A 57671-nucleotide genomic window follows, 5' to 3' on the forward strand; every position below is an offset into this window, starting at 1 on the left:
GTTCTCCGCGTCGGCGACGACGTTCGCGAACCGGACGTCTCTGACCGCACCGAGATCAGTGTCGTCGTCGCGCGGGACCGACGTCACGTAGATCGGCTCGGCTTTCCCCCACCACGGCCCCGGAAGCAGGTGCGTCTCGACGGTGATGTTCGAGAACAGGACGTGCTCGATCAAGCCGCCGTCGCGGTGCTGGATCCCCAGCCCCCGGTTCGAGCCGTAGACGACGCAGTTATCGAACGTACAGTGGCGGATATCGCCGCCGGTCTCGGAGCCGAATTTGATCGCACACGCGCTCGAGGCGAGCGTGCAGTTGGTGACGGTCACGTGCTCGCAGGGCCGTTTTCGGTCGTCGTGAGAGACGAGCGTAATCGCGTCGTCGCAGGCCTCGATCGCGCAGTCGGCGACCCGAACGTTGCGGGAGTTGCCGATCGCGATCCCGTCACAGTTCGGGATCCGCATGTGGTTGCGGATCGTGACGCCGCGGATATCGACATCGACGCAGTCATCGAGGCTGAGCGTCCACGCGGGCATGTCTCGTAGCGTGATATCGCGGATCGAAACCCCCTCACAGTCGACGAGGTGAATCATCGGTCCGGGCCGAAACGACGGCTTCGCGACCGGCCACTCGTCGATCGCTCCCGACCAATCGAGGTAGTCATCGCCCTGTCGGGCGCGATGGGGCGCGTTCGAGACGAGCGGATGTCCCTCGCTCTCGCCGGAGTGCTGACGGATCGGTTCGTCCGTGTCCATGATCTCGGTCCCCCGTCCGTCGATCGTCCCCTCGCCGACGACGGCGACGTTCTCGACGCCCTCAGCGAGGACGAACGGCCGCTCGCCGTCGGGGCCGACGTGGCGGTCGACGTACGCCGACTCCGACTCGGCGGGGCGCAGACGTGCCCCCGCCTCGAGGCGGAGCGTCACGTCACTGCGGAGATGGACGGTTCCGAGGACGTACTCGCCGCTCGAGACGGTAACGGTACCGCCGCCGTCGTCGCGGCAGGCGTCGATCGTGCGCTGAAAGCGTTCGGTCGCGAGGTCGTCCGTCGACTCCGCGTCTCGGTTCGATTCGGCAGGCGGTTCGATCCGAAACGACGCAGTCGGCTCCGTGGGCTCGGTCATCTCGTCCGGGTCATCGGGACGAACGGTCTAAATCCCTCCGCTCACTGGCGTGTTATCCGGTCGGTCCGCCGTCTCGCTGCGATATGCACGCCGGTACCGACGTCCATCCCAGAAATCGAGTCGCACTGCCACAGTACTATTCGCTTTACTGATGTGTTACTGCCGGATATCGGCAACTCGTGGCGAAGAAACGGTCTTAGCCGTCGGTTTCGACCTCCCGGTCCACCGTCTGTCACGATCGGTGTAACGAAGAAACGGAGGGCTCCACGGTCGAAAGCGGCCGTATCACTGTCCACGGAGACGGACGGGAGGTTTCGAAACGGCGACGAAAACCGACGCCGGTCCGAGACGGAAGGACGCCTAGATGTACTCTTCCGGATCGGGACGGTGGGCCCGTTCATCGTCGCGCAGGTACGTCCGTGCGGCCGGGAGGAACCGGTACCGCAGATCGAAGTAGAACGAGACGATCCCGTAGATCCAGAAGAAAAACAGGATGACGGCGGACACGATGAACAGGATACCGGTAGTCGTCACCATCGTTCGATCACCCCTGAATCTCTTCGGACGAGCCGGCCTCGGCTTCCATCGAAACCCGGTCGACGAGCGAGTGTGCGATCGCGTCGCCCGTGGATCCCTTGAAGAGGTGCACCTTGTCTCGATCGAGGACGACTTCGACCGTCTCGTCCTCTTCGATGACGGTATCGGGATCGATAGTCACGAGCAACTCCGCGGCGTCCCCGCCCATGACTTCCGTTTCGTCCGACGCGGCGGTCTGGGGAACCAGGTAGGCGTACGTCTGATCGCCGACCGGCTCGAGCACGTCGACGACGGCCTCGAAGGGGTCACTCGGCGTCGCGGGGTCGTCCGGGCTCGAGACGAGGTAGACGTCTTCCGGACGGATGCCGACCCTGACGTCAGTGCCGTCGCGTTCGGTACCGAGCTCGTGACGGAGCTGGAAGTGCTCGAGGTCGATCGTCTCCCCGCTCATGGCTCCGTCGAAGATGTTCATCGACGGGCTCCCGATGAAGCTCGCAACGAACTCGTTGACCGGCTGATTGTAACACTCGAGAGGCGGGGCGCACTGCTGCAGGTTCCCCTTATTGATGATGGCGATACGGTCCGCCATCGTCATCGCTTCCTCCTGGTCGTGGGTCACGTATACCGTCGTGATTCCCAGGTTCTTCTGTAGCCGCTGGATCGCGGTCCGCATGTGGACGCGAAGCTTCGCGTCGAGGTTCGCGAGGGGTTCGTCCATGAGGAACACTTCCGGTTCGCGGACGATCGCGCGGGCGATCCCGACGCGCTGTTGTTGCCCGCCGGAGAGTTCGCTCGGGCTGCGATCGAGCATTCCCTGAAGCTGGACGGTCTTCGCCGCCTTCTCGACGCGGCGGTCGATCTCGTCTTGCTCGAAGTTTCGCAGCCGAAGCCCGAAGCTGATGTTCTCGTAGACGTCCATGTGCGGGAACAGCGCGATGTTCTGGAAGACCATCGAAATGTTCCGATCCTTGGGCGGTTCGTTCGTCACGTCCTCGCCGGCGATCTCGACCGTGCCGTCCGACGGGAGCGTGAGTCCTGAAATCATTTCCAGCGTCGTCGATTTTCCACAGCCCGACGGGCCGACGAGACAGAGGAACTCGCCGTCCTCGATCTCGAGGTTCATTTCGTCGACTGCAACGACGGAGTCGTACCGTTTCGTCGTGTCGTTGAGATTAACGTGTCCCATGTTGTCACTCCTTTAAGCCGCCTTGAGTTAAGCCTCTAACGATGTGTTTCTGCGCGAAGACGACGACCAGTGCAACGGGGATGATCCCCACGATGCTCGCCGCCGCCATCATGTTGTACAGCTGTCCGCTCTGTTGTTCGAACTCGAGGATCCCGTAGACGAGGACCGCCCAGTTGTCGGCTTCACCGTCGGTCATCATGAACGAGAAGAAGAACTCACGGTAGACGCTGATGAAGACGATGATCGCGGCCGTCGTGACGCCGGGGGCCGACAGCGGAAGGATGACCCGGAATAGCGCTCCGAGTCGCGTCGTCCCTTCGACCCTGGCAGCGTCTTCCAGTCCGTCGGGGATCTGGCTGAAGAACGTCGTCAAGATGAAGATCGTGAGCGGGAGGGTCAACATCGTGAACGGGAAGGCCATCGACCACGGCGTGTTGTAGAGGTCCGGCGTCATGAACGGACCGATGGTTAGCGTGCCCGTCAGCATCTCGTAGAGCGGAATCAGATACGCGATCCCGGGGAAGTACGAGACGACGAGCAAGAGCAACATTAGCGGTCCCTTGCCCCGGAAATCGACACGCCCGAACGCGTATCCCGCGAGACTGCCGAGCAACAGGCAGATCACGACGGTGATCGACGCGATGACGACGCTATTGAAGATGTAGTGGTGGATCGGGTACTGTTGGAATATTTCGATGAACACCCCGACGTTGGTCCCTTCGGGAAGGATCCCCATCCCGTAGAGCTGATCGCTGGGCGTGATCGCGAGGACGAACAACCAATAGAATGGGAACAACGTAACGATGATGAACGACGTCAGCCCTACGTAGAATAGGATCCTGTAGGTATCGTACGGGTTGTTGATGAGCAGATCGACGAACTGGCCGACGCGGCTTCGGGACTCATCTTGAACTGGATTACTCACTGGTAGTCACCTCGTTGCGGAATTGGACGAGATACACCATCACGATGAGTGCGATGATGAGCGCCGTCAGGAAGGCGATCGCGGACGCAGTCGCCCACCGCTGCATTCGGAACGTGTCGACGACGAGGCACGTCAGCGTCGGAACCGTACCACAGCCCGCAGACGCCTCCACGACACCGTAGACCTTCATCGAACTGATCGTGTAGAAGATCATGCCGATGAAGACGACGGGTTTGATCAGTGGGAACGTGATCAGTTTGAACTCCTGCCACTTCGAGGCACCGGCGACCTTCGCCACGTCATAGAGGCTCTGATCCACGCTCGCGAGACCGGCGAGGATAATGAGCGCGATGAACGGCACCCGCCGCCAGACGTCGACTAGAATAACGACGATGATCGAATCGCGCGTACTGACGAGCGGATTCGCCGAGAACAGTCCGAGGCTGTGCAGCGGCTCGACGAGGAAGCTGATCGACGGCTGGAACAGCAGGTAGAAGATCATGCCCTGAATGACGATCGGGATCGACCACGGGAGGAGAACGACCATCCGTGCGACCGCGCGGCCGCGAAACCCCTTGTTAAGAAGTAACGCCATTCCGAGACCGAGAACGGTCCCCAGAGTGACGCTCACGGCCGTAATGAGGAGCGTGATGACGAGCGCACTCGAAAGCGGATTGCTCAGGCTGAAAAACGGGTCGCTGAGAATGATGTTGGCGTCTCCGCTGAGAATCGCGGCGTACGTATCGAAGCCGTTGAATGCTCCGACCGGATGTGAACCGTAGAGATCATCGCTGTGGAGCGAGACCCACAACGTCCGAAGAAGCGGATAAAATGCGAGAACCGAGAGGACGAGGATCATGGGTCCGATAAGGAGATACCCGTACTTGTCCTCGTCTAACCGTTCAATCCTGTATAGGATGGGCGATACAGCGCGGTATACGTTCTCTAACATTGTAGTGGCCTATTGCACACAAGATTCGCGAACAATCTTGTAAGTTTCGTTCTCCCTGTTCGAATGGTGGCCGTCAGGGCGACTAGAGGTTGGAGTTTTCGATTTCTTCGACGGCTTCCTGTGCCGACGTAACGGCCTCTTCAGGCGACTGCTCCTGGTTGAGACATGCGTGGAACTCGTCGGCGATCGCATCCTTCTGCGAGTCCCAGATCTGGTTGATCGGGTGGACCCATTGATTCTCCGATTGGAGCTGGAGCGTGTCGAGATAGCGGCTCATCACCGAGACGTTCTGCGCCTGATCTGACTCGTACAGGGCTGGCTTCGGTGGTGTCGACCCGGTGTACTCGAAGATATCGAGATAGAACTCGTCAGACGTCATCGCCTTCAGCACTTCGACGGCCGCGGGGAGGTTCTCGGAGTTCGGGTTCAGCGAGAGGTGCCAGCCGCCGAGCGTCGCGTTTGTTCCGCCGGTCCCGTCGTACTCCGCTTCGTCCTTGCTCACGCCGTAGGGGAACGGCATGAGGCCGATGTTGTCCCCGAACGCGTCCTCGCCCGCGAACTGTGCGATCGCGTACGACCAGTTCCGGTGGAAGACCGCTTCGCCAGCAGCGAACGATTCCTGGGACGGTTGCGTGTCCCAGCCGAGCGCCTCGGATGGGAGGATATCCCCGGTCATCCCGTCCAGAGCATGTTCGTCGTCGGACCCGTGCATGAACGTTCGCAGTAATTGGAGCGCCTCGATCACCGGCTCGTCGTCGATCGTGATTGGCCGGTCCCCGATGGGTCCGTGCTGGTTTTCCATGTCACCGAAGTAGTTCCCGCCCATCGTGACGACCTTCTCGTAGCCGGTCTGGTGACCGATCGTCCGCTGATTAAGCGTCGTCGTGTAGGCGTGATCGACGTCGTTCGCCTCTCTCGCATCGCGAGCGATTTCAGCGAACTGCTCCCACTGCATCGGCTCTGTCGCCCAGTTTTCGCCCTCCGGATCGTAGCCGGCGTTCTCGACGTAATCTTTGCGGTAGAGGATCGCCGGAATGTCGACGAACTGCGGAACGCCGTACAGGCCACCATCCCACCGCATCGAATCGACCATCACCTGATGATAGTCGCTCTCGATCTCGTCGAGTTTCTCCTCGGGGAGTGCCTCGTTCAGATCGACTAACCATCCCCGCGGCGCGAACGAGGACGTGTACGAGAAGTTGGTTAGCATAATGTCCGGCGTGCTTCGGCCGGCCTGGAGGATCTGGTTGTACCGATCCTCCTGATCGTCCGCGCCCCAGACGCCAGTCGAAAACTCGACGTCGATGTTTTCGTGGAGGCCAGCGTTTCGCATCGACTCCTTCAGCTGGTCTTTGATGTCTCCGAAGAGCGGCGCAGTACTGTACTCGACCGTTGCTTCCTCGCCGTCGTACTCCGAGAAATCTAATTCGTTATCCTCACTGCCGCCGATACAGCCTGCGGTTCCAACGACCCCAGCGACACCGGCCGCCGAAAGAAATCGTCGTCGTGAGACCGAACTATCGGTTTGCATTCTACCCGTGAATCTATGGTTGACCCTATCTGCCATGGTTACCCAATGAGTAGACCATTATATAAACATAACTATTTATCCTACACACAAATCGGATACATTGCAAGTCAAGGCCGTCCCGTCAACTAAAACAGGAAAGCGATGCGATTCGAAGACCTCTCGAATCGTCTCTCTCGAGTGCGATTCACGTCTCAGTCGGACGTGTCGAAGCCAGTTGCCCTCACAGAACGGTCGGCGATCGCTCCTCGTTGACGACTGCGACAGTATCGCGAAAATGTCCGGCCACGCCGGATAACTATTATATAGAACCGGTCTATACTAGGGAGATATGACCGACGATTCACGCTACCCGGTCCAAGCCGCTGCGACGACGTTCAGAATCATCGAAACGCTTCACGAACTCAATGGAGCGGGCGTTACCGAACTCTCCGCCGAACTCGGAATGGCGAATAGCACGGTTCACGATCACCTCCGGACGCTCGCCGAAGCCGAATACCTCGTCAATGAGGGAGGAACCTATCACATCGGTGCGCGATTTCTCGAACTCGGCGGGTTCGCCCGCAGTCAGATGAAACTCTACCAGATCGCCTCCCCCGAAATCAAGAAACTGGCGGAAGAAACGGGTGAGCACGCGAATCTCATGATCGAGGAACACGGCAAGGGGATCTTCCTTAACAAGGCTAAAGGACCGGACGCGGTGAATCTCGATACGCACATCGGCAAGCGAGTACATCTCCACACCACCGCAATGGGAAAGGCGATTCTCTCGAGGCTCTCCGAAGCGGACGTCGACGAAATTATCGATCGACACGGACTTCCCGGGGTGACCGAGAAGACGATTACTGAGGTCGATGAACTGAAACGCCACTTGACGAAGGTTCGCGACCAAGGATACGCGATCGACGACGAAGAACGGGTCGCCGGAATGCGGTGTGTCGCAGCGCCGATCTGTGACGACAACGAAGAACCGATGGGCGCGATCAGCGTTTCCGGACCGACGAACCGGTTCGACGACGAAATGTTTGCGACCGAAATTCCAAAGACCGTCCTGAGCACTGCGAACGTTATCGAAGTGAACATGACTTATTCGTAATTCATCCGGTATCGCCGGATCGAACGAAGAGCGTGGAATCGATATAAGTCTCTCCATAGTTCCGTCTCGGACTGGGGAACGAGGATGAGAGGTAGCCCGTCACTCCAGTGGTTCGCAGATTCGGAGACGAGATAACGTACGGCCGGCCCGAGTAATTCGTTTGGGAACATATACGGGACGGTCGGTGATCAAGACTATACAAGCATACGAATGTAATAGGAGTCTCGAGAGCGAAGGACAGGCGTTTCCGGTATTACCGAATTTATCCGTGTAAACCGATAACAGGAACCTTAAATCAGACGGAACGTTCATGATGAGGACATCGTCCGGACGTCTCTACTCAGTCCCAACGAGGGATTCGTCAAGGAGTACTAGTCGGTTTAAGCCGCTAATCCCGCAGTATCAGGTGACTACAGAGCGTGGGAGAATCGATCGTTTCGTTCGGCATTACATAATTGTAGGTGGAAACGCCACGAGCGGTCTCGAACCGGATACAGTGGTGCAAGTACGTGACCGTCCCTTACCGGTTACCGATCCGAGTTAGTTTCAATAGGGCGTTTGTGACTGGATCCAGACGCCACAGTTGAGCGCGTTCTGCGTCATACTCGAGATCTCGAGACGAAGCTATCGATCGGGTCCTGAACTCGCTATCGATCCACACCCGGTGTCCGTTCCCTTCACAGATTCCGTGCCCCTCATACGCTCGACTGCGCCTCAATCGTCCTCTCAGGGGAGTTCGTAGCTCGGGTCGTTCGCGAAGCGATCAAGGGCCGTCGACAGCGATAGTTGCAAGCCGCTCAGGAGCGATACCCGAATCGTGTTCGACTCGAGGTACCCCCGGTCGCCCTCGAACAGAACGGCATTCTCTGCGGCGATCGTCGGACCAATACCGACGTGGTGCCAGCCGCCTCACGGCCAGCCGTAGTAGCCGCCGAACCACTTGCCACCGGTGTACTCCACAGTCTCGCCCGAGCGGCCGACGTTGTCGGGATGATCCCGCCGTTTTCGGCGGTACGCTCGCGCCTCTCAAAATAGTCGGTGAACCACTCCCGGTACCGGTTGTCGCCGGTGTGGAGATAGGCATTGGTAATCAAGTTCATAACGGTGAGATTCAGCGGGGAGTCGCCCTTCGCACACCGTTCGTTGAGGACAGAGAACAGTCGCGCCTCATTGTCGGGGTCGAGCAGCTCCGTTGCCTCGTCGAACTCAAGGTTCCGCCATGGGAGTCCGTAGCTCGCCCAGCGGTAGTCCGCGCCGTAGGAGTGGTGTTCGTACGCCGATAAGTCACAGAAGTCCGGCCACCATGCTTCCGCTCATCGGCCCGCGGACGAGTCGGTTCTCGCCATCGTAGTTGTTCACGTCCGCGTCGTCGAAATAGAGGCGTTCGAACCGCTCAGCTCGTTCGACGACGAATCCGATCACGGACGCGAAACGCTGTCTCGACAATTTTCCTGCGACTACGCGTCGAGATTCCCTTTCGACTCCCAGATTTCGAGGAGGAGGTCGACGAACAGCGACGTCCGTTTGGGATAGCCGTCGGCAGTCGTCTCGTCGATCGAGCAGTTCTCGAGATTTGCGACGAATTCCTCGGTGTGAGGCATCTCCCCTACAACTTCGCGGGTATCGAACGTGATCGTATTGTCGTCGTCCGTCGCTAACCACGCGGCTGCGCTTTGCTGATCGGTGTATTCGAGCGTATACGTTTCGCCGCCGACCAACTCGACGATGCTGGCCATCGGGCCGACCTCGAGACGACGTTGTCCGCGTTCCAGATAGAGCGTCTCGTCCTCAATCCGGGGTTCGTATCGAGGGTTATCCGTCATCATGTATTACTTGACGGCACAGTCTACGCAAATATAAATGATGTGCTCTCCGTTCCGTCACGCGTCTCGGACGCCGGACGAGCGAAAGAACTAGCAACTGCTATAGAATCGTTCCGTCCCATTGTTCACGCGTGCCGAAAGAGATGCCTAGCAAGATTTATTTACTATGGAGAATATTTTGAGGTAGGATATGAATGTAGACTGGCCAGTGGAGGGGATCCGGGGTGAGTAGTGAAAGCTCGATCGGGGGACGACTTATTCGAACGATCACTCCGTCCGTCATTCGGCAGCGGTTTGCGTACAAGTTGGGCGTATTGCTGCTCATCTTCGTCATTATACTCGCGCTCGTGGGAGGCGTCGGCTACGTCCGCGCCAACAACTCCGTCGAGAACAACGCCGACCAACAGATGCGGTCAGTGGCGTCGATCCAGAGCAACGGAGTCGGCGACTGGATCCAGGAGATGAAACGTCAGACGAGCGCGGTGGCCACTGACGATGAACTCAAAGGCGACGACCCCGAAATCATCGAGGGGCAGCTGATTTCTCGATCGAATAACATGCCCCAAACGGTCCGGGAAGTCCACGTGATCGACCGTACCAACGGGACGCTCATCGCCTCCCATTCCAAGGGCTCGAGCGGCGAAACCCTCGAGGATATCGATGAACCGTGGGCGGACGCCTCGCAGTATCAGGACATCAGCGACTCGGTGTACCAGGTGGACATGAGCGAACGGTCCTACGAGGCCGCCGACGGTCGCGCCGTCTACTTCTCCACGCCGGTGATGGGCGACGAGGACAGGGTCGTCGTCCTCGTCGGCGGCATCAAAGAGCAGGTGCTGGGACTCCACCAGCCGTTCGACGAACAAGAAACGACGATCGTCACCGCTGACAACGCCTCGGTGGTGGCCGGGGCCGAGAACGCGCCACTCCCGTCGGAGATACGTAACGGCGAGGCGGACCTGGGTATCGAGTCGATCGAAACGCTCGAAAGCGACTCGCACGTCCACGCGGCCACGATGATCTCCGGCACCGCCCCTGGTACCGACTGGCTGCTGGTCACGACGGTCCCGAGATCGGTCGCGTTTCAAACCGCGAACATCGTCGGTCAGTCCATGCTCGGCGTCGTGGGCGTCGGACTGATAGCGGTGCTCGGGATCACGTTCGTCATCGGACGGCAGACCTCGGGGCCGCTCAGGCAGCTGCGGGACAAGGCCCAGACGATGGAGGAGGGGAAGCTCGACGTGGACCTCCAGACGTCTCGGGTCGACGAGATCGGACAGCTTTACGACAGGTTCGGATCGATGCGTGACGCGTTACGCGACCACATCCATGAGACCGAAACGGCCCGACAGACGGCCGAAGAGGCGAAACAGGAGACCCAACGCACCAACGAGCATCTCGAACGCAAGGCCGACGAGTTCAGTCAGGTCATGCGCGAGTGCGCGCAGGGTGATCTCACGCAGCGGATGGATCCCGACAGCGACAACGACGCGATGGAGTCGATCGCCCTAGAGTTCAACGAGATGATCGGTGCCATCGAGGAGACGACCGCGCACGTCAAACAGTTCGCCACCGAGGTCGCGGCCGCGAGCGAGGAGGTGACCGCCAGTTCCGAAGAGGTCAGGAACGCGAGCGAGCAGGTCTCCGAGTCCGTCCAGCGGATCTCCGACGGCGCGGAGCGCCAGCACGAATACGTCGAGGAGGCGACCGGCGAACTGAACACGCTCTCGTCGACGACCGAGGAGATCGCGTCGTCCTCGAATGCAGTGGCGGACATCGCCGAACGGACCGCCACGGCTGGCGAGCGCGGACGGGAGGCGGCCAATCAGGCCGCCGAGGAGATGACCATCGTCGCTGACGACACCGACGACGTCGTCGAGCAGTTCGAGCGCCTCGAGCGGGAAGTCGAGCAGATCGACGACCTGATCGAGTTCATCGACGAAATCGCCGAGCAGACCAACATGCTCGCGCTCAACGCCAATATCGAGGCCTCGAGAACCCACGACGACGGCGGCGACGGGTTCGGTGCCGTCGCCAAAGAGGTGAAGCAACTGTCACAGGAGACCAGGGAGGCGACCGAGCAGATCGAACAGCAGTTGACGAGCGTGCAGGCGGCGGCCGACGACGCCGCCACGGTCGTCGGACGGACGAGCGAGCAGGTCACCAAGAGCGTCGACACCGTCGAGGAGGCCGTCGAGGCGCTCGAGGAGATCGCCACGTACGCGGAGCGAACCAACGAGGGTGTCCAGGAGATCAGCACGGCCACCGACGATCAGGCCGTCGCCGTCAACGAGACGGCCGAGGTGGTCGACGACGTCGCGACGATCAGCAGACAGACGTCCAAAGAGACGGAGTCCGTCGCCGCGTCCGCCGAGGAGCAGACGTCGGCGCTGACCCAGGTGTCGCACAACGCCAGCCGACTGGCCGAGCAGGCCGGGCAGTTGAGCAACACCCTCGACCGGTTCGACACGGCGGTCGACGTGGAGGGCGACGGGGTCGTCGCCGACGAACTGGAAGACGTCGATACCGACGTCGATGTCGACGAGGCGAGCGACGACCTCGCGGACGGATCCGAGGCCGAGGACAACGTGTTCGAGTACGTCTCCGACGACGCGTCCGGAGATGTCGACACCGATCGGGAGGGGCAGTCGCGTCCCGCCCCCGACGAGTAAGCGACCCGCCGGACGAGTCGGTTCCGGTGCAACCAAGGCCCGCCCGCTCGTTTCGTTCGACCGTGACTCGACGGCGTTCGCAGCTGACGTTCGTCTGTTCGGCCGGAAGCGACGTCGACGGCATCGTCACCGTGGAGATACCGCCCGACGGGACGCCGACCGAACGCGCACGCATACCCGCACCGAACCCGATGTTTCTGGCGATCCGCCCCGACGGCGAAACCCTCTACGCGGTCGAGCGCGTCGAGGGCGGGTGCGGTCGGCATACCGAATCGACGCCGAGAGCGGCCGACTCACGCGGCTCAACGGTCGCTCGAGCGAGGGCGACGGCCCCTGTCACGTCAGCGTCGACGCGACCGGCCGCTACGCGTTCGTCGCAAACTATCAGGGCGCGACCGTGGCGGCGTACCCGCTCGCGGACGACGGCCGACTCGGCGAGGCCGCCGACGTCGTCGCCCACGAGGGCTCCGGCCCCGACCCGGAGCGGCAAGCGGCCCCGCATCCGCACGCGATCGCACCCGGCCCGGAGAATCGGTTCTGTTACGTCCCGGACCTCGGAACGGACCGCATCGAGATCTATCGCCCCGACGAGTCCAGCGCGCTCCGGCCGACCGAGGCCGAGCCGGTGACCGCCCGTCCGGGCGCGGGACCGCGTCACATCGCCTTCCATCCGACCGAGCCCTACTGTTACGTCGTCGAGGAACTCGAGTCGACGGTGAGCGCGTACAAGCGCGACCCTCGGACCGGCGGGCTCGTATCGATCGACCGGACGAGTACCCTGCCGGCCGCGTTCGACGGGGACAACGAGTCCGCCGACGTCCACGTCCATCCGTCCGGTCGGTGGGTGTACGTCTCCAACCGAGGCCACGACAGCGTCGGCGTCTTCGCGGTCGACGCGGCGACGGGCCGCCTCGAATCTGTCGACCACGAACCGACGCGCGGGGAGACGCCCCGCGACATCGCGCTCGCTCCCGACGGCTCGGTGCTCCTCGCCTGCAATCAACACGGCGACTCGGTCGTGAGCTTCGCGATCGACGGGGCCGGACGCCTCGAGTTCGTCGCGGCGCTCGACGTCCCGAAACCGGTCTGTGCGACGTTCCTCGAGTCGGCGTGACGTCGGCTTACTGACCGCCCGTCAGGTGTGGTCCTGCAGATCGCGCACCTCGTCGACGCGGACGGGGCGATCGAGGTCCGCCGAGGCGTAGGCGGCGAGGACGACCTCGACGGCCTCGCGCGCCTCTCGACCGGTGACGATCGGATCGCGGTCCTCGCGGACCGCCCCGACGAAGTCCCGGACCTGCCCCTCGAGTCCCGTCCCGCAGGGCGGGTCGGCGAGTTCGGGGTCGACCTCCTCGTCTCCGAGGACGAACGTCCCCGAGTTGTACGAGCCTTCGGTGCCGTTCAGTTCGACGCGCTCGCGCCCGCCGCGGACGCCCGTCGTCGCCTCGATCGTGCCGCGCGCGCCGTTCTCGAATCGGAGGGAGACGACCGCGACGTCCTCGCACTCCATCTCGTGGGCCATCGTCTCGGTCTCGGCGGTCACGCGCTCGATCCCGCCGGTCAGCCACTGGAGCAGGTCGACGAAGTGGATCGCCTGCTGTATGAGTGCGCCGCCGTCGAGATCGCGCCGACCGTGCCAGTGGTCCTCGTAGTAGCTTTGCGGGCGGTACCACTTGACCGCGGTGTCGGCCAGCAGCAGGTCGCCGAACCGCCCTTCCTCGACCCACTGTCGGGCGGTCCACCGCTCTGGCGTGAAGCGGCGCTGGAAGATCCCGCCGAGCCGAACGTCGTTTCGATCGGCGGCGTCGATCATCCGGTCGACGCGCTCGATGTAGACGTCGAGCGGTTTCTCCGAGAGGACGTGAATCCCGGCCTCGGCGGCGGCGACCGCGATTTCGGCGTGGGTCCCCGAGGGCGTACAGACGCTGACAGCGTCGAGTTCCTCTTCGGCGAACAGTTCCTCGTAGTCGGTGTATTCCGCCGCGTCGTAGTCCGCCTCGAACGGCGCGATCGACTCCTCGCTTCGGGCCGTGCCCGCGACGACCTCCGCGCCGTCGACGGCTTCGACCGCGTCCGCGTGGTTGCTTCCGTACCCCGTCACGCCGACGATCCCGTATTTAACAGTCTCCATGAGATACCCTACCGACTGTTCGACCGCACTTCAAATTTGGTGACGGCGGGCGATCGGTACGCCGACACCACATAGGAGGGATCGACACTACACGGTCGGGATCGCAGCTACTCGCGCCTCTCTCCGCCTGCCGCGGTGTCAACGTTTATTCCGACGGCCGTTCCACGGGGAGACATGGAATCGTTCGAATCCGACGACGGACACGTGATCGTCCGTCTCGACCGCGGCGATATGGCCCTCGAGTCGATCGAACGGGCCTGCGAGGAGTACGACGTCGACACCGGCGCCGTCGCCACCAGATGAAACCGTAGAGGCCCAGTCCGACGAGGATTAGCCCGAAACCCCAGACGGCGAAGATCGCCGACCAGATACCCATCAGTTCGCCCTCTCCCCTGATGGTTGCCCCGTTCAGAATCGCGCCCAGCGCGACGATGACGGCGCCCGCCGCCGCGATTTTCAACAGGAGAGAGTCGATGATCGGATCGAGAACCGTTTCTCGAAATTGGGACGTCGTTTCCGGATCGTTCGCTCGCTGCGTGGAACTCATTACCATGATGGTTTGCTTCACCCCTATAAATTAGTTAGGGTTCGCTACGCCGAGCAGACGCCGTCGAGACCGTCATCACTGACGCTGGTAATATTGCCGGGAAACAAAGCTTCGTATGGAGAACAGCGGAATAACTAGTCTGAATGCCGACAGCGAATCGTAACTACGTCGATGGTGAGTGGGTAGAATCGCGTTCCGGAGATACGTTCGAGGTACTGAATCCTGCAAACACGAACGAGGTCGTCGGAGAGTTCCAGTCCTCCTCGGCTGCGGACGCCGAGGAGGCCGTCGAGGCCGCAGTCGCCGCCGAGGACGAGTGGGCGTCGACGCCCGGCCCGTCCCGCGGCGCGATCCTCAAGGAGACGGCGCAGATCCTCGAGGACCAGAAGGACGAACTGACCGAGACGCTGACCCGAGAGGAGGGGAAGACGCTCGGCGAAGCCGGCGGAGAGGTCCAGCGTGCGATCGACATCTTCTACTACTACGCACAGAAGGCCAGCGACCTCGGCGGCACCGTCAAGTCCTCCAGCAGCCGGGACACGGAGCTCTACACCAAGCGCGAGCCGCTCGGAACCGTCGCGCTGATCACGCCGTGGAACTACCCCATCGCGATTCCGGCCTGGAAGCTGGCACCCGCGCTGGCGGCCGGCAACACGGCCGTCCTCAAGCCCGCCTCGGCGGCGCCGACCGTCGCCTCGAAGCTGCTCGAGGCGCTCGACGAAGCGGGACTGCCCGACGGCGTCGCGAACTACGTCACCGGCTCCGGGAGCGAGGTCGGCGGCGTGCTGACCGACCACGAGGGCGTCGACGCCGTCTCCTTTACCGGGAGCACGCAGGTCGGGACCGCCGTCGCACAGGCCGCCGCAGACGACCTCAAACGCGTCCAGTGTGAGATGGGCGGCAAGAACCCGACGGTCGTGATGCCCAGCGCGGACGTCGACGAGGCGGTCGACATCGTCGGCGCCGGCGCGTTCGGCGTCACGGGCCAGGCCTGTACCGCCTGCTCCCGAGCGATCGTCCACGAGGACGTCTACGACGAGTTTGTCGCGGGCGTCACCGACTACGCCGAATCGATCGAGATCGGCCCTGGCGACGAGGACGTCGACATGGGCCCCCACGTCACGAACAGCGAACTCGAGGGCACGCTCGAGTACGTCCAGATCGCCGCGGAGGAAGACGGCGCGACCCTCGAGACCGGCGGCGAGCGACTCACCGGCGACGAGTACGACGACGGTTACTACGTCGAACCGGCCGTCTTCTCGGACGTGGAAAACGACATGCGCATCGCTCAGGAGGAGGTCTTCGGTCCGGTGCTGGCGGTGCTGAAGGTCAGCAGTTTCGAGGAGGGCCTCGAGGTCGCCAACGACATCGACTACGGCCTCTCGGCGAGTATCGTCACGCAGGACCTCACCGAGGCCAACCAGTTCGCCGAGAACGTCGAGTCGGGCGTCGCGAAGGTCAACGAGAAGACGACCGGGCTCGAACTGCACGTTCCCTTCGGCGGCTATAAACAGTCCTCGACGGACACCTATCGCGAGCAGGGCGACGCTGGACTGGACTTCTTCACGTCGACGAAGACGGTCTACATGAACTACTAACCCGTCGACGATCCGTCCCAAACACTCGTTTCGATATCGATTCTTTTGGACAGTCGATCATTGTTCAGTTCGACACCGGTACCGTTCTGCATCGATCTATCGCCGGCTCGATTCGTCCGTCTCGGTTCCAGGAGGCGATTTCGTCGCCTCGACTGAATCGGTTTACGCACTGATCGGGAAGCCCTCGTGCGATCAGATGGACTGACGTTCGACGAGGCGATCTATCTCGATAGAACGTGTCCCGACTGATACAGAACGAATCAGGTCTCTCCCGAACGGATCTCGTGGCGATCAACACGACCTCGATGGTTTCGATACGGGGCCTCGCAACCGTCGTCACTCGAGGACCTCGAGTCGAGCGATGTCGGCACCTCGCGAGCGGACGCGAACCCGGTAGTTGCACGGGACGGCCGCTCACTCGTTTCGCTCGTTCGTTGAGAATGGGATCTTACCCACCTTCACAGCACCGTTCAGATGAATGTAACTCCGAGGGATCACGGATACCTTCGATACGCCGCCCATGCCCGTGCCGGAGATGGTACCACAGCCGAACAGTCCCGCCCAGTAGTCAGGCGAACCGAGGAAAGTGATCGGCGATGCCGTTCCCGCTCTCGCTCTCAGTCGGAGCGGTAGCGTTCCAGCGCGTCCAGATCGAGTTCAATGCCCAGTCCCGGCTCCTGCGGGACGTCGATGGTGCCGCCGGCAGGATCGAAGTGTGTCTCGAGCAACTCGCTGCGCATCGGGTTCTCGCTGCGATCGAACTCGATCAGCATCGGTTCGGGGACGTTGCGCGTGTGGGGGTAGTTCGAGATGCTGGCGGCGAACTGCACCGCGGTGGCCATGCCGACGGCGCTGTTCCAGATGTGGAGTCTGGCGGCGATGTTCTCGGTCGCGGCCATGCTGGCGATCAGCCGCGCCTCCGAGAGGCCGCCACAGCGGCCGAGGTTCGGCTGGACGATGTCGACCGTCCGGTCGTCGATCAGTTCCTTGAACTCAAACCGTCCGTAGGGCGATCGGGACGTCGATCTTGCTCCGCAGTTTGCGGTAGCCCGACGCGTTCTCCGGCGGCATGGGCTCCTCGATCCAGATCACGTCGTACTCCTCAATAGCCCGCGCGGACCTGACGGCCTGATGCGAGCGGTAGTTGCCGTTCATGTCGACCATCAGGTCGGCGTCGTCGCCGAGGGATTGTATATTGAATATCGAAATGAAGTGCGCCGGATCAAGCGATTTGTACGGGAACGGATACGGAACGAACTGGCGACTAGTCCTATACAAACATATGGGCGTAATAAGGAACTTCAAGAGAGAACCCGACATTTACGGTGTTAGTGGAACCATCCCTGTCAGTAAATAACATGAATCACCGATCAGACGGGACGTTCGCAATGAAGATAGCGCCAAAAACGGCTATATTCGGGTCGCAACGAGAGGGTCGACAACGGCGTCGTCGACCGGAACGAGTCACAGGAGGGCACCGATCAGTGTACCCGTATCGAACGGTGAACGATCACTTCGATCGTACCGGCCATTTCCCCTCGGAACGACTTGAGGATGCTCACAGACTCCCATCCGTGTGCCAGAGTCGATTTGCACGTAGGTATGGTTGGCTTCCATGATCCGCTCGGGATAGCGGAAACGGTCGAGGTGCGCGAGCCAGACATACTCGTGTCTGGCATTGTGTTTGTTCGACGGACGGGAGTCGACCTGCGTCCGACCCCGCGTACCCCATGTCGCGAAGTCAGTTGATACGCGAGCGGTCCGCCTCAGAGAGGAACACGTACCAGCGGTGGACGGTGTCGGTGACTCGAATAGCTTGCGCTGTAACGTAACCGACTCCAGAGTTATCTGTGAGCGTTGCTCAGGCTGACTGATATCCGGTCGGAGAGTCTACAGGTATAGCAGGGCGAGTGACTTAGGACTCGACCCCAAGGGTGAAGCCCGCCGAGAAATATATAAATATATTATACTTATGAAGGGAGGATACTTTTAAAAATATTTGAAACACCGATATGAAATAATTAGTAGAAAGGAACTGCGACTCCTCTCAAAACCTGCCATAGGCGGTGAGACGGGAGTTGTCGGGTCGTGGGGGGTGCCGATCCTCACGGGCGCACCGAACGTTCGGGTGTTACTTCCAGCCGACTTCAAGAGAAGAAGATCGAGGGGAATTAAATTCACCTGCGTCCGTTTGCCCACGTTTCGGGCGCTCGGACAAAACGGTGAAGCCGCAGGGTGCGACCCTGAGGTACTTCACTATCTGTTCGTGGTGCCTATGCATCGAGGTTCCCCTTCGAGTCCAGAATCTCGGTGAAGTGGTCGACGAACAGCGACGTCCGCTTCGAATGGCCGTCGTCGGTCGTCTCCTCGAGCGGTGCGTTCTCGAGGTTCGTCGCGAACTCCGGAGTGTGAGGGAGTTCTCCGACTACCTCGCGAACGTCGAACGTGATCGCGTTCTCGTCGTCTGTGTCGAGCCACGCGGCCGCGGTCTGTTGGTCGGTGTACTCAATGGTGTACGTCTCCCCGCCGGCCAACTTGACGATGTGCTTCATGGAATCGATCTCGAGGCTGTGATCGTCGCGCTTCAAATAGAGCGTCTCGTCGGCGATTCGGGGTTCGTATCGGGGTTGGTCTGTCGTTATGTGGTGACTGGAATCATAAGTCATGAAGAGATAAATAACGTGTTTGTTTATTTCCCTGTCTGGTACTGTCTAGTTCTGAACCGCCACGACTGGCGTTTTTCCGTCGGGAGTTCGATGCAGTCTATGACGGATGCAGTAATGTGCGAGCGGTTCAATCCACTCACGGGCGCTCGCCCGACTGCCCACCTACGAGTTGCGGAAGCGACCAACGCACATTTCGATGTGTGAAACCACGGTTCAATGGGGTTTCGTTCGTATAGTTAACTGGACGACTCAGTCCAAACCTCGAGATTGCCGTCCGATAGACGAATTGATCGATGAGAAACTCAGACCCGGATAGATTGTGTCTCTCGCGGATTTTCTGGAAAATGCAGCCGCCAGATTGGTGTCGTGCCAGCCAAATAGCTCGGTTTCGAGAATCAACTGTAATTCGATATTTATTGCAGTATACACCCAAGACCACTCACCGTTTCTTTCGACAACGGTTTCGTCAACAGTGACCCGTAACGGCATCACCGTCCGCTCGTTCTTCTCAACAACCTGTTCGTTCCTCAACTGGATCGACGAGACAGTGACAAGACGGAGAGGATGTCATGAAAACTTGGTGTTGAGTTCGATGACGTTCGCCGCCCGCTTGACGCTCTCAGCGAGTTCACCGTGGAGGTAGTCGTCCGTGATCCGACTGGCTGGTCCAGTGACGCTGACGGCGCCAACCACTGATGTTCCGTTTCGAACGGGCGCAGCGACACAGCGGAGCCCCTCGATATTTTCCTCGTCGTCGATCGCGTACCTCCGCTCGGCAGTCTCCTCGAGTTCCTCGTAAAGACTGGCCTGATCCGTGATCGTTTTCGGCCCTCTTCGTTCGAACGTCGCCTCACTGATAATTTCCTTCTGTCTGTCAACCGGGAGAAATGCGAGGATGGCCTTTCCGAGCGAGGTCGAGTACATCGGTTGCTTCCCGCCGGCGCGCGAGGCCGTCTCGACGGCTTGGTTTCCCATTGCTTTGTAGAGATACGACACGTGTCCGTGTTCCTCGATCCCGAACTGCGCGATCTCTTTTGTTTCGTCCGCCAATTCGTCGACGGCGTCGACGATCACGTCGTAGTTAGCAACCTGATTGCGGACGTCATTGGCCATATCCAGTACCTGCAAGCTCAGCCGGTAGCCGTTGTCTTCGCGGACGATGATCTCCTCGCTCTCGAGGGTCTGGAGGTGGCTGTGGATCGTGCTCTTCGAGTGGCCGAGTTCGTCGGCGAGTTCGGTTACGCTGGGCCGGTCGTTCTTCCGTACGGCGTCGAGAACAGTAAAGGCAATCTCGACTGATTGGATCCGGCGTCCGGTGCGTTCGTCGGGGGTATTTGCCATACTGAAACGTAGTAGGTTTCTCCCACATAAGCTTGTTCCTCAGAGGGGAACCCCTTCTCGTTGAATCCATCGGCTTTCGAGTGAAGAAATCCGGTCGTTTAACATCGCCATTCGTGACGACTTCCGGATCAGGTGGGAAAGCCACTCACTATCAATCGCTTTCCGGCCGTGACCGCTCTTTAGGCGATCATCCCAACGGTACCGACTTCCCCTCCAAGAACGAATTTAGTATTCCCCGCATACAAACACCACTGTGAGTCCCAAATATGGCTGTTTTAGGGGTGCAGTACCGAGGCGGCTAAAAATTTGATTTGCTCTCTCTCGACCGAAAGGCCCATTCCTTACACTCATATGTATGTGATTTACAACCCCCTCACACATACATATAGATGTAAAATTCGGGAAGGGGGAACTAAAGTAGCTGAAAATGGCCTGGATATGGATCAGTGGTTGAATATGATATAATTTAATTACTATACATGGTCATTTTATCTATATCTAATGAATAAACATCAGCAGATGGCGAATCCAGAGCGAAGATGTTGCAAGAGAAAGTATATGTTTGCCACCCACAGCGCTTCTTCGCAGATGGGAGGCGGAATTTAGGAACAGGGACAGGGAATAGACTTACTCGGCCTCGGGCGCTGGCGTTGTCTGCGTCGGTTCCGTACGGACCGTATCGACGACACCGCGGAGATATCCGATGGTAAATCCGCGTCCTCGGTGTCGCCAGTCGTCATCACCCACCATCTTTGGTACGTGGTCGGGAATGACTGGCCCTTCGAAACCGACATCGTGGAGCACTCTTACCGCGTCAGCGGTATCGAAGTTGCCCTTATCGACGAACGTCTCGTGGAACTTCGGCATCGTGCCGACGACATCACGGAAGTGGATAAAGACAATCTGGTCGCGCTCGCCGAATCGACGGATGACCTCGGTAACATCCTCACCCATCTGTGAGAAACAGCCCAGACAGAGCTTCAATCCGTGATTGTCGCTTGGGACGAGTTCCATGCCCTTTTCGAAGTTCTCTACATTGCGGAACAGGCGCGGAATGCCTCCGAGCGATTCGAGACTCGGCGGATCGACCGGGTGGAGTGCCAGATCGACACCTGCCTCCTCGGCTACCGGAAGAACGGTCTCGAGGAAGTACTTATAGTTGTCCCAAAATTCGTCCTCGGTATACTCACGGTCGATACTGGGTGCGAGCTCGTTCGGGTTGTCCAGTTCATCGTAATCGAAGGCAGTAGATTCGGCGCCACCCCGGTCTTCAACAGGGGAAGTACGCATCGGAACGACGCTGCGGGGGTTCCACTGATATCCCAAGATTGGGATGCCAGCCTCTCCGAGATTTCGAATTAGGGTCGTAATCTGATCGAGCGCCTCGTCCGCACCGTCACGGCCGAACATGATGTCACCGTACATCGAATACGGGAGTGATTGAATACCCGTGAAGGACAGCCCCGCGTCCTCGATCCGCTCTCGAGCGGCCATAAGTTCCGAAACGGACGGAATCTGGTTTGGACCGACTGCAATCGTATCAGTTCCATCACGGTCGTTGAATTCGTCGGGTTCCTCCTCCGTATCGGCGTGATCTACGAAAATATCCGTTGCACCCAGTTGACGAATATACCGTAATCGGGGTTCTGAAAGGGATCGTGTCCGAACGCCAACGCGGACATCAGCACTACTGTTCTGGCTCATACGTTATACCTATCTCGAGATGACTAAACTGTTACGAAGACTGCAGCGACCGCGAACTTGGTGCAATAATAAGTAATTATTGTTTATATTTTATATTGAAAATGGTAGATATTTATATATTGGAGAGTTCAGAAAGCTAGGTATACCCGCTTGCTATGGGACAGCAATACGGGCTACGTTTTCGAAGAGCTACGACAGGTGGCGCAATAGTCCCTCAGGCAACTCTGAAGCTATGCGGTGGCCGACTCGTAGTCTGGTAGTTCACCACACTTGATTGCGCCATCTGTTTATCCGCCGCGTAGAAGCATAAACTCTGCTATCCATCCCCTATTTGTGCGAAAATCATTATAGTTAGACTCTGCTTCAGAGATCGATATCTTCTGGAACTGGTTCATGACGTTCGACCAATGATACTATGTTATGATTATATCGTCGTTACAGTAACCGGTCCATCGAATTGGAGGATAACGGATTGGGCCACATCGCCGAAAACTGCTTTTCCGGCCGGGGAGCGCTTCTTTCCGCTAATGAAGATCTGGGCGCACTTTTCTTCCTCAGCTACTTGGATGAGGCCCTCTGGAATTGTCCCAACGAGACCGATTGTTCTATATGGGACATCGTCACCGAACGCATCGCGCGCAATATCTTTCGCTTCGGTCTTTGCGATTTGCTCCATTTCGTCGATGCTTTCGATTTGCCTCTCCGAGTTTGCCTGCCGTTGAACGTTATTCTGTATTTTTTTCTCATCTATTATCCTGCAAAATATAATCTCGGTATCCGTTCCGGTAACGTGTCGCTTTGCTGTACGGAGTAATTTTTGATCCGGTTCATCGCCTGTTTGGGCAACAAGCACTGTATCCATACTATCTGTACTATTGTGAAGATATATAAAACCCAGCCTGCGGTGAGACGCTATTTGGATGCAGTTGTGAGACCACGTAGACGATCTCCGCGCTTCGACCGTCTAAATCTACTTGAGAATAGATCTGAAGCGGTCTCTACTCAGTAGTTCGACCAAAATTACGTATTACAGACCAACTACGCCCATATTTGATTCCAGCGTATATGTCGATTTGCCCGGCATCAGATCTACGAGTCCTGCACAGAAAGACACTGAAAGATTACTGCATCGTTCGCTTCACTCTCCGCGATATAGCAGTGACTGAGCAACCAGTGAGTCGCTGCGTGCTTGCACACTTGTCAACCGCTATCTTCTCCCATAGTCGGTTGAATACGTCTGTGACTTTAGCGCAAATTGAACGCTTTGCCACTGCTGAGAGACCGGCTAATTTCTAGAAATCGAACGGTTAGTAGCAGGAGGTAATTCTCGATGAGGTCTCTTCAGACGATATCTCGGATATTTCGGCTGAGTCTAATCAGCAACTGTTTACGTAGTTCTCGGAGCACTAAGCCGTTATATACCGGAGGTTATCTGCTGTGATGAACGTACGAAAACGGGAAACTAGATCAGAAGAAGTAGTTGTTCGGGACGTAGAGCGAAACTTCAGGCACGAGGGCGACAATCAAGATAACGACTAGTAATGGAATGTAGAACAAGACCATCGCGCGCATGACAGTTTCGAGCGAAGCATCGGTCACCTTTTCCAGAACGAAAAGGACCGATCCCAGCGGCGGCGTCACGACGCCGGTCATGAGTGAGAGGATCATCACGATCCCGAAGTGGATCGGATCGATTCCGAGTGTCCCAATGATCGGCATGAGGATCGGAACCATGATCATGATCGTCGCAGTGATGCTCATGAACGTCCCGATGAGCATGAACAGCGGAACGAAGATCAGGATTGCCACTGTCGGATCCGTCGTAAATCCTGTAATGGCGTCAGCTAACAATATTGGAATTCGGAGCTGCAGCGCGACAAGACCGTAGAGCATAGCGAGAGAGATGATGAACAGAATAGAGAACGTCTCAACCATCCCGTCTCGGAATTCCTCAAGCAGTATCCCTCCGGTGAGAGAACCCTGATAGAAGCCCAGTCCGATTGCGTAGAGGACTGCGACTGCGCCAGCCTCCGTCGCGGTGAACATCCCCGAGAGAATACCGCCGACGATGAATACAGGGATCACTAGCGCAGGGAGAGCGTTGATGAACTCTTGACCGATCGACCGGAGTCCGACGGCCTCGCCCTTCCCGTATCCTTTCCACCGGACGACGAGATACGTGAAGACGGAAAGGACAACCGCAAGTAGCAGTCCGGGTACAATTCCGGCGAGGAATAGCGCCCCAATGGACTCTTCCGCTAACACGCCGTAGAGAATGATCGGCACACTCGGCGGAATGATTGGTCCGATGATCGAGGACGCGCCAGTGACACCGATTGCCGTCTTTTTATCGTATCCTTGATCGCGCATCGCGTTGTACTCGACCCGGCCGAGCCCTGCAGCGTCAGCGACCGCCAATCCGGACATCCCGGAGAAGATGACGCTTGCGCCGATATTGACCTGCGCAATTCCGCCTCTGACCCGGCCGAATACCGCGTTCGCGAAGTCGAAGACCTCGGAGGTCATATCCGTCCTATTCATCAATCGACCTAACATGAGATAGAACGGAACTGCGAGTAACGTAAACGAGTTCAGGCCGTGCATCAACTGATTTGACATCAAGCCGAAATTAAGGGGTGGACCAAACGGGGAGAGCATGATAAGGACACATGCTGATCCGATCGCGACCGCGACGGGCATGCCGAGCGCATAGAGGACCAGCAGTCCGCCGAGGAAGATGAGTCCGATCAGTAATAGCTCCATCTTATTCTCCCTCCTTGTTCGCGCGGTTTTCTTTGTTCATGAGTTGTTGACTGAAATTGGTTCTCGTTAGCAGAGAGCGCAGATTGATTAGTTCGTAGAACACCATCATCCCGATGAATACCGTTATTGATCCGTATATCCATCCCTGGTGTACCTGACCTACAGCCATCATAGGCGTATCCCAGTTCTGAAGCGACGCACGAAAGCCGGCATACCCCAACATGATTAGGAAGACAATCGTCAAGACCTGCGCAAGGATATCGACGATTGATCCGATCACCGGAGATCGTTTTTCGAGCTGGGTAGAGACGATTGTCATCTTGATATGTTCGCCGTTTCTGGAGGCAACTGCAGCCCCACCGTATGTCCCGACTATGAGCAAATATCGTGCGAGCGGTTCCGTCCACCATGCGCCCCCGCTGACCGGGAGATTGAGTACACGGACGATTATCTGAAATACTGTCAAAACCAACATCATAATAAAAATAAATGTGGCTACATTTAATACGATCCAATCGTACCATGTATCTCTTTTCAATCCCAGTGATTGGTCGATATCCATGTTCAATAGTAATGATCGCGATAATATAATAGCACCGATTCAGTGAGACTACGTTACTTTACTCAGATGTTACGCCAGTCCTCCCACGAACCGGCATACGTCTCTTCGAATAACTGTTCGATAGCAGGAGCGGCTGCCTCATAGAACGCCTCTGAATCGACATCTTCGATGATTTCCATGCCGTTTTCGCTGGCCTGAGTAAGTAGTTCTTCTTCCGAGTCACGGGCCCACTGCGTTGCCTCTTCGGAAACTTCAGTGACAATCTCGTCGATCATATCCTGCTGAGACTGATCCAGTCCCTCATAGAAACTGGTACTAACGTACATCTGTCCACTCTGCGGGAGATGGCTCGTTTTACTGTAGTAGTCCTGCACTTCCCAGAGGCTAAGCGAGGCGATTTGGGCTGGTGGACCTTCAGAAGCTTCAACAACGCCCTGCTGAAGGCCTGAATAGAGTTCGTCGAGTGAGACAGGTGATGGACTCGCACCGACGGCTTCCCACGCTTTCACCCATGAATCATGACTCGGAAGCCGGAGATCCATCCCTTGAACGTCCTCAGGAGTGCGAACTGGCTCGTTCGACGTGTAATGACGCATCCCTCTGTAGACTCGAGGACCAGCGACCTTTATCCCTGCTTCCTCAAGGGCCGGGTATACTTCTTCCTGAAACTGGTCCGACTGCATGATCCGCTGCTGGTGCTCGAAACTATCGAGGACGTACGGCGAGTTGAAGAAGTAGTACTCGGGTGCGTGCATGTCGTAAGCGTCTGACCCGCCGGTATACATGTCAACTGCCCCCTGGTTCATCAGATCGAACGTTTCGGTTTCTGACCCGTACGAACCGCCGTAGGAGAACTCGACGGTGATATCTCCGTCCGATTCCTCTTCGATGCGGTCTTTGAACTGTTTGCCCGCGTAAACCAGCGAAGTTCCCTCTTCCATCACACTTGCCATCGTGATGGTAGTTCCGCCACTGCTACCATCCCCACCCATACACCCAGCAAGAGTTGCTAGTCCAGATGCACCAATACCCATCTTGACGGCTTGACGCCGCGTCATATTACTCAAACGGCTCTCCTTCCCAGAAGTCTGTTTGCCAGACATAGTCAACCCGAAACAGCGGAGGGATATAAATCTAATCAATATTAGGTCGATTCGAGTACATCCATCTGCCTGGTCAGTGGGTACACATCTTCAATAGGAGCCACAATAACGACGCTGTCGTCACAGTTACTGCGGCGACAGGCCGTCTCAAGGGCATCGGCCACGAGAACCAACGCGTGTCCGATGACATCCGAAACATTGCGTCCACTCTCGACGGGAGGACTACTCGCCTGTGACCAGTACGGCAACTCAATCGCGAACCTCTCGATCGACGAGTCCAGTCTCCCGTTTCTCTCGTGACTGCCTGTCGGAGAGAGTTGCCAGACGGACCCGTCCTCAATTTCGTGCAGGCATACACGCACATTATCACGAATCCGTGCCGGCGAGACCGCCGTCACCGGTCTGGTAGTATTGCCGGGAAAGAAACCTTCGTAAAGAGAACAGCAAAACGACTAGTCCGAATGCCAACAGCGCACCGAAACTATGTCGATGGAGAATGGGTCGAATCGCGTTCCGGAGACACGTTCGAAGTACTAAATCCCGCAAACACGACCGAGGTCGTCGGCAAGTTTCAGTCGTCGACCTCCGAAGACGCTGAAGAAGCAGTTGAGGCCGCAGTCGCCGCTGAGGACGAGTGGGCGTCGACGCCCGGCCCGTCCCGCGGCGCGATCCTCAAGGAAACGGCGCAGATCCTCGAGGACCAGAAGGACGAACTGACCGAGACACTGGTTCGGGAGGAAGGGAAGACGCTCAGCGAGGCCGGTGGCGAGGTTCAGCGCGCGATCGACATCTTCTACTACTACGCACAGAAGGCCAGCGACCTCGGCGGCACCGTCAAGTCACCTAGCGGCGAAGACAAGAACCTCTACACCAAACACGAGCCGCTCGGCACCGTCGCGCTGATCACGCCGTGGAACTATCCCATCGCGATCCCGGCCTGGAAGCTGGCACCCGCGCTGGCGGCCGGCAACACGGCCGTCCTCAAGCCCGCCTCGGCGGCGCCGACCGTCGCCTCGAAGCTGCTCGAGGCGCTCGACGAAGCGGGACTGCCCGACGGCGTCGCGAACTACGTCACCGGCTCCGGGAGCGAGGTCGGCGGCGTGCTGACCGACCACGAGGGCGTCGACGCCGTCTCCTTTACCGGGAGCACGCAGGTCGGGACCGCCGTCGCACAAGCCGCCGCGGACGACCTCAAACGCGTCCAGTGTGAGATGGGCGGCAAGAACCCGACGGTCGTGATGCCCAGCGCGGACGTCGACGAGGCGGTCGACATCGTCGGCGCCGGCGCGTTCGGAACCACGGGCCAGTCCTGTACCGCGGCCTCCCGCGCGATCGTCCATGAGGACGTCTACGACGAGTTCGTCGATGCCATCGCCGATTACGCCGAGAACCTCAAGGTCGGGCCAGGTGTCGATGATCCGGACATGGGCCCCCACGTGACGGAGAGCGAACTCAAGGGAAGCCTCGAGTACATTGACATCGCCGAAGACGAAGGCGCGACCCTAGTCGCCGGCGGCAACGCGCTCACCGACGACGAGTACGCCGACGGCCACTACATCGAGCCGACGGTCTTCGCCGACGTGGAAAACGACATGCGCATCGCCCAAGAAGAAGTCTTCGGGCCGGTGCTGTCGGTGCTGAAGGTTAGCAGCTTCGAGGAGGGCCTCGAGGTCGCCAACGACATCGACTACGGCCTCTCGGCGAGTATCGTCACGCAGGACCTCACCGAGGCCAACCAGTTCGCCGAGAACGTCGAGTCGGGCGTCGCGAAGGTCAACGAGAAGACGACCGGGCTCGAACTGCACGTTCCCTTCGGCGGCTATAAACAGTCCTCGACGGACACCTATCGCGAGCAGGGCGACGCTGGACTGGACTTCTTCACGTCGACGAAGACGGTCTACATGAACTACTAACCCGTCGACGATCCGTCCCAAACACTCGTTTCGATGTCGATTCTTTTTGGCGATCGATTCGCCATTCGGTTCCACGCCGACACCGTTCGGCATCGGTCGCTCGGTCGCTCGATTCGATTGTTCCGTCTCGAGACGGCAATTTCGATTCCTCGTTTCTACTGCGCCGAGGGACTTGTCGTCTCGCTGAAGCAGTTCATCTGCCGACCTCGACGTTGTCGCAGGCGTTCTCCACCCCGAAATCCCACTATAGCGACACTGCTGCCCATCCCACGCTGAAGACGGGTTCGCTCGCGTTTACGATTCGAGGCAAATGTGCGCTGTGTCTTCGAAGAGTGCAGCGGTATCTCATGGCCGTGACCGGCGTCGGCAGGACTGCGACCCGGTTGCGGACACTGCTCTGCTCCTTATCGCGTCTCTATCTGGTATATACTGCACGGGCCAATTTTAAGCGATGGATTTATACTCTCCGCGATACATCTATTTATTATGTCATTGCCAGCCAAGCAGGTACGGAGCCGCCTCCGTGGCGTTGCTGTCGGTCTGTTGACGCCATTCGATGACGACCTCGAGATCGAACACGAGAAGATCGCTGAGAACGCCCGAGAGCTGTACGACGAAGGGATTCGGACGTTCTTAGCGACCGCGAACATCAGCGAATATCACTCGCTGTCGGCGAGCGAGCGCGTCGACGTGGCCGAGACGAGCGTCGACGCGCTCCCGTCGGACGCGTGCGTCCTCGCGGGCGTCGGCGGCAGCACCCGGGACGCACAGGAATTGATTCAAGCGTACGATCGCATCGACGTCGACGCGATGATGATCATGCCGCCGGACCACACCTATCTCCACGAACAGGGACTACTGGAGTACTATCGTGACCTCTCCTCGGTGACGGAGACGCCACTCGTCCCCTACGTCCGCGGCTTCGATCCGTCCGTCGACTACCTCGTCGGCCTTTCCCGCGTCGAGGGCGTCGTCGGGGTCAAGTACGCGCTGAAGGACCCGGTCAAGCTCGGGGCGGCCGTCGAGGCCAGCGACGACGACGTCGTCTGGGTCGACGGCCTCGCGGAACCGTACGCCGTTTCGTTCTGGGCCGAGGGCGCAGAGGGCTTCTCCGCGGGCGTCAGTAACTTCCGACCGGAAATCGGGCTCGAACTGTTCGACGCGCTCTCCGAGGGCGACTGGGAGCGTGCCAGCCGACTCCGGAACATCTGCCTGCCGTACCAGAACTTCCGGGACGAGACCGGTCAGGACAACGAGATCGAGGGCGCGATCAGCGTCTCGGCGGTCAAAAAGGGACTCGAACTCGCCGGCCTCAACGGGGGCAACGTCCGAGCACCGATTCGATCGCTCGCACCCAAAGAGGAGCAGAAGGCCGAACGACTGTACAGTCAACTCGAGGACGACATCGAATCTCTCATCGAGTAACGCGAGACCGGACCCGAAAGCGAGCAGTAGCCAGTCGTACAGTAGTTTCGAGCACCACCGTTTTGCAGCCAGTACAGGCATTCACGGGCGACGCCGCAGCCGCGCGGAACTGACCGTCACTCCCCGCGGCCGATCGCTCGTCTCACAGCCCCGGGTTCGGTCCGCGAGAAGGCACGCGACCGATACCGACTCGTTCCGCAGAGAGGAACGGTTTCGTCGCGATCGACGTGGCTGTCTCCCCGCGGTTCATGCGCTGTCGACTCTCTGGCCCGCCGGCCGGTGACCGAGACCGTTACGATCGCGTGTATTCGCCGAATTATCATCCGAGGAGTCCGTGATCGGCATCTGGAGTCGTCGTCTCCGGTCCCCGACATCCGCTGTGACCGATCCGGGACGGGATCGCCGGCGACTGGATTCGGACATCGGGAATCGCCAGTATCAGCTGCCCACGGCACAGATATAGCGACCCTTGCCGCCGATTGATTTCGAACGGCGGGTCGACCCAGTCTCGAGACGGCATGTTCGACGCCTATTCACCTATTTTCGCCCGTATTTTTACATCCATACGAGTGTAATGGTTCCCGGTGAGAGAACTGCTCTCGCTCTCGCTTCGGGTTGGATTCTCTCCGATAACTCGTCGAAAACCACCCAACGGAAGCGATCCGATCGGAGCAATCGATGCGAACGGGGATGATGGAGCTACTCGGCGCGGTGTGACGGAGGCTGGAGCTACTCGACGGCGATGGCGTGACGGGCCGCCAATCGGCTGCTACCGCTCTCTGGCGGCCCACGAGAGGCCGTGTCTGAGAAGCGTTCGGACGTCATCGGGATCGAACGCGTCGGTATCGTGCCCGAGCGAGCAGTAGAAGACGCGTCCATCCCCCTCGGAACGGACCCAGGCAGCCGGCATCGTTCCCATCGATTCGTGCGTGAACTCCGCGAGAACGTCGACGCGATCCTCGTTCCAGTCGAGTTGGTACGGTTCGTCGTACGTTCGAACAGTCTCGACGTCGGCCGTCACCGGATGGTTCTGGTCGACGATTTCGACCTCGAGGTCGGTCATCTCGGGGTGCGTGACGAACCGCCCGCCGATGAGCGACGCCAGGTCGTCGCACGGGTCGTCGACGAAGGAGTCGACGTCCGCTGCGCAGTGGATGCCGACGTATCCCCCGCCGCCGGTGACGAACGAGCGGATCGCCGCGAGCTGTTCGTCGGTCCAGTCGGCCTTCGTCGTGTAGTCGACGAGGACGTCGTAGGCGTCGAGTTCGAGGACCGCATCGCGGTCGGTCGTCCGGTTGAGTTCGGCGACGCCGTCGAAGACGTCCGCGAGCACCGGTCCGATCGTCGCGAACTCGTGAAACTCGAACTCGTTACCGCCGATCGCCAGCGCGTCGATATGCATACGGCACCGTTCTCGAGGGCGTCTCTTACTTGTTTCGTCTAATTGAACCGTACAGCGCACTCTCGGAGACGGGAGACGGCCGAACGGTGGTAAGAGAATCGCCCCGATTTGTCACTGGACCGTTCCAAGGAGTCGTACATGAAGGAGTACACGATCCGTCGAACAACGACTGACGTTCCCCTTACCAGAGCCGTCTCCGGAACGCCCTGGGACGACGCCGCCGCGTTCCGCATCGACGAATTCTCCTGACACGACGGCGGGCCGAAGCCCCTCACGACGGGGCGAGCTCTCTACGACGATCGGGCGATCTACCTGCAGTACCACGTCGAAGACACCGATATCACGGCCGACGTGACCGACCTCAACGGCCCGACCTACCGGGACAGCTCGGTCGAATTCTTCGCCGATCCGACCCCGGACGACGACTCGCGATACCTCAACTTCGAGCCGAACTGCTGCGGCCAGTTCAAACTTGCCTGGCAGGAACGCGACTGGGAGGAACGCGGGATCGGCCGCGACCTCGTCTCGAGCGACGTCGCCGAGAAAATCGACGTGGAGACGTCCGTTTCCGGCCCGACGAAAGACCCCGACTCGAACGACGAGGAGTGGTGGCTCGCCGCTGCACTCCCTGTCGACGCGCTCGAGTCGCTTACCGGCGTGAGCCTCGAGCCGACGTCGGGAACGGAGTGGCGGGGGAACTTCTATCGGAGCGGCGTCCCGACGGCTCAGAAGGCGACGTGGAACCCGATCGAGAAACCGGAGCCGGACTACCACTCGCCGGAGTACTTCGGCCGACTTCGATTCGAGTAGCGCCGTCGGTAGCGGATCGCGAGGACTCGAGTGTCGGCAACGGTAGTCGGATCGATACGACCACCATCTCGCTGTCGGCGCCACGCCGTGGATACCGCAGGATCGCCGCGGGGGTGCGAACGACCGACAGTATTTATGCCACTGCATCGCCGTAGTCGGACCTGATGACTCCGACTGACGATAGTCCGCCAACCGAGACCGGCAGTGAACAGCTCTACGACGCGCTCGTCGACGCCGGAATCGACCTCCTCGTCGGGCTCCCCGGAACGCAGACGCTGCCGCTGGATCGAACCGTCGACCGACGGGACGACATCAGGTACATGATGGCCCGCCACGAGACCGCGATCCCCCACGTCGCGTGGGGCCACTACGAGGCCGGCGGCGACGTGGCCGCGACGCTGACCGTTCCGGGACCCGGTGACACGAACGCGATGCACGGACTGAAGAACGCGCTCGACGACCGCGTTCCCCTGATCCATATCGCCGCGGACGCCGATCCCGAGGATCGCGGCAAGGGACCGATCCACGAGATCGAACCCGACACGTACGATAACGTCGTCAAAGAGAACTACTCGATCAAGCGCCCGGTCGAGTTCCATCAGGCGGTCCGGACGGGGATCGAAACCGCGCTGACGCCGCCGTGCGGCCCGGTCCGACTCGGCGTTCCGAAGCCGCTCCTCGACGCCGAGTTCCGCTCGCCGCCGGTGACGATCGATCCACCGACGAGTCGCTTCGACGGCGACGAGGAGTATCGGGCCGCGACGCGACTGCTCGCCGACGCCGAGCGACCGGTCGTCTCCCTCGGCGTCGGCGCCCGCCGATCGGGCGATCCCGACGCGATTCGGGCCCTCGTCGAGCGTCTCGACGCAGCCGTGGTCACGTCCTACAAGGGGAAAGGCGTCTTTCCCGAGGACGATCCGCGCTGGCTCGGAACCACGGGCAGTCACCTCCCGGCGGGAGCGGAACGTGCGCTCGAGGCCGCGGACGTCGTGCTCGCGCTCGGCACCCGGTTCGACGGCGTGACAACTGCCGACTGGTCACTACCCATGGGCGAGTCGCTCGTCCACGTAACCCTCGACTCGAGTCGGATCGACGTCGCCTACGATTCGGATGTCGCGATCGTCGCGGACGTCGCCAGTGCGGTCGATCGGTTGCGGGACGGCCTCCGATCCGAGGCTCCTCGACCGGACGGTGCGTGGGACGGGGCGGCCGTCGGTGACCGCGTCCGTGCGGAGTATGACGAACAACTCAGTGACAGCGGCTTGCTCGAGGACGACGTACCGATCGCGACGGCAGGCGCGCTCCGGACGCTCCGCGACGTCCTGCCCCGCGAGACCGTCGTGACGACGGATATCGGCGGATTTCGGCTCTGGGCCAAGCAGACCTTCGAGACGTCCGAACCGGAGACGTACGTCACTGCCGGCTCGTGGGCCGGAATGGGCGTCGGTATTCCGGCCGCGATCGGTGCGAAACTCGCGAGACCGGAGCGGCCGGTCGTCGCGCTGACGGGCGACGGCGGGGCCATGATGTGTCTGCAGGAACTACACACGGCAGCGGCGTACGATCTGGACGTGCTCACGATCCTCTTCAACAACGAGGACTACGGAATCATCAGTAAGTCGCCCGCGATCGACCAGTACGCCGAGGGCCACCGATTCGACTGGTCCTCCCCCGACTTCGTCGCTATTGCGGAGGGCTTCGGCTGTCGGAGCGAGACGGTGCAGACGCTCTCGGGGCTCGAGAGCGCCGTCGACGCCGCACTAGCACGGGAGGACGGGCCGGAACTGATCGACGTCCGCGTCGATCCCGACGAGCCGACGGCCGCGTCGGTCGCCGACTACGACTCCGAACTGGAGTTCTGAACGTTCCCACGCGGACGATGCGACGTGCGCTCGCGAATCGAGAGATGAGTTTGAAACGCGATTCACCGATAGCTGGTTTGCGTACAGAACGGCCTGCTACCGGAGAACCATTACTCGTACAAACGGCCTCGATAGCGGTCTGGTTCCGTAGTTTCGTCAGTCGCTCCGAACGGATGGTCCGGACTCGAGGCAAACTGGAACCAGGTAGTGTTAGGTGTTCCTCTTTCGGGAATGTATAAATTTAGCTCCTCTTGGCGTCGTTTGTACGGATTATAACGTTTATACGGATTACAACGTTTCTTGATCCGAATTTACAGGAGAGAAATAGCGATCTCGAGACGGGAGACTCAGGATAGAACCGGATGTAGCTGGATGAATTACAACCGTAATGGTGTAACGGTTCGGACAGGGAGAATCGATATTTCATTGTTGTTCGGAAAGGAACGCAGTCAGACGAATACGCCGTTGCAATATGGAGGAGCGGTATCGGTGCCGTCGAATACGCGATTCGCTTGGCGACGAATCGTCGGCCCCGTACTATAGATAGACCGTTGTGATGATTCGAACGTGTAGTCGCATACTTCGGACCCCCGACGAACCGAGCAGATATCTCGGTCGAAGAGGGAGACGTCGGATCTCGGTCAAAGAGGGAGATATCGAGAATACGTCTCTGATGACAAAGAGCCGTATGCGTCTTCGGTGATAAAGGCCGTGAGCAGAGTGACTGTGCGATTGTTCTCCCTGAGTCGGATCAGACGAGAACAGTATAACAGATCCTGAAAAGAGGTTTCTGCTCTGGAAAACGGGAACCCATTTTCACACCAGGAAGGTTGACTATGCATATAGGAAGGAGATACCATCGAACGGAAAGGCGATGAGGAAATACACGGGCGGACGACGAACTCAGGACTGAGACTGCGCTATTCGATATGAAACACCGAGTATATCGGGACCAGTGCCACTGCATCCGCGTTCAGAGACGCCCACTGCGTCCGTGTTCAGAGACGCTCAGCTCCCGTCCGTATACTCAGACGAATGTACCGACGTCGATCAATGAGAGCCGAAAGGCTAGTGTATCCGCTTGCTACGGGACAGCACGGGACTAGCTTTTCGGAGAGCTACGACAAGTGGCGCAGGGTACCCCGACCGGTTTCGGGGCCAGAGCAGCGGCCGACTCATAGTCTGGTACCGGACTGCATCTGTGAGCGCCATGTGATGAGCTATCCCGTCAGAATATAAGCTCTATCATCTGTCTACTATATACATATAAATCGTGACGGTTACGACTCATCGTGAAGTTACGACTCGGCTAGTAGCGAGGCCGTCTTCCAGAGTGAATCGGTGATGAAACACCACCGTGTCCGCTGTTCTATGCACCGTGCTCGCTGTTCTGTCATATCTGTTCGGTCTGGAGAAACGACTCACTCAGGCTACACCGGTGGGAACTGATGAGATCATTCAAAGAGCAGTAAAAGAGGACACACCCACCCCACTATGTCCGCTGTTCTCTTCCGAAAATCAGATGAGTTGACGAATGAGAATATATTACATTCTGTGAAACGTAGAAATATAAAGCAGGAGTTGCCATTTGGACTAGCTCACACCAACCCCTATTAAATATTCCTCTTTCTAGAGCTTCCTTCTAATGGGCGTCCTTCTCAGAGAGATTACTGCGGACATGGTGGGGTGGGTGTGTACCGGAGTCTAATATAAACCACGAGAACAGCGGACACTCCGGACAGTGTGGTTTTATAAACCATGCTGCTAGAGGGACGCACAGACAACCCGAATGAGTCTCTTCGAACGCGACACTGAAATCTACAGAAATCGCGATGCGTTACGAGAAGATTACCAGCCGAAACAGCTCGTCGGTCGTGACGAAGAAATTCAAATGTATCAGGCTGCGTTACAGCCCGTAATCAACGGTGAGCAGCCAAACAACGTCTTTCTCTACGGGAAAACCGGTGTCGGAAAGACTGCAGCCACCAGATATCTCCTCTCTCACCTCGAGGAAGACGCCGGACAGTACGACGACATCGATCTCCATCTCACTTTTCTCAACTGTGACGGTCTCACATCGTCATACCAAATCGCGACGCGGCTGGTCAACGAACTTCGAGACGAGCCGAACCAGATCAGTACCACTGGGTATCCCCGGGCGACGGTCTACGAAATGCTATGGGACGACCTCGACGAAATCGGCGGCACCAATCTGATCGTCCTCGACGAAGTCGACCACGTCGACGACGATTCGATCCTCTATCAACTTCCTCGAGCCCGTGCGAACAACAATCTCTCTGCGGCGAAGATCGGAATCATCGGCATCTCGAACGACTTCTCGTTCCGCGATGACCTCTCCCCGAAAGTCAAAAGCTCGCTCTGTGAACAGGAGATTCACTTCCCCGCCTACGACGCGGGCGATCTCCAGAAGATCCTCGAACAGCGTGCGGCAGTCGCGTTTCACGATGACGTCCTCGACGACGCAGTGATTCCATTGTGTGCAGCGTACGGCGCAAAAGACGCCGGTGATGCCCGTCAGTCGATCGATCTCCTCATGAAGGCCGGCGATCTCGCTCGAGAAGAGGACGAGGCAACGATCGTCACTGAGAGCCACGTAGAGGCGGGTCGCCACGACTTGGAACGCGGACGTATCGAAGAGGGTATTAACGGGCTCACGCAACACGGCCACCTGGTACTGTACTCGTTGCTTACGCTCCATCTCCAGGACGAAACGCCGATTCGGTCTCGGGACGTCCGTCCCCGCTACACCAACTTCGCACAGCGGGCCGGACGAGATCCGCTCGTCCCGCGTCGAATGCGCGATCATCTGTCGGAACTCGCTATGCTCGGACTCGTTTCGGTCACTGAGCGTAATGAAGGTCGGCGTGGAGGAACGTATCGCGAGTATACGCTCGACATGGACGTCGAACTCATCGTTTCATCACTCGATGAGATCGTCGACGATGTCGGTGTCCACGACTCCATTCAAGATCATTTGATTGATGCCGACGCGACCGATGAGAATACATCATTATCTGAATATTATTGACTATCTCTATACTATCGGATAAGAATTATCAGGGGCCAGTGTTACGTGATTCATCCCGACCTACACCACTATGTCCGGAGTAACCTCGGTCTTCAGGGCCAGTAGGTGGAGTATTTATGATAGTTAGATAGAAAGACATATTGCAGAACGCTATCGTTCTATCGAAGCTCACTCTACTACATATATAACAGATATATTACGGTCAGTACCACTCCGTCCGCTGTTCTGCCTCTGTCAGAAGCCGATCGGTTGTAGAGCGGACCGCGTACGATTCTTCCGTACACTGTTCAGTTGTTCCCGGTTCTGAGACTATCGTCGAGTTCGGGACCGAACGGGGAACACTTCGATAAAGGTGTGTCTGGTTTCTCAGTAATTGAAAAACCGCTAATAGACGAAATCGTCACTGCTCGAGTGGAAATAGGACGACTATCTACCCATATCCCATAGCCACACATTGCTATATTTCCGTCTCTCAGCGGTTATTAGCCGATATCACACATCGATAGAGGTGTGTGTAGTACTGAGAAAACACATCGATAGAGGTGCCCGCCAGACCAAACGATGTTACAGCGATAGCGAGGCGAAATCCCACAGCTGTAGCCGTCGGAGGATGTCACGTCTCGTTTCGAACCTGTGCATTGACGACGCTCGTCACCTCTTCCGATGAGACGATGCCGATACGGGAATCTTCTCGAAGCGTTTCGAGGATCGTTCCGGGCCGTTCGCCGAACTGGAACTCGAGGAACATTCCGGAACTCGGTCCGTGGCTCCGGCGTTCGAAGTCGACGAGCGAGTACGTCGTCATCTCTTTCATCTTGTTGACGTAGGTCTCCTGGTGATACTGTTCGGCATCGATCGCGTCCGTGAGGAACTGATATACTCTGTATCCGGTCGTACTGCGAGCGGATTCGTCGTCGGTCTCAGACGCCACTGCTGCCGTCGCATAGAGACACAATTTCTTCTGCGTACTGATACCGCGGACGACTTCGAGGACCCGGTTCTTCTCGACCTTGTCCTGCGCTTCCCGAACGTGATCTTCACCGACACTTCCGTCACCTTCACGTTCTGCGAGCTCGCCGGCGACGCGCATCAGATCGATCGCCTTCCGAGCATCGCCGTGAGTCTGGGCCGCAAAGGCCGCCGCCAGCGGGATAACGTCCTCGTCGAGAACGTCCTCGTAGAAGGCGTCCCGACGGCGACGGAGGATCGACTGCAGCTGGTTCGCATCGTAGTCGTCGAAATGGACGTCTTCGGGCGTGAACGAACTCAGGGCGCGACTGCCAACTGATTCCATCATTTTCGTATCGTTAGAGATCGCGACGACGGAGACGTGCGCGGTGAGATCGTTCGTCGCACCGGCTCGTGAGAGTTGATAGAGCAGTCGAGAGAACGCCGGTTCTTGTTTGTCTCGCCGCCCGACGAGCATATCGAGTTCGTCGAGGACGAACACCGCTGAATCGAAGTTCTCGTTGACGATACGATAGAGTTCGTCCCACTTTTCTTTCGTCGCGACACCGTGTTTCGGGACTTCGACCGCGACGTCGGCTTCGTCTGCAGCGCGACTCGCTAGTTCGTAGACTGCGACGCCGAGGGTATCGAGATCCTGGCAGTTGACTTCGATCGTTCCGAATCGGATATCGCGCGTCTCACAGATTTTACTGATATTCTTACAGACGGCTTTCGTGATGAGTGACTTCCCAGTCCCTGAGGGGCCGTAGAGAAAGAGATTCGGCGGACGGTTGTCGCCGAGAGCGACACGGAGCATTTTAGTGACTTCTTGGAGCTGCTCGTCGCGGCCGACGATCCGATCTTCTTCGACGATATGGTTCGGATCGAGGAGCGATCGATCGCGAATGAGCCCCTCCTGTTGATCGAACTCCAGCAACATGTCCTCGATCGACTGTGATCCCTCCTCCGACGTCCCCGCCCCATCTCGAGGATCCTCGAAGTCGTCCATACGGTGGCTCATACAGGGGAGGACCAAAAGTGTTGGCCACCTCTATCGATGTGTGACTTCCGGATTAACGGCTGATCCGCCGTAATTTTACGGAATGGGTGCGACAAGCATAGGAATAGAATGAAACGAACGACGAAGTGTTCCAAGGCGAGTCGATTCGACCGAGACGGTTCCGGAGACAGACACCCCTCTATCGATGTGTTTGCGGCCGCGAGGGGAAGGGGGTGATTGACGACCCTCAACGATACTCGACCGATACTAGAACCTCGCTCTCCAGGTATTACGCAGAAGAGGGACTGAAGCGCGCTTTTCCGTTCTCTATTATACTATATTCCTAGACTAGACCTAGACTAGAGACCCCCACACCCCTCTATCGATGTGTTCGATGTGTTTCGACTCGTTCGTATTCCGTTGCTTTCTCACCAACACTGTCTTCGTACTCTCTTACGGACAGAGTTCTCTCTAAACATGCTTCTTACCCCATTCAAAACCCATATTTCAGTAAATCATCTCCTCTCCCTCTACTGGGATCCCGTTCTCCCTCCGTCCCTTTACTACAAAACACATCGATAGAGGGGTGTCTCTGCATCTCGTCTCGTTCTCTCGCTCCCTCGAGTAATAGCGTCGCTACTCCAAACAGATCGATAGAGGTGAGTATTTCAGTTTTCTCTCGGTTCTTTCTCAATCCTCTCTCAGTTTTCTTCCGATTGGTGGCCGCCCCGCTCGAGACGCGGGTGACTTTTGGAAAAACACATCGATAGAGGGGTGTCCAGATCGGTTTCGTCTGTTATTGCTTCTTCTACTGCAGTTCGCTGGTACGATTCATTCACCCTCGCAGTCTCGCACTGGTAGCCCAGCCGATCGTGTGGTGTTACTGGGCTAACTAATCAGCCTAACCGAATAGGCTACTTAGTTGGGAAGGTCCCTGTCCGACAGCGGGCTTGGTCTCTTCACTTGCTGTCAGTTCCGTCACTCCGATTTCGCGAGTAATTCGCCGACGTACTGATCTTCCCACTCTCGACGAGCCTCGAGCTCACGCCGTCCGCGGGCCGTGATCGTGTAGTAATTCGTCCGCTGGTCGAGTTCGCCTTTCTCGACGAGGCCCTTATCGACGACATCGTCGAGGTTCGGATAGAGACGTCCGTGATGGATTTCTTTCTCGTAGTACTTCTCGAGTTCCTCTTTGATCGCGAGTCCGTGTGGGTCGTCTTGGCCGGCGATCGTGTACAGGAGGTCACGCTGGAAGCCTGTGAGATCGTACATATCGGAATTTCCATCTATTGACTGATAAGGATCCCGGAAATAGTTGAAAGAACGGAGATCGGTTCTGTCTCTGTACCGATTATTTTCAGTTCGATCCTCACTACCGAATTCTCAGTATCGGTGAGTATCTGCCTGTTGAGAGTATCCATCTGTCGAGCCACTACCGCTCAGGAGGAGCGTTCGGCGATTGAGCGTCGTGACCATTAGGTATCGCACGGAAAGTGAGAGGAAAGTGGTTGGGGTAGTCCAAGTAAGCCGAATCGAGGCCTGTTTAATCGCTTCATATCTTGATGCAAAGTTTATCCCCGAAGTCGTTCGCTGTCGACGTATGGCACGCGATGCTCCGGGACAAAACGGAACCGAGACAGAGAGAAAACTGCCGAACCTCGTGACGATCGTCGGTCGTGGTGTTCCCTCGAACTACGAGATCACCGTCGACGGCGAGATCGAGATGATGAATGCTGATCACCGCGAAGAGGCAACGATCATCTCCGGCGGAACGGTGGAAGGTTCGATCGAGGTCGGCGTCCAGCGGTACCGCTTTTCCGGCCAGATGGCGAACGTTCGGCTGGTCGATTGGAACGGTATCGAAGCTCCCGATTCTCCGAGCACTCCAGCGGTCAATATCGAGTACGGCGCTGCGAAGAGATAACAGTATACTGCGGTAGGGGAAAACCACATGAAAAGCATGGACTCCGGGCGTTTGACTAACGGCCGATCGTCCCCTGGCGGGTGATCGGAGCCGCAGGGTTGATACAGAATGCGACGATGATCGAGTCCTCAGAAGCGGTCACGGACACATCGCCCTCGTCGGTCACCAGTCCACTTTCCGTGTAGCCGATACTGGTTTCCTCATCCCCGGCCGTGACTGCCCCGTCGAACACGTAGACGTAGGTATCCCATTCCGAACGGGAGGGCAGTGTGACGGTCGCGCCAGCCTCGAGTCGGCAGTCGTAGAAGTGGACGTCGTTGCGGACGTACAGGGGGGCATCGCTGTCTTCGGGGCCGAAGAGATGGCGCCACGCGTTGGGTGTTTGTTCGGGGATGGGTTCATGCTGGATACCGGGCTCCAAGTCGAGGCTGTGCGGGCGGACGAATATCTGCAGCATCCGCAGTGGCGGGTCGTCCGCGGTAGTCTCCTCGGCGTGCCAGAAACCACTGCCGGCGTTCATCACCATCAGGTGGTCGGAATCGGTGACGAGAGCGTTGCCCTGCCGGTCGTCGTGGCGCATCACACCATCGGGTACCCACGAGATAATTTCCTCGTTTCGATGCTGGTGCATCCGGATCAGCGTTCCCGGGTCCATGAACGACTCGACGACGGTCGCCAGCGGACCGTAGCCGTGGTCGTCGTGATTCGGGAGCGCGTGACCGGGGAAATTGAGATGGATCCTGAACTTGCCCTGATTCTGTGAGATATCCGTTCGCGGCGCTGTATGGATCTGTGGCTGCGTTCGAGTTGACGCCGAATCGTCCATTACAGCCCAGTTAGGGCTGCGAGAGCTATATGCGTTCTGCGCGTCTCGGATTCCGGTTGCAATTCCTTCACGAGTGGAGAGATGATCCCCGGAGCGTCTCTCCAACGTGATTCGTCTCGGCGTCTCTTCGAGATGGCTCGAGATCGGGACCTAACGAGGTGTACCGGGACGATTCGAAGCTGTAGAGAAGTAGCGTTTGAACCACGCGAAGACCGCTCGCTCCGCTCACGGCCTTCTCTCGTTCAAATTACCACCAAACTATTTTCACGGATTCAGTACTCCCTCCTCGTCATACTCGTCGGTCGTCGTTGAATCCGTGAAAAGTAGCGGGAGGTAGATTTGAACTACCGGTCTGCGGGTTATGAGCCCGCCGGAATCTCCTGGCTATCCCATCCCGCTACATCTCTTTACTTGTCGGCCACGATTAAGGGTTGTCATTCGGTCGTCGTCCGCGAAATCTGTGGCTGTAGTAACTGGAATACAGGACATCCCGAAATATGAGTTCTCAGTTAGCAGAGTGAGGGGATGAACACATTGCATATCTGAACGCGCATCAAATTCACGTCGTCGTCGACCAGCGGCGATCCTCGAGCCGTCAACGACCGGATATCGATTCGTCTCCGCCGTTAGGTACTCTCGATTTCACGCGCCGCTCGGAGAATCAGGTCGTCGTCGATATGTTCGAGCAGTTGCTTCTGACCGCGCTCACGCCGCTGTTCGATCTCCTCATCGGAGAGATACGATGCGAGTCTGCGATCGATCTCCCGTTCACGGAGTTCGGTGAGTCGCTCGTCCCCGAGGCCGTGGTCGTCGGGCAGTCTGTCGTCGAACTGCTCTCGCCACCGGTCTCGGTCGCGCCACTCGTCCTCGAGTTCCGCGTCCATGCGCATCCAGTCGTAGTAATTCGCCAGTGGGTCGGGATAGCCTTGCTCCCGTCGAACGGCCTCGACGACGGTGATCCCGACCCGTGTGCCGTGTCCGGCGGCCATGATCGCTTGGTAGCCGGTCTCTCCGTACGGTGATGCGATGAAGAGCCCGTCGACCGGCGTGGTGCCGTCGCTCTCGGCGTAACTCTTGTCGAAATGCACGTGTTCCTCGCCGTCGTGCTCGTGCGTCTCGAACATCGCCGTCTCGTCGTCGAGACCGCGCATATACTCGCCATCGTAGCGCGTGGCCGCGACCACCCGGCGAGCGGTGACCCGCTCCCCGTCTTGGAGACCGATAACGAACCCGTCTCCGTCGTCGACCCGCTCGACTGACTCGACGAGGTCGGAGACGATCTCACACCCTGCCCGCTCGGCGTGGTCGTGTAGCAGCCCGTACAGCGTCTCGATGTCGATCCCTGCCGGGAAGCCGAGATAGTTCTCGAGGTGTGCACATCGCTGAATCGAGGAGCGCCCGCGATCGAAGATGACCGTGTCCAGGCCATACCGGGCGGTGAAAACGCCCGCTGCACAGCCCGCGGGACCGCCGCCGACGATGACGACGTCGTGATCGAACGTCGTCTCCGCTCGCGCAGTCTCGGTCGCACTCATTGGTCGAACTCCCCGTTGACGATGTCCGCGACTCGCTGTCGGTCAAACAGCTGTTCATCTCCAAACTCGTCCGGATACAGTTCGCGAGCCGCCCGCTCGAGCTGAAACAGGTGGATGATCGGCCCCTGATAAGTCAGGCCACCGTAGATGACGCGATCGTTCTGCACTGCCTGCAGTTCGCTCGCGACGTCGTGGGTCCGGAGGTGGGAGACGATTTCGTCGTCGAAGTACTCCTGTGTGATTTCGCCTTGAATCCTGATGGCGATGGCGTCCGGGTCGATGTCTAACAGTAATTCGTAATCGATGCTGCCGCCGCCGGCCTGCGCGTCCGCGATGCCGCGCTGAGCGAGAGCGTCTCCGACGTCTAGGTCGTTCCAGTGTTTGGACTGCGTCCCGGAGCCGATCAGGTACGGATAGAACGATTCCGGCGGTATCTCTGCCGGATAGAGGACCGCGATGTCCGGCGTTTCGTTCGGGATCCGTGCTCGAACGTCAGCGAGCACTTCGTCGTGATACTCCTCGAAGGCCTCGTACCGGGCCTGCTCTCGGAACACCTGCGCGACCTTCTCGAACGCTTCGTACATCGTGTAGTCCGCGTAGTCGTGCCAGTCGTAGACGCGAGAGAAGATCGTGTTGCCGACGAACGGAGCGACGGTGTCTCGGATCTCGTCGACGTCGGCCTGACTCCACTGGAGGCGGTTCACCATGAAGTTCGGATCGATGAGATGGACGTCGCTCTCGAGCTCGTAAAAGACCTCTTTGCCGGTACCGTCCTGATAGAGTTCGGTGAGGTCGCCCTCGTCGACGGAGACGCCGGGAAGTTCTTCGTACAGATGGATCCCGAACCGGTCACTGACCCCGATTGCCGAGAGCCCGTCGCTCTGGCCGAGTGCGACGCCCATATCTGCGTAATCACCGGTGTACGGAACCCAGGTTTCGGGAACCCCGTCGAACTCGACGGTACCCACGGGCTCCATCGTCACGGAGTATGATCCGCTCGTGTCGTCCGCTGATTCCGTTCCCGGATCGCCCGTACAGCCGGCGAGCAGTCCGCCGCCGATCACGGTGCCGCCGTATTTCAGCGCGTCTCTGCGTGTCGGTACGTCCGTCGTGCTATCGGTATCGTCTCTCATGAGTCGATCGTGTTCATCGGTCATGGTTATCGTCTGACCCTCACCGGATTCTCGGCGGCGATGAACGGCTCTCCGTCTCCGTCAGCGAACGCCAGTCCGCCACACTCACTTCGACAGACTCGCCACGACGGCAGGGCGGGGATGTCGTACTCTTCCGGATCACGGAACGCGCCCGCAATCGCCCACTCTCGAGCGCGCATTCACCGATCACCCGTGATGATCTCTGCGACCGCCTGCCGGTCGAATAGCTGCTCGCCTTCGGGAATCTCCGGATACGGCCCCTCGGTGTAGGCCGGCCACTCGCCGAAAACATCGGGGTAGAGTTGTTTCGCTGTCATCTCCAACTGGAACAGGTTCAGAATCGGCCCCTGGTAGCGGGCCCCCTGCGGGTAGACGCGCTCGTTTCGGACCGCCGAGAGCTTGCTGCCGGCGGAGTGGTTCCGTAACGCCGATCGAATCCCGGACAGATCCGTGTCGGGGTGCATCCCGCCCAGCGAGAAGAGAACGTCCGGATCGGCCTCGAGCAGTACTTCCATGTCGATCATGTCGCCCGAGGAGACGCCATCGCCCAGCGCGCCGATTGGACCGAGCGGGCGCACGTGCGCCGTCAGAAATCCGGGCGTGTCAAGCGTGTAGGCGTACATGCTCTCGATATCGCTCATTCCCGCCATGACTACGGTTGGGCGTTCCTGTTTCGGGGGCAGATCCGTCTCGATCGTGTCCAACAGGGACGTGTGTATCTCCGCGAGCGCCTCGTACCGCTCCTCCTCGCGGAACACCGCTGCGACCTTCTCGAACATTTCCCAGAGGCCGTAGTACTCGTAGCGGTCGGCCCAGTTTGACGGCGGCTCGTCGTGTCTGTCGCTGTACTTGTTTCCGAACCACGGGGACACGGTCTCATCGATCTCCTCGACGTCCTCCGCGTTCCAGCTATCGAGGGCGTTGACACTCGCCGGATCGGCCAGGTGGACGTCGCTGTCGAGATCGTAGAGCATCTCCTTGCTCGGATCCCACGAGGAGTACAACCCGGTCCAGTCGAGCGTAACGCCGGGCAGTCGCGGCGTGAACTGATTCCACAGTTTGTCGTAGTACTCGGGGGCGTGCATCGCGTTGACGTCGTTCCCGCGGCCGAGGGCGAAGGCCATCCCGGCGTGGTGGGTCAGCCGCGTGAAGATGCCCTCCGGTGGCGAGTCGAACGACACCTCGCCCATCGGTGCCATCGTCACCGAGTACGATTCACTGCTGGCCGTCTCGTCCCCGCCGCTCTGTTCGGCCAGATCCGAACATCCCGCGAGGGCGACACCGGCTGCGAGCGTCCCGCCGTATTTCAGTGCGTCTCTGCGCGTCGGTGCCTCAGTCGTTCTGTCAGTGTCGTCACTCATCGTTCGAACTCCCCGGTGATGATGTCCGCGACCGCCTGTCGGTCGAAGAGTTGTTCGTCACCGGTCACGTCGCCGAACTCCTCGGGAAACAGTTGCTTCGCCGCTCGCTCGGTCAGGAAGAGATTGTGAATTGGCCCCTGATTGAGGTAGCCGCCGCGATACACCCGCCCGTTCTGTACGGCAGTGAGTTCGCTCCCGACGGGATGGCTCTGCATGTAGTCGAGAACGGTGTCGCGGAACGCCGTGGCGGACTGTCGTTCGTGGCCGCGGACGAGAATCACGTCGGGATCGATCTCGAGTAAGTTCTCGTAGTCGAGTTCACCGCGGTTCGTGGTGCTGAGGTTGTCGATATCCGTCCCCGACAGCGCGTCGTGGACGCCGAGATCGCGCCACTGTTTCTTGCTCGTCCCCGCATCGCCGAGCCGATACGGCGAGAACGTCTCCGGTTCGTCGGTCCCCTCGAAGGTGAGGAAGACCTCCGGTCGGTCGTCACTGGGCGGCAGCCGCTCCTGAATCGACGTGATAAACTCGGTGTGCAGTTCGCTGAATGCCTCGTAGCGATCCTGCTGCTGGAAGACTTCGGCCACTTTCTCGAACGCTTCGTACAGCGTGTAGTAGCGGTAATCGTGCCAGTTGTCCGATCGGCGGAAGATCAGATTCCCAACGAACGGCGCGACGTTCGTCGCGATCTCGTCGACGTCTCCCTCGCTCCAGTCGAACCAATTGACCAGCATCTGGGGGTCGTACAGGTGGACGTCGCTCTCGAGTTCGTAGAACTCCTCTTTGGTTCGGACCTCCGGATATTGCTCGATGACGTCTCGGTCGATGGTGACGTCGGGAAGTTCGTCGTAAACGTAGGTGTAGTAGCGATCCGCACCACCGACGCCGGTCAACCCGTCGGCCTGACCCAGTGCAACGGCCATATCGGCGTAGCCGCCGTCGTATGCGGCCCATCGTTCGGGTACCTGATCGAACGCGACGCTTCCCATCGGTTCCATCGACACCGAGTACGATTCGTCCCCGGCCGTCTCTGTCTCCGCCGCTCCCTCCTGTCCGACTAACTCCGAACACCCTGCTAGCAGTCCACTTCCAACAGCTGTACTGCCGTACGTTACGAAATCCCGCCGCGTCGGTTTGCCGCGTATCGTTTCGTCTCCCATTATGCTTTTAGGCTCGCCTAAATTATAATAAGTCCTCCGATTGTTAGGCCAGCCTAAACACCTGTTCGTCCTCGACCGCTCCGTGAGAGGCGGGGTCGACGAAGAACTCGGAGAGGTCGTCCATCTCACCGCCTGCACGCCCCACAGATCGGCAGACAGGCACTCCGCTGCGAGCAACTCCCCGCGAGTGCTCCACTCCGAGACCAGAGCTGCGGAACAGTCGAATTGACATTCTCCCGCGCCGAAAGACGCGGGAATCCACGAAGTGGATATTCAGGTTGCGCGTTTCCTCGGGGTTCAAGTACGCTTTCGCGTGACCCTTCGACGGTCGCCGTCCAGTTGTGACCAAGGACGTCCTTTCCAGCGCGTGCAGCCCTGTCAATGGGGCCTTCCTCCCCGCATACAGCGGGCGTCAAAGACGACTGGCTATTCAACCACTGAGGTAGCACGGTTCGCGTCATCACCAGACTCCTGTGGAATCTGGTTAGCTGCCAGAACCCACTGGGTTCTGGTAACAGCCGAACTGCTACGCCGTGCATGGTTCACCCTCCCGTTGTGCGATATTCTCCGATGCGTTCAGGTCAGCGTGGCGTTCACGATTGCACTCCGAGCACGAAAAGTAGTCACCATTACGAGCCCCCATCGAACCACACGCCGAACACTCCTGACTGGTATGATATGCATCGACCATCTCGACACGGATGCCAGCACGTTCGGCTTTGTACGTGATGAACTGTTGGAGTTGGTGGAAATGCCACGAGTGGACACCTGACCACGAACTGTTCTCGCGGATACCTTTGAGGTCTTCCATCCGAATGACAGGATTCTCGAACTGTTCCGCGAATGTGATGAGGCGACGGGAGAGTTTGTGGTTCAAGTCCTTGATTCGACGCTGTTCTTTGTTACCCACGCGGTTACGTGCGCGAAGCGCACCCGCTTCCGAAAGCGAATCGCGTAGGGAACGATATTTGCGTCGAACGTACTTCGCCTCACCACCCGACACCAGCATTGACTCGTTCTCACCATAGGCTGTCGCAGCGAGGATGTGCCGTTCGCCTATATCGACACCAATGGGTGTCTCGCCCGACGTGTCGGTGTCGTACTCGATGTTGAACGTACAATACCAGTCGGCTCCGCGACGGTACACTTGAAGTCGTGTCTTCTCTGCGTCACCTTCGACCAATTGGTCTACAGGGTCGGCAATGTCGTCGTACACCTCTATCGGCGTGTACCACCACTGCGAGATGCATGGAAAACCGACGATGACCGCGCCATTGTCGGTCGTGTCGAGTTCCCAGTTCTGGTTGTTGACGGCGAACGGCTGACTCTCTCGATAGCGAACCTCTCCGTCCTTGTTGTGGTCGGATTTCGCCTCTCGGATAGCTTGGTTCTGGATAGCCGAGTAGAGGTCATTGTCGATACTGGCCGTGGTCACGGATTTGTCAAAGTCGCCGTTCTCCCATCCCTCGATGCAGAACTGCTTGGTGTCACGGTAGAGTCGAGAGGCGTGTTGCCACTCTTTCCGCCGTGAGAGGGATGGGTTATGGAACTTCGCGGTGACAGTCACCGTGACCATTACGATTGAAATTAGACACGATTTCTTAAGTCTCTAGTGAAATATCAGGCCGTGCTATCGTCGGTGGATTGTGGCGCTAAGTGACGGCGCGTATCCACGGCCTGAAGGCCGTGGCATTGCACCTGTTCAACCTGTAACGGCCGCGAGACTCGCCCATCGTCGGTCTCGAGTTCCGCCTCGAGCACCGATCGCTCGCTCTCACCATCGATGATCGGCTCGTCCGAACTCGAATATCGAAACACCAGTTCCGATCCGGAGAGTGTATTCGGAGTGGACCCGTCAGCCGTGGCCGACGATTCGTCGATGATCGCGTCTCCCGTGTCGCTCGTTTGTCGCGTGTCCGCGATGTCGTATTCCATTCAGATTTCACCCATGTTCTCCTGTTTGCGCATCAAATAGAGGAAGTACGGCCCGCCGAGGAGGCCGGTGACGATGCCGACGGGGACCTGTGTGGGACTCAGTGCGAGTCGTGCGCCCACGTCGGCACTGACCATCAGCGCCGGACCGATGAACAGGCAGCCGATAATCAGTTTCTTCGAGTCGCTCCCGACGAGGTTCCGCACCATATGCGGAACGATGAGTCCGACGAATCCGACGATGCCGGCGACGGCGATGCTCGCCGCTGCCGCGAGGACGGCGACGCCCGACAGTGCGAACCGGACCTTCTCGATCGACATTCCCAGGGACTTCGCCGTCTGCTCACCCAGCAGGAGGACGTTCATTTGGCGTGAACCGGCGATAGAGAGCAACACCACTACGAACGTCCACGGGAGTATGAGTCGAACCTGTTCCCAATCGGTTCCGGTAAGCGACCCCGTGGTCCACGCGATGGCCGACTGGACGACACCGATATCGTCGGCGAAGAAAAACAGCGCCGTCTGCAGCGAGCCGAAGACGGTCCCGACGATGACACCGGCGAGGACCAGCCGAACCGGTGAGGTCCCGTTCTTCCAGGCGATCACGTAGACGATGAGAAACGCGCCCGCTCCGCCGAGAGCGGCGATCAGGGGGAGAAACGCCGTCAGACTCCCGAACACGACGAGCGTCAGTAGGATCATGAGCCCTGCTCCGGAGGAGACACCGAGAATGAAGGGACTCGCGAGTTCGTTTCGGGTCACCGCTTGAAAGATCGCCCCCGAGACCCCGAGATTCATTCCGACGAGGACTGCGACGAACACCCGCGGGAGGCGGATATTCCAGACGATCAGGCTTTCGGTCCGCATCTCTGGCATCGCCTCACCCAGCAAGAACGCGTCCCAGGCCTGCGGATTGAATATCACGTTCGGATTGAATAGCGCATACCACGCCTCCGTAGCCGTCATTGAATAGGCCCCGTAGCTCACCTGAATTAATCCACCAACCAATACGATAGCGAGACTGCCGAACACCACCATGACGAGATTCGGATCGAGGAGCCAGCCGAATCGCGTTCGGTTTAGCGCCGACGCCGCGACTCGTTCCGTTCCGGCCTTCGACTTTTTTCCGCTCATTGCGGACGTATATCGGCCGATTCGATCGAACCGAACTCCGTGGAACCGGACAGTCGTTGACCGGTTGACTTCCCATTATCACCGACCAGTTCCGACCACCCTGTGTGGTACACACTATCAACTACTGCTCCGGTCTTCAGGTGTTTCTCGCGAACTATCACCTTGACCTCGCCCAATTCATCTTTCATACCGCTTTAGGCCCACCTAAACATTAAAACCGTTTCTATTTAGGTCGGCCTAAAATCTGCCCCGATACTGTCAGTGAGGAGCACCGCATTGCGGACACATCGGTGGCCCCGCTTCGGGAAGCGAGGCTCCACAGTGGGAACACTCGTCGCCGTCCGGAGCGGTTATCTCACTAACGACTGCCTCGGTTCCGTTCCGGATCGCCTCGACCGTCCCGATTTCGTCGGACGGGGGACCTACCGAGCTATCGTCGCGTCCGTCAGTCGCAAAGCGGACTCGGTCGACGAGGAATCGCTCGGCATCGTCATCTGTTGTCGACGGCATTTCCGGTATCGCCTCGTCCGATTCCGACCGGGCAAGCAATCCCAACGCCTCGGCTGCTCGTCCCCGTACATAGGGGCTCTCATCGTCTAATCGATCGGCCAAGGCAGTCTGACTCTCGGACAACGCACTCGGATACTCACACCCGACCACGACGAGCGCAGTACAGAGGTGATATCGCACGAGTTCGCTCGAGTCAGTGAGATGCCCAGTCAGGTCTGCGACGTGATGACGGAGTCGATCCTGGTCGCCCAACGCTACGTATTCGAGCGCTTTCGCCAGTTTCTCTCTCACTTCGGGTTCGTCGAACGAGAGGCCAATTCGCAGGTCCGCGAGCACCTCGGGCGACGCGACTGAGTCCGGACGCTCCAGTGCGACGTAGCCGAGCGCCTCCGCCGAACGAGCGCGGACGTAATAGAACTCGTCTTCGTCGGCCAACCGGTCAGCGAGCGGTGAGACGACGGCCGAGCCCGCCTTCGGGTCGGCCTCGGCAACGGCGACGAACAGTTTCGCGGTCGTCAGACGGACCGATCGCTCTTCGTCGGTCAGAAACCGCGTCAGTGTCGTGAGTACGGGCTCGAGGGTAGTCGGTCGTTCTTCGGCGATCTGCCGGAGCTTCCGAAGCACTGTTTTCTGGCGCTCGGTATCATCCCGTCTGAGCTGCTTGAGATGGGTCACGGCCCTCTCCTGGCTTCCGTCGTCCAGAGCGGCCGTGATCCGGTCTATCGGCGGCGGCTGTGTCGAATCGTCCATAGGTGCGTCTGAGCGTATCGGTAGTTTCGACCGTCGCATACAATAAAATCCACTGTTGAATCCAGTGTTCGTTGGCTGGGCCGGCGACATAACCCCTTCCCTGTGACGGAGACTGTGTGATCGCTGCATCGAGTTGGTCCGGTGGACTCGAGAGCGAACGCCCGGGGTTCGTTTCGGAATTATTGAACTGACTCGAACTCGAGGTCGTGAGCCGTGCACCCGGTTGCTCGAGCGAGGTTTCTTTTCCGAAGTCAGTGGTGTTCGGGTGACGATACAGGGACTGACGTATCGACCGAACGAGAGAAACATATGGAATAATATACTATCCACTACCTATACGAATATATACTATTCTCTTCAGGTGCCGTTCGACGGATCGTGAGCGTGTTTCCCGTCACATACTGTCCGTTCATCCGCGTCTCCTTTCTCTCCAATTCGGTAGCTGAAACCGGCTCTCAGCGCTCCGAATCGGTTCGAAAGTGGAATCAATCACGACGCCGAATTCGAACTGGCTGCTTATTGTACTTTTGCACTCCATTTCGAGACATCTCCCAATATAATTCTAAAACTCGCAAAAGTAAGTGCGCCATATGATAAAATTACCTTACAGATAGAATTATATGCCGTGACCGATACCTATCGAGACACTATATTTGTATATGAAATATATAATAATATTCCAGTGAATGATATGTAGATGGTACGTTGGGGGATTCCCCTCTCAGGGCTGTTCGTAAGTCGTTCGCTACCAACGCGGGGTGATACCGTGACGGCAGCGGCGACGACCTCGCTCGGCCGCCGCTTCGGCGGCGTTCCGCGTTTCGATTAGTCGTATCGATCAGTGCGCGTCTGTGAGTATTTTCGATGCCACCTCTACTGACACGGACTCAGTCGTTCGGCTGCGTTGCGGGCGTTGTTCCGGGGTTCGAGCGCTGTCGGAGCCCCACGACAACGAAGAGGACCATGAGCGCGAATCCGAGCCCACCGATCGCCAGCAGCGCCTGGCCGGTGCCCAGTCGCGCGATCAGCGGTTCGGCCGCGATCGGTGAGATGAACATACCGAGGAACTGCGTCGTCGTGACGCCACTGAGAGCCCGACCGCGGTACTGCTCGGTGACGCGCGCTGCCACCCAGTAGTTTATCGTCGGCGTAAGCAGTATCAGTCCGGCGCCCGCGATGACGATCCCTGTGACGATGATCCAGTAACTCTCGGTCACACTGGCGACGATGAATCCGATTCCGGTCGCGGCGAAGATGCCGGCGATGATCGAGATGGGACTGAATCGCTCGCGGATACGATCGAAGTTCAGCGACACGAGCCCGGCGACGATCGAGACGATTGCGATCGCGATCCCAGTCATCGTGCCGCTGACCGACGTGACCATCTGTAGGTAGAACGGAATCTCGACGTTGATCTGGTTGTACCCGATCATACCGATGAACATGGTCAGATAGACGCCTGTCAGGAACGCGAGGGGGAGTTCGCCGAGGATGTTACGCAATTCGGTGAGTGACGGCAGCGAAGAGCCATCGCTCGCCGTCTCGACGTCGGGTTCGTCGATGAAGCGGACGACGAGCGGGACCATGAGCAGCGCGATGAGATAGGTGAGGAACACGGTCCGCCAATTGAGGTCGGCCATGATACCGCCGGCGATCATGGCGACCGCGGCTCCGAACGGCATCATCGCGCCCTGCCAGCCCATCACGGTCTCTCGGCGCTTGCCCGTGAAGTAGTCCGCGATCAGCGTCGTGACGCTCACCATGATCCCGGCGACGGCGATCCCGAGGAAGATTCGGGTTCCGAGGATCAGGTACAGCGAATCGAGGAAATAGGCCAAACTGGGCCCGATTCCGTAGATAATCATCGAGACGATTAGGACGGACTTTCGGCCGTAGCGGTCGACGAGCACGCCGATGATCGGCGCGAAGATGGCGATAATCAAACCAGTCAATGTACTGACTAGTTGAGCGAGGACGCCGGCGTTTGGCACCGACGGGAACGCCGCTTCGATCGCCGGCAACACCGGATTGACGATTCCACCCGAGAGTGCGGGCAACGTGGCCGCCAGCATGAGCGTCGCGATCGTCGCCCACGGAGTCGACTGTCGGTCCGTCATTGCGACACCACTCCGTCGGCCATCGGGTCAATCGTCCGTGTCTGTCGCGTCGATCGGTCCGTGAGCGGATTGGAACCGTTCCGGCGTCGGTTCCGTCGCCTTCTCGAACAGCTATTCGAGCCGATAGCACTCGCTCTATTGATCATATCTGACATTTTGTGTCGTCCGTGTGTCTGGTAATCGAACCCAGCGTGTAGAAAAACATTTACATTAACTATAGTAAAGCATTACGGTTGCGGTGAACACGTCTGTTAGAGGTGGGAGGGGAGCTGAAGAACCGGATACCGTTCGATACCGTACCCGTCAGGCGTCGCGGACGAACGTGACCGGACACGGAGCCGAAAGCAGAACGTCCTGTGCGACGCTTCCGAAGACGACCTTGTCCGTCGGCGACCGGTGTCGACCGCCGATAACGATCCGATCGGCGTCGCTCTCCCTCGCGAGCGTGACGAGGGCCTCTCCCGAATCGCCGATCACACCGCGCGTCTCGGCCGTGACGCCGGAACTCTCTAAGCGATCGACGACTGCCCGGACGGTTTCGTGCCGAGTGATGGCATCGTCGACGTCGGAACCGTCGGCGTCGGCGATCTCGGACCGATCCAGCACGTCGTCGTATTCGTCGTCCGAGAGTACGGTCGGTCGGTGCTGCCCGGCGATCGGTAATGCGCTCTCCGAGATCGTCCCCGACTCCGCCGGGACCACGTGCGCGACCGTCACGAGTGCATCGACCGGCTCGGCGAGCTCGACCGCGGTTGATGTCAACTGTTCGACTCGCGTCTCATCGCGATTCCCGACCGCGAGGAGGATAGTTTCCAGTGCCACGGGGCTGGCTACTCAGTTCGACTGCAAAAGGGTACGCATGGCCACAAACGATGCCGTCAATGAGTGCTCGAGACCGAGCGCGGGGTTGGTCGGTGGCCCGTTTCTACACGTCTACGTCGAACGTCGCCCGAACGTCCCGCGAGGAGCGGCCGACGAGCACAGTGTTCGGTCCGTCAGCGATCGTCCAGCCGTCAGTCTCGTCGTAATACGCGAAGTCGTCACGGTCGAGCGAGACGGTCACTGTCGCCTCTTCGCCGGACTCGAGCGTCACCTTCTCGAAGCCGACGAGTTCGCGGTCGGGACAGTCGACTGGGGCCGCCGACTTCCGCGCGTACACCTGGGCGACCTCCGTCCCGATCCGATCGCTAACGTTGCGGAGGTCGACGGTGACCTCGTACCCGTCGTCGGTCTCGCTGACGGTCGCGTCGTCGTACTTGACGGTCGCGTACGACAGGCCGTGCCCGAAGGGGAACAGCGGCTCGATCTCGCGATCGTCGAAGTATCGGTAGCCGACGAAGACGCCCTCATCGTATCGGGCTTCGCCGTCTACGCCGGGGAAGGCCGCTTCGTCGGCCGTCGGGTAGTCCACGGCAGAGCGGCCGAACGTGACCGGGAGCCGACCGCCCGGATCGGCGTCGCCGAACAGGACCGCTGCGAGCGCCTCGCCGTCGGCTTGGCCCGGATACCAGGTTTCAAGGACAGCGTCGACCGCATCGAGCCAGGGGAGTTCGACGGGGCCGCTGGTTCGGAGAACGACGACGGTCCGGTCGGCCCCCTCGGCAACGGCCGAAATGAGCTCGTTCTGGTCGCCGGGAAGTTCGATGTGGTCTCGGTCTTTGAACTCCGTAGCGTTATCCTGTGCGACGATCACTGCGCAGTCGGCGGTTTCCGCGGCCGACACGGCGTCGTCGATGCTTGCGTCCGCAGCATCGGTGACTGACTCGTCCACGTCCGCATCGTCGAAGAACGACGATTCGGCGATCGGCGGAACGCCCCGCTCGAACGAGAGGTCGGCCGCTCGCTCCGCGAGCCCGTCGTGCGGGCTGGTCTCAGTGATCGGTGACACCTCCGACGAGCCGCCCCCGCCCAGTTTGGCGGCGTCGGCGTTCGGCCCGATTAGCGCGATCGAATCGCTCTCGTCGAGGGGCAACGCGCCGTCGTTGGTCAGCATAACGGTCCCGTCGACCGCGATCTCTCGCGCCAGCTGGCGGTGCTCGGGCGTGTCGAGTTCGCCCTCGTGTTCGTCGTCCTCGAAGCGGCCGACCGATTCCATCAGGCGCAGTAGTCGCGAAATCTTCTCGTCGAGGATCGACTCGTCGACCGCACCGGACTCGATGGCTTCCCGAAGCGGCTCACCGAAGTAGGCCGGCACGTCCGGAATGGGCGGCAGTTCGCCGTCCTCGTCGTCCGGACCGTCCGCGTCGTCATCCGCCTCGTCTGGGAGATACGCCTCAAGTTCGACGCCCGGCATCTCGATATCGAGCCCGGCCAGCGCCGCTTCGACGGTGCTCCGGGTTCCCCACCAGTCGGAGACGACCAGGCCGTCGAACCCCCACTCGCCTTTCAGTACGTCCGAGAGGAGGCGTTCGTGGTCGCTCATGTGAACGCCGTTGACTCGGTTGTACGCGGTCATCACCGATAGAACGTCGGCCTCTTCGACCGCTGCACGAAACGCCGGCAAGTAAATCTCTCGTAACGCTCGCTCGCTCACCTCGGCGCTCACCTCGTAGCGGTTCGTCTCCTGGTTGTTCGCGACGTAGTGTTTGACCATTGCCGCGACGCCCTCGGACTGGATCCCGTCGATAGTCCCGACGCCCATCCGGGCGGTGAGATGCGGATCTTCGCTGTAGTATTCGAAATTCCGTCCCCCGTGCGGTGTCCGAATGATGTTGACGCCCGGTCCGAGCACGACGTCCTGATCGTGTGCGGCGGCTTCTCGGCCGAGTGCGGTACCGAACGATCGGGCCACGCTCGAGTCCCACGAGGACGCGAGTGCGATCGACGAGGGGAACGCGGTGGCCTGCTCGCCCAGTGCTCGTACGCCGAGGGGGCCGTCGACCATCGTCAGTTCGGGAATGCCGACCCGATCGTTACCGGGCACGTAGCCGGTCGCCTTCCCGTTCGGATCGAGAGACCCGTGGACGAGATCGATCTTCTCCTCGAGCGTGAGGTCGTCGACGAGTGATGCGCTATCGGACTGCATTCTATCGCTCCTCCGTGTGCTCCATACAGTTAGTACGAAATCGATTCATGGGTTATAATACTACGGTCTCCGGGAAAGACCGCTCGTTCGATCGCCGTTCGGACTTGCGGACCAAACTTATAAGCGCCTCTCTCGGCAACGGTGTATTGATGGTACGACTAGCAGTACTTCGACGCCGATCGAATCACGGACAGCGGACGGACGACCGAGGTGCTGTCTACCGATGACCGACGAAACCGACCGATCGAACGACGACACCGGGACCGACGATGCGGAATACGCGAAGTTCTGGGTGAACACGGAGGACGACTACGAGCCGGTCGACGTCACGAACGTCAAAGAGGAGTGGGAGAACCTGACGATCTACCTCCCCGACGGGCTCCGGAACGAGATCGAACTGGCCTTTCGGGAGGCCAGCTACGAATGCATGCGCACCGAAAACTACGATCTCCAAAAGCTGCGTGACTTCTACCCGCTTTTGATCGTCCTCGGACTCGAGAGTCTGGAGAGTATTGAAGGTCAGGACATCACTGATATCCTCGCGTACAGCGCCGTCGAGTACGAGCTCGAGTAGGTGGAGCGCCTGCCAAGCGAGTCGAAAGTACTCGCGGTGGCCCGGTGAACGGGGAAATATCGATTCCGAACACCAATTTACATATATATGTATGTAATGCGCCTGCTCGGACTATTCGAGTCCATCTCAAAAATCGGCCTGTAAGTACGGAAGGTATTACTCTCAATACTTCCTTCGATCGAGTTGTTCTTCTAGTGATTTCCCAGTTGAACGATTGATAAGAGTAAATTCGGTGACTAAAATCATCTCTCTCTCTCTCTCTCTCTCTCTTTCAGGAGCAACCAAGCGAGCATAGATATTACATATTATAGATGAGTCTACTAGTTCCCTTACGGAGAATAATTACAACACTATGGTTGTAACTCCAACGAAATATCCTTACATCCTCACGTTTGTAATTTGGTTGCAGTTGGTCCCGAATATTCTATTGTTGCCATCGCGGATAAGAATAATTCAGCTCCTTTCCGGCGTATCCCGGGTTCTGAGCGTAGGTTCGTCAGTGGGGAACATGTAATACGGAAGCGTTGCTCAGCCCGATAGAATGATACGAGTTGGAACATCAGGATTTTTCGTAATATAGCGGAGAATTGTTATCGTATTGGAAATGGAACGCAGTAGAACTGTTCCATTCTCCCTCCAGCATTTTGTTCCCACCTCGGGAACATTCTTATGTACCTGGGAGATAATTCGCATACATATGGCAAACCCAATCGAAGAACGTCGCGGCCGACGGATACAGTCGGTAGAGATCGCTTTCAGTATCATCGAAGTTATCCAAAATCGCGGCCAAATTGGGGTTACCGAGATCGCAGAGGAACTGGATCACTCGAAGAGTACCATCTACAGTCACCTCAAGACACTCGAAGAGCAGAAACTGCTTGTCAAGGAGGTCGACGGTTACCGGCTCAGTCTCAAAATCCTTGATATGGCGAAGGATGTTCGAAGTCAGATCGGCAACTACGACATAATCAAGAGCGAACTCGACGAACTGGCTGAGGAGACGGGTG

43 protein-coding genes, 1 tRNA gene and 4 pseudogenes (2 of these 48 only partly in view) are annotated in these 57671 nt (G+C 58.8%); 13 read left to right on the forward strand and 35 right to left on the reverse strand.

The window, feature by feature from the left end; genetic code table 11:
• The 6 genes from LDH66_RS19755 to LDH66_RS19780 all read right to left on the reverse strand — a co-directional run.
• A protein-coding gene (locus LDH66_RS19755) for a glycoside hydrolase family 28 protein (protein WP_226482802.1) crosses the window boundary here: on the reverse strand, positions 1-1119 show its 5' portion. 564 nt of this gene lie to the left of the window's left edge; the window shows 1119 of its 1683 coding nt (coding positions 1-1119); it begins with the start codon at positions 1117-1119; its stop codon lies beyond the left edge, outside the window.
• 360 nt (positions 1120-1479) lie between these two features.
• Positions 1480-1656, reverse strand: coding sequence for a DUF8005 family protein (locus tag LDH66_RS19760; RefSeq protein WP_226482803.1), 177 nt, complete (start codon positions 1654-1656; stop codon positions 1480-1482).
• Positions 1657-1663: 7 nt separating this feature from the next.
• Complete coding sequence (locus LDH66_RS19765) at positions 1664-2842, reverse strand: ABC transporter ATP-binding protein (protein WP_226482804.1); 1179 nt, start codon at positions 2840-2842, stop codon at positions 1664-1666.
• 4 nt (positions 2843-2846) lie between these two features.
• Positions 2847-3767 (reverse strand): carbohydrate ABC transporter permease, encoded by a 921-nt coding sequence (locus LDH66_RS19770; protein ID WP_226482805.1) that lies wholly within the window; start codon positions 3765-3767, stop codon positions 2847-2849.
• Positions 3760-4626 carry a carbohydrate ABC transporter permease gene (locus tag LDH66_RS19775; protein WP_226482806.1) on the reverse strand — a complete coding sequence of 289 codons (867 nt, stop codon included), beginning with the start codon at positions 4624-4626 and terminating at the stop codon, positions 3760-3762. The genes LDH66_RS19770 and LDH66_RS19775 overlap by 8 nt, the downstream gene beginning before the upstream one ends.
• Before the next feature lie 175 nt (positions 4627-4801).
• A complete protein-coding gene (locus tag LDH66_RS19780; RefSeq protein ID WP_226482807.1) occupies positions 4802-6250 on the reverse strand; it encodes an extracellular solute-binding protein in 1449 nt (482 codons plus the stop codon).
• A 328-nt stretch (positions 6251-6578) separates the two neighbouring features.
• Here LDH66_RS19780 and LDH66_RS19785 point away from each other — a divergent pair, with 328 nt between their 5' ends.
• Positions 6579-7343 (forward strand): IclR family transcriptional regulator, encoded by a 765-nt coding sequence (locus tag LDH66_RS19785; RefSeq protein ID WP_226482808.1) that lies wholly within the window; start codon positions 6579-6581, stop codon positions 7341-7343.
• Between the two features lie 825 nt (positions 7344-8168).
• On the opposite strand, the pseudogene LDH66_RS23325 reads toward LDH66_RS19785, so the two are convergent.
• Together LDH66_RS23325 and LDH66_RS19795 are read right to left on the reverse strand one after the other, a co-directional pair.
• Positions 8169-8753 (reverse strand): annotated as a pseudogene (locus tag LDH66_RS23325) (DUF8034 domain-containing protein); the annotation flags it as partial.
• A gap of 47 nt (positions 8754-8800) precedes the next feature.
• The gene (locus LDH66_RS19795) at positions 8801-9169 is read right to left on the reverse strand and encodes a hypothetical protein (protein ID WP_226482810.1); all 369 of its coding nucleotides are present in this window, start codon (positions 9167-9169) and stop codon (positions 8801-8803) included.
• A 221-nt stretch (positions 9170-9390) separates the two neighbouring features.
• Here LDH66_RS19795 and LDH66_RS19800 point away from each other — a divergent pair, with 221 nt between their 5' ends.
• Together LDH66_RS19800 and LDH66_RS19805 are read left to right on the forward strand one after the other, a co-directional pair.
• Positions 9391-11838: a methyl-accepting chemotaxis protein gene (locus LDH66_RS19800; protein ID WP_226482811.1), complete on the forward strand. Its 2448-nt coding sequence runs from the start codon at positions 9391-9393 to the stop codon at positions 11836-11838.
• A 253-nt stretch (positions 11839-12091) separates the two neighbouring features.
• Complete coding sequence (locus LDH66_RS19805; RefSeq protein ID WP_226482812.1) at positions 12092-12952, forward strand: lactonase family protein; 861 nt, start codon at positions 12092-12094, stop codon at positions 12950-12952.
• 21 nt (positions 12953-12973) lie between these two features.
• On the opposite strand, the gene LDH66_RS19810 is transcribed toward LDH66_RS19805, so the two are convergent.
• Positions 12974-13969: a Gfo/Idh/MocA family protein gene (locus LDH66_RS19810; protein WP_226482813.1), complete on the reverse strand. Its 996-nt coding sequence runs from the start codon at positions 13967-13969 to the stop codon at positions 12974-12976.
• Positions 13970-14143: 174 nt separating this feature from the next.
• On the opposite strand from LDH66_RS19810, the pseudogene LDH66_RS19815 reads away from it, so the two are divergent.
• Positions 14144-14266: pseudogene (locus tag LDH66_RS19815) on the forward strand (PPC domain-containing DNA-binding protein); the annotation flags it as partial.
• Between the two features lie 393 nt (positions 14267-14659).
• Positions 14660-16114, forward strand: a complete 1455-nt coding sequence (gene xacF, locus LDH66_RS19820; protein ID WP_226482815.1) for a 2,5-dioxovalerate dehydrogenase — start codon at positions 14660-14662, stop codon at positions 16112-16114.
• Positions 16115-16731: 617 nt separating this feature from the next.
• Here the strand turns inward: xacF (LDH66_RS19820) and LDH66_RS19825 are convergent.
• The 8 genes and pseudogenes from LDH66_RS19825 to LDH66_RS19865 all read right to left on the reverse strand — a co-directional run.
• Positions 16732-17299 (reverse strand): annotated as a pseudogene (locus LDH66_RS19825) (enolase C-terminal domain-like protein); the annotation flags it as partial.
• Between the two features lie 1088 nt (positions 17300-18387).
• Positions 18388-18780: a hypothetical protein gene (locus LDH66_RS19830; protein ID WP_226482816.1), complete on the reverse strand. Its 393-nt coding sequence runs from the start codon at positions 18778-18780 to the stop codon at positions 18388-18390.
• 567 nt (positions 18781-19347) lie between these two features.
• Positions 19348-20121 (reverse strand): IclR family transcriptional regulator, encoded by a 774-nt coding sequence (locus tag LDH66_RS19840; RefSeq protein WP_226482817.1) that lies wholly within the window; start codon positions 20119-20121, stop codon positions 19348-19350.
• 627 nt (positions 20122-20748) lie between these two features.
• A complete protein-coding gene (locus tag LDH66_RS19845) occupies positions 20749-21825 on the reverse strand; it encodes a mannonate dehydratase (RefSeq protein WP_226482818.1) in 1077 nt (358 codons plus the stop codon).
• A gap of 424 nt (positions 21826-22249) precedes the next feature.
• Positions 22250-22687, reverse strand: a complete 438-nt coding sequence (locus tag LDH66_RS19850) for a universal stress protein (RefSeq protein ID WP_226482819.1) — start codon at positions 22685-22687, stop codon at positions 22250-22252.
• Between the two features lie 605 nt (positions 22688-23292).
• Complete coding sequence (locus LDH66_RS19855; RefSeq protein ID WP_226482820.1) at positions 23293-24588, reverse strand: TRAP transporter large permease; 1296 nt, start codon at positions 24586-24588, stop codon at positions 23293-23295.
• 1 nt (position 24589) lies between these two features.
• On the reverse strand, positions 24590-25150 hold the full coding sequence (locus LDH66_RS19860) for a TRAP transporter small permease (RefSeq protein WP_226482821.1): 561 nt from the start codon (positions 25148-25150) through the stop codon (positions 24590-24592).
• 62 nt (positions 25151-25212) lie between these two features.
• Complete coding sequence (locus LDH66_RS19865) at positions 25213-26253, reverse strand: TRAP transporter substrate-binding protein (protein WP_226482822.1); 1041 nt, start codon at positions 26251-26253, stop codon at positions 25213-25215.
• Positions 26254-26714: 461 nt separating this feature from the next.
• On the opposite strand from LDH66_RS19865, the gene xacF (LDH66_RS19870) reads away from it, so the two are divergent.
• Both xacF (LDH66_RS19870) and LDH66_RS19875 read left to right on the forward strand, forming a co-directional pair.
• Positions 26715-28166, forward strand: coding sequence for a 2,5-dioxovalerate dehydrogenase (gene xacF, locus LDH66_RS19870; protein ID WP_226482823.1), 1452 nt, complete (start codon positions 26715-26717; stop codon positions 28164-28166).
• Positions 28167-28652: 486 nt separating this feature from the next.
• Positions 28653-29591 carry a dihydrodipicolinate synthase family protein gene (locus LDH66_RS19875; RefSeq protein ID WP_226482824.1) on the forward strand — a complete coding sequence of 313 codons (939 nt, stop codon included), beginning with the start codon at positions 28653-28655 and terminating at the stop codon, positions 29589-29591.
• Positions 29592-30360: 769 nt separating this feature from the next.
• Here LDH66_RS19875 and LDH66_RS19880 read toward each other — a convergent pair.
• Positions 30361-30993, reverse strand: coding sequence for a ThuA domain-containing protein (locus LDH66_RS19880; RefSeq protein WP_226482825.1), 633 nt, complete (start codon positions 30991-30993; stop codon positions 30361-30363).
• A gap of 285 nt (positions 30994-31278) precedes the next feature.
• Between LDH66_RS19880 and LDH66_RS19885 the strand changes: the two are divergent.
• The 3 genes and pseudogenes from LDH66_RS19885 to LDH66_RS19895 form a co-directional block, all read left to right on the forward strand.
• Positions 31279-31803, forward strand: a pseudogene (locus tag LDH66_RS19885) (carbohydrate-binding family 9-like protein); the annotation flags it as partial.
• A 164-nt stretch (positions 31804-31967) separates the two neighbouring features.
• Positions 31968-33665: a thiamine pyrophosphate-binding protein gene (locus LDH66_RS19890; RefSeq protein ID WP_226482826.1), complete on the forward strand. Its 1698-nt coding sequence runs from the start codon at positions 31968-31970 to the stop codon at positions 33663-33665.
• Between the two features lie 1789 nt (positions 33666-35454).
• The gene (locus LDH66_RS19895; protein ID WP_226482827.1) at positions 35455-36714 is read left to right on the forward strand and encodes an orc1/cdc6 family replication initiation protein; all 1260 of its coding nucleotides are present in this window, start codon (positions 35455-35457) and stop codon (positions 36712-36714) included.
• Between the two features lie 613 nt (positions 36715-37327).
• Here LDH66_RS19895 and LDH66_RS19900 read toward each other — a convergent pair.
• Complete coding sequence (locus LDH66_RS19900) at positions 37328-38671, reverse strand: orc1/cdc6 family replication initiation protein (protein WP_226482828.1); 1344 nt, start codon at positions 38669-38671, stop codon at positions 37328-37330.
• Positions 38672-39640: 969 nt separating this feature from the next.
• Complete coding sequence (locus LDH66_RS19905; RefSeq protein ID WP_226482829.1) at positions 39641-39934, reverse strand: PadR family transcriptional regulator; 294 nt, start codon at positions 39932-39934, stop codon at positions 39641-39643.
• Between the two features lie 328 nt (positions 39935-40262).
• Here LDH66_RS19905 and LDH66_RS19910 point away from each other — a divergent pair, with 328 nt between their 5' ends.
• Positions 40263-40586 carry a hypothetical protein gene (locus LDH66_RS19910; RefSeq protein ID WP_226482861.1) on the forward strand — a complete coding sequence of 108 codons (324 nt, stop codon included), beginning with the start codon at positions 40263-40265 and terminating at the stop codon, positions 40584-40586.
• A gap of 55 nt (positions 40587-40641) precedes the next feature.
• Here LDH66_RS19910 and LDH66_RS19915 read toward each other — a convergent pair whose 3' ends face one another.
• The 15 genes from LDH66_RS19915 to LDH66_RS19985 all read right to left on the reverse strand — a co-directional run bounded on the left by LDH66_RS19915 (position 40642) and on the right by LDH66_RS19985 (position 56090).
• Entirely contained in the window at positions 40642-41412 is a 771-nt protein-coding gene (locus LDH66_RS19915; RefSeq protein WP_226482830.1) for a pirin family protein, read from the reverse strand.
• A 324-nt stretch (positions 41413-41736) separates the two neighbouring features.
• Positions 41737-41811: transfer RNA gene (locus LDH66_RS19920), tRNA-Met, on the reverse strand.
• A gap of 227 nt (positions 41812-42038) precedes the next feature.
• Positions 42039-42947: an FAD-dependent oxidoreductase gene (locus tag LDH66_RS19925; RefSeq protein WP_226482831.1), complete on the reverse strand. Its 909-nt coding sequence runs from the start codon at positions 42945-42947 to the stop codon at positions 42039-42041.
• Positions 42944-44080, reverse strand: coding sequence for an ABC transporter substrate-binding protein (locus LDH66_RS19930; protein WP_226482832.1), 1137 nt, complete (start codon positions 44078-44080; stop codon positions 42944-42946). Before LDH66_RS19930 ends, LDH66_RS19925 begins: the two co-directional genes overlap by 4 nt.
• Before the next feature lie 26 nt (positions 44081-44106).
• Positions 44107-44280 carry a hypothetical protein gene (locus tag LDH66_RS19935; protein ID WP_226482833.1) on the reverse strand — a complete coding sequence of 58 codons (174 nt, stop codon included), beginning with the start codon at positions 44278-44280 and terminating at the stop codon, positions 44107-44109.
• Complete coding sequence (locus LDH66_RS19940) at positions 44281-45462, reverse strand: ABC transporter substrate-binding protein (RefSeq protein ID WP_226482834.1); 1182 nt, start codon at positions 45460-45462, stop codon at positions 44281-44283.
• Positions 45459-46622 (reverse strand): ABC transporter substrate-binding protein, encoded by a 1164-nt coding sequence (locus LDH66_RS19945; RefSeq protein ID WP_226482835.1) that lies wholly within the window; start codon positions 46620-46622, stop codon positions 45459-45461. The genes LDH66_RS19940 and LDH66_RS19945 overlap by 4 nt, the downstream gene beginning before the upstream one ends.
• A gap of 526 nt (positions 46623-47148) precedes the next feature.
• On the reverse strand, positions 47149-48198 hold the full coding sequence (locus LDH66_RS19950) for an RNA-guided endonuclease InsQ/TnpB family protein (RefSeq protein WP_226482836.1): 1050 nt from the start codon (positions 48196-48198) through the stop codon (positions 47149-47151).
• A 44-nt stretch (positions 48199-48242) separates the two neighbouring features.
• Positions 48243-48557: a hypothetical protein gene (locus tag LDH66_RS19955; RefSeq protein WP_226482837.1), complete on the reverse strand. Its 315-nt coding sequence runs from the start codon at positions 48555-48557 to the stop codon at positions 48243-48245.
• A complete protein-coding gene (locus LDH66_RS19960) occupies positions 48558-49688 on the reverse strand; it encodes a FecCD family ABC transporter permease (RefSeq protein WP_226482838.1) in 1131 nt (376 codons plus the stop codon).
• On the reverse strand, positions 49685-49876 hold the full coding sequence (locus LDH66_RS19965; protein ID WP_226482839.1) for a hypothetical protein: 192 nt from the start codon (positions 49874-49876) through the stop codon (positions 49685-49687). The genes LDH66_RS19960 and LDH66_RS19965 overlap by 4 nt, the downstream gene beginning before the upstream one ends.
• 70 nt (positions 49877-49946) lie before the next feature.
• On the reverse strand, positions 49947-50948 hold the full coding sequence (locus LDH66_RS19970; protein WP_226482840.1) for a HEAT repeat domain-containing protein: 1002 nt from the start codon (positions 50946-50948) through the stop codon (positions 49947-49949).
• Between the two features lie 887 nt (positions 50949-51835).
• On the reverse strand, positions 51836-53065 hold the full coding sequence (locus LDH66_RS19975; protein ID WP_226482841.1) for an MFS transporter: 1230 nt from the start codon (positions 53063-53065) through the stop codon (positions 51836-51838).
• A gap of 303 nt (positions 53066-53368) precedes the next feature.
• The gene (locus LDH66_RS19980; RefSeq protein ID WP_226482842.1) at positions 53369-53887 is read right to left on the reverse strand and encodes a universal stress protein; all 519 of its coding nucleotides are present in this window, start codon (positions 53885-53887) and stop codon (positions 53369-53371) included.
• Between the two features lie 103 nt (positions 53888-53990).
• Positions 53991-56090, reverse strand: coding sequence for a beta-glucosidase family protein (locus tag LDH66_RS19985; RefSeq protein WP_226482843.1), 2100 nt, complete (start codon positions 56088-56090; stop codon positions 53991-53993).
• Positions 56091-56313: 223 nt separating this feature from the next.
• Here LDH66_RS19985 and LDH66_RS19990 point away from each other — a divergent pair, with 223 nt between their 5' ends.
• Positions 56314-56664 carry a DUF8160 family protein gene (locus LDH66_RS19990; protein WP_226482844.1) on the forward strand — a complete coding sequence of 117 codons (351 nt, stop codon included), beginning with the start codon at positions 56314-56316 and terminating at the stop codon, positions 56662-56664.
• 697 nt (positions 56665-57361) lie between these two features.
• Positions 57362-57671: the 5' end (the start) of an IclR family transcriptional regulator gene (locus LDH66_RS19995; protein WP_226482845.1), read on the forward strand. Its footprint extends 464 nt past the window's final position; the window shows 310 of its 774 coding nt (coding positions 1-310); the start codon lies at positions 57362-57364; its stop codon lies off the right edge, out of view.

Origin of the sequence: Natrinema amylolyticum (assembly GCF_020515625.1) — an archaeon.
GTDB classification, from domain to species: domain Archaea; phylum Halobacteriota; class Halobacteria; order Halobacteriales; family Natrialbaceae; genus Natrinema; species Natrinema amylolyticum.

Coding starts and splice junctions, on each gene's coding strand:
- LDH66_RS19760 (WP_226482803.1), bottom strand. CDS start 1,656: ATGGTGACGACTACCGGTATCCTGTTCATCGTGTCCGCCGTCATCCTG.
- LDH66_RS19765 (WP_226482804.1), bottom strand. CDS start 2,842: ATGGGACACGTTAATCTCAACGACACGACGAAACGGTACGACTCCGTC.
- LDH66_RS19775 (WP_226482806.1), bottom strand. CDS start 4,626: ATGATCCTCGTCCTCTCGGTTCTCGCATTTTATCCGCTTCTTCGGACG.
- LDH66_RS19780 (WP_226482807.1), bottom strand. CDS start 6,250: ATGCAAACCGATAGTTCGGTCTCACGACGACGATTTCTTTCGGCGGCC.
- LDH66_RS19785 (WP_226482808.1), top strand. CDS start 6,579: ATGACCGACGATTCACGCTACCCGGTCCAAGCCGCTGCGACGACGTTC.
- LDH66_RS19795 (WP_226482810.1), bottom strand. CDS start 9,169: ATGATGACGGATAACCCTCGATACGAACCCCGGATTGAGGACGAGACG.
- LDH66_RS19810 (WP_226482813.1), bottom strand. CDS start 13,969: ATGGAGACTGTTAAATACGGGATCGTCGGCGTGACGGGGTACGGAAGC.
- xacF (WP_226482815.1), top strand. CDS start 14,660: ATGCCGACAGCGAATCGTAACTACGTCGATGGTGAGTGGGTAGAATCG.
- LDH66_RS19830 (WP_226482816.1), bottom strand. CDS start 18,780: ATGACTTATGATTCCAGTCACCACATAACGACAGACCAACCCCGATAC.
- LDH66_RS19840 (WP_226482817.1), bottom strand. CDS start 20,121: ATGGCAAATACCCCCGACGAACGCACCGGACGCCGGATCCAATCAGTC.
- LDH66_RS19845 (WP_226482818.1), bottom strand. CDS start 21,825: ATGAGCCAGAACAGTAGTGCTGATGTCCGCGTTGGCGTTCGGACACGA.
- LDH66_RS19850 (WP_226482819.1), bottom strand. CDS start 22,687: ATGGATACAGTGCTTGTTGCCCAAACAGGCGATGAACCGGATCAAAAA.
- LDH66_RS19855 (WP_226482820.1), bottom strand. CDS start 24,588: ATGGAGCTATTACTGATCGGACTCATCTTCCTCGGCGGACTGCTGGTC.
- LDH66_RS19860 (WP_226482821.1), bottom strand. CDS start 25,150: ATGGATATCGACCAATCACTGGGATTGAAAAGAGATACATGGTACGAT.
- LDH66_RS19865 (WP_226482822.1), bottom strand. CDS start 26,253: ATGTCTGGCAAACAGACTTCTGGGAAGGAGAGCCGTTTGAGTAATATG.
- xacF (WP_226482823.1), top strand. CDS start 26,715: ATGCCAACAGCGCACCGAAACTATGTCGATGGAGAATGGGTCGAATCG.
- LDH66_RS19875 (WP_226482824.1), top strand. CDS start 28,653: ATGTCATTGCCAGCCAAGCAGGTACGGAGCCGCCTCCGTGGCGTTGCT.
- LDH66_RS19880 (WP_226482825.1), bottom strand. CDS start 30,993: ATGCATATCGACGCGCTGGCGATCGGCGGTAACGAGTTCGAGTTTCAC.
- LDH66_RS19890 (WP_226482826.1), top strand. CDS start 31,968: ATGACTCCGACTGACGATAGTCCGCCAACCGAGACCGGCAGTGAACAG.
- LDH66_RS19895 (WP_226482827.1), top strand. CDS start 35,455: ATGAGTCTCTTCGAACGCGACACTGAAATCTACAGAAATCGCGATGCG.
- LDH66_RS19900 (WP_226482828.1), bottom strand. CDS start 38,671: ATGGACGACTTCGAGGATCCTCGAGATGGGGCGGGGACGTCGGAGGAG.
- LDH66_RS19905 (WP_226482829.1), bottom strand. CDS start 39,934: ATGTACGATCTCACAGGCTTCCAGCGTGACCTCCTGTACACGATCGCC.
- LDH66_RS19910 (WP_226482861.1), top strand. CDS start 40,263: ATGGCACGCGATGCTCCGGGACAAAACGGAACCGAGACAGAGAGAAAA.
- LDH66_RS19915 (WP_226482830.1), bottom strand. CDS start 41,412: ATGGACGATTCGGCGTCAACTCGAACGCAGCCACAGATCCATACAGCG.
- LDH66_RS19925 (WP_226482831.1), bottom strand. CDS start 42,947: ATGAGTGCGACCGAGACTGCGCGAGCGGAGACGACGTTCGATCACGAC.
- LDH66_RS19930 (WP_226482832.1), bottom strand. CDS start 44,080: ATGAGAGACGATACCGATAGCACGACGGACGTACCGACACGCAGAGAC.
- LDH66_RS19935 (WP_226482833.1), bottom strand. CDS start 44,280: ATGCGCGCTCGAGAGTGGGCGATTGCGGGCGCGTTCCGTGATCCGGAA.
- LDH66_RS19940 (WP_226482834.1), bottom strand. CDS start 45,462: ATGAGTGACGACACTGACAGAACGACTGAGGCACCGACGCGCAGAGAC.
- LDH66_RS19945 (WP_226482835.1), bottom strand. CDS start 46,622: ATGGGAGACGAAACGATACGCGGCAAACCGACGCGGCGGGATTTCGTA.
- LDH66_RS19950 (WP_226482836.1), bottom strand. CDS start 48,198: ATGGTCACGGTGACTGTCACCGCGAAGTTCCATAACCCATCCCTCTCA.
- LDH66_RS19955 (WP_226482837.1), bottom strand. CDS start 48,557: ATGGAATACGACATCGCGGACACGCGACAAACGAGCGACACGGGAGAC.
- LDH66_RS19960 (WP_226482838.1), bottom strand. CDS start 49,688: ATGAGCGGAAAAAAGTCGAAGGCCGGAACGGAACGAGTCGCGGCGTCG.
- LDH66_RS19965 (WP_226482839.1), bottom strand. CDS start 49,876: ATGAAAGATGAATTGGGCGAGGTCAAGGTGATAGTTCGCGAGAAACAC.
- LDH66_RS19970 (WP_226482840.1), bottom strand. CDS start 50,948: ATGGACGATTCGACACAGCCGCCGCCGATAGACCGGATCACGGCCGCT.
- LDH66_RS19975 (WP_226482841.1), bottom strand. CDS start 53,065: ATGACGGACCGACAGTCGACTCCGTGGGCGACGATCGCGACGCTCATG.
- LDH66_RS19985 (WP_226482843.1), bottom strand. CDS start 56,090: ATGCAGTCCGATAGCGCATCACTCGTCGACGACCTCACGCTCGAGGAG.
- LDH66_RS19990 (WP_226482844.1), top strand. CDS start 56,314: ATGACCGACGAAACCGACCGATCGAACGACGACACCGGGACCGACGAT.